The organism is Mycobacterium parascrofulaceum ATCC BAA-614, from assembly GCF_000164135.1.
GTDB classification, from domain to species: Bacteria; Actinomycetota; Actinomycetes; order Mycobacteriales; family Mycobacteriaceae; genus Mycobacterium; species Mycobacterium parascrofulaceum.
On sequence record NZ_GG770563.1, the window covers coordinates 48,422 to 102,483 of the forward strand.

Below are 54,062 nucleotides of genomic sequence, written 5' to 3' on the forward strand. Positions count from 1 at the left end.
CCGCCAGTTCGGGCCGGTTTAGCGGCCGCCCTGCGGAATCGTCGGCGGCCCGGACGGGCCATACGGCTTATACGGCTCCGGCATCAAATCCCCGTGCCACAAGAAAATCCCCGAGCCCGGCACATACTCACTCCACCCATACGGCGGCAACTCACCCCCACCCGGCGGATAGACCTTCGCCCCCGGGAAAGCCGACTGCGGCACCCACACACCAGAATTCGGGCCCAACTGGACATAAGGATCAGGGTTGCCGTGCTCGTCGTAAACCGTCGCGGGACCATAGCGCCCCGGCGGAAGGACCTGGTAGCCGGGAATCTCGTCAGATCTGACGAAATAGTGCGGAACCTGATCCGGATCTTTCGTCCTGTCGTAAATGTCCACCCACGGCGGCGAATGGGGATAGTTCGGCGGACCCATCCCGCCCACGCCAGCCCCGTAAGGCTCATGATGCTTGTCGCCTGGCTTCCACTTATCCGATGAGTCCAGCGGCGCCGCCGGCGGTGAGTCCTTCGCGCCGTCAGTCAAGGTGTGATAGCCGGCGGCGGTTTGGCGCAATCCCGCCGAGATGGCCTGGTACTGGGTTTTGGTGGTCTGCAGCTGGTCCTGCATCGCCGCCAAATGTTGATCCATCGTCGCCATCAGCAGGTGCGCACCCGCTGGCGTGCGAGCCATCGGCAACAGCGCGGCCGCGCTGGTACGGGCCTGATCGCGAATCAACCCCGACGCCTCCCGGCCCTGGGCCCCGATCTGCGCGCCTTCCTCGGCGCTTTGCGCCAGCTCCCCATCCAGGCCCGCCGCCCCACTGCGAGCCTGCTGATAAGAACCGGCCGCGCGTACCACCCCGGCCCGCAAACCACTGCCACCCTCCGGAGAGCCCGGCACCGCAACATCACCCGAGCTCGGCAGTGCCCCGCCCGCACCCCCGGCCGGAAACAACTCATGCGCACGGCTCAGCAACCGATCAACCCCAGCCACAAACGCCGCAACACTCACCCCACAAAATTAACCCGGCACTACCCAGCCGGGCCACACCCACGCCGGCAAAGCGATCACCCGCGAAGTACCGGACACCGTCCACGGGGTACCATGTACCCATGGCTTTCAACGTGAAAGACGAAGAGGTCATCCGCTTCGCAGACGAGCTCGCCGCGCGCCTCCACCTCCCCAGCCGCATCGACGCCATCCGCTACGCCCTGCGAGCCCAGATCGAAGTCACCCAATCCCGCACCGCAAACCGCTCCGCAGAACTGCTCGACGTCCTCAAAACCGAGATCTGGCCACTACTGGACGACCGATCCCCAATCACCAAAACCGAACGCGAACAAGCCCTCGGATACGACACAGCAACGGGAGTTTGATCCTGATCATCGACTCTTCCGCGATCGTCGCCCTCATCCAGGGCGAGGACCCCTACACCGAACAGATCGCGGCCGCCATCGCCGCCGATCCCAGCCCCGTCATGTCCACGGCCAACGCAGCCGAATGCCTCATCGTTCTCACCAACCGACACGGCGCGACCGCGCGCACCGTCTTCGACCGCCTACGATCCGAAATCAACCTCGGCTTCCAGCCCTTCACCCTCGAACACGCGATCGCCGCCCACCGCGCCTACCTCCACTACGGAAAAGGCCGCCACCCCGCCGCCCTCAACTACGGCGACACCATGGCCTACGCCACCGCCAAACTCGCACACGAACCCCTCATCGCCATCGGCAACGACTTCACCCAAACCGACCTCGAATTCAACGGCGTCATCGGCTACTGGCCAGCGCCCTAACGGTCCCAACTAATTCATCTGCCCCGCGTGTTCGTACAGCTCGCGAGTCGAAACCTCGGCAGTTCGCCTGTGTAACAGCAAGACTCGTTGAGTCTCTATTTGGATCTCGCCAACGACGTCATCGGCGCCGATGTCACCGGCGGAACACCCGCTGCCGCCGCAGCACCCGCCGCTAAACCTCGCCCGAAGTCCATCCCCAGCGATGGCATCGGTGAGCCCTGCAACCCGGCGCACCCAGCCCCGTGGGCGGGGTTGCGAGCTGTTGCGCAGTGAGTGCATTTAAGTGTGCGTTAGTGTCTTCTAATTGGTGTTGTGAATCTGGCGGATTGGGCGGAATCGGTTGGTGTGAACCGGCATACCGCTTATCGGTGGTTTCGGGAGGGGACGTTGCCGGTGCCCGCGGAGCGGGTTGGGCGGCTGATTCTGGTCAAGGCGGCAGCCTCGGTATCGGGTGCGGCGGCGACGGTGGTGGTGTATGCGCGGGTGTCCAGCCATGATCAGCGCTCGGATCTGGACCGTCAGGTGGCGCGGGTGACCGCGTGGGCCACGGAGCGTGATCTTGAGGTGGGCCAGGTGGTGTGCGAGGTCGGTTCCGGGCTGAATGGGAAGCGGCCCAAGCTGCGCCGCATCTTGTCGGACCCCGATGCGAGGGTGATCGTTGTGGAGCATCGGGATCGGCTGGCGCGTTTCGGGGTGGAACACCTGGAAGCGGCGTTGTCGGCGCAGGGCCGCCGGATCGTGGTCGCTGATCCGGGTGAGACCACCGATGATCTGGTGCGCGACATGATCGAGGTCCTGACCAGTATGTGTGCGCGGCTCTACGGCCGTCGTGGTGCGCGGAATCGGGCGATGCGTGCGGTGACGGCCACCAAGCGGGAGCCAGGGGCTGCGTGATGATCGTCGGGATGCGCACCTGTGGTCAGGCGGCGAAGGTGGCCGGGCTGACCGGTGGTGTGCAGTTGCCGGGGAAACCGAAACCCGATGGCAGCCAAACATTGTCACGTTATGTCGATGTGGGCGCGGATTTCGAGTCGCACCGTGCGGTGGTGGAATCGGTGTCTGTCTTGTTCAAGCTCTACGACGGGGACGCCGCCGGTTATGCGGTCAACGGTTCGCTGGGTGCGGAAGTGGCCTCTGGTTGGCTGGTGACCGCGGCGAAGTTCGAGGTGGAATGGCCAGCGGAGCCCGAGCGGGCGGCGTTGGTGCGGTCGCATTTCGGTGCTCGCCGCAAGGCGTTCAACTGGGGTCTGGGTCGGGTGAAGGCCGACCTCGACGCGAAATCGGCTGATCCGGAACATGAGTCGTTGGGCTGGGACCTCGGCGCGCTACGCAAAGCGTGGAATCTCGCTAAGCACGAGGTGGCGCCGTGGTGGGCCACTAACAGCAAGGAGTGTTACTCGGCAGGGTTGGCCGATCTGGCCCAGGCACTGAGCAACTGGAGCGCCAGCAAGAACGGGAGACGCCAGGGTCGGCGGGTGGGTTTCCCGCGGTTCGCCACGGCGCGACGCGATCCCGGCCGGGTCCGGTTCACCACCGGCACCATGCGGGTAGAGGATGACCGCCATAGCATCACGGTCCCGGTCATCAGCGCGCTGCGGTCCAAGGAGAACACCCGCCGCGTGCAACGTCATCTCGCATCGGGGCGCGCCCGCATCCTGAACATGACCCTGTCCCAGCGGTGGGGCCGGTTGTTCGTGTCGGTCGGCTATGCGCTGCGCACCCCGAGCGCGGGAAGAACGCCGACTCAGCCCACGGTGCGCGCCGGGGTGGATCTGGGGGTGCGCACGCTGGCCACCGTCGCCACGATCGACCCCGCCACCGGCGTCGAAACCGTTGTCGAGTATAAGAATCCGGCCCCGCTCAAGGCGACACTTGCCGCCCGCCGCAGGGCTGGTCGTGAACTTTCCCGCCGTATCCCCGGATCGCACGGTCATCGGGCAGCGAAAGCCAAGCTGACCCGATTGGATCGTCGGTGCGTGCATCTGCGGCGGGAAGCAGCCCACCAACTCACCACGCAGTTGGCGGGCACCTACGGCCAGGTCGTGATCGAAGATCTCGATGTGGCCGCGATGAAACGCAGTATGGGCCGGCGGGCGTTTCGCCGGTCTGTTTCTGATGCCGCAATGGGATTGGTCGCGCCGATGCTGGCCTACAAGACCACTCGGCACGGCAGCACCCTGATCGTGGCGGATCGCTGGTTCCCATCAAGCCAGCTCCACCACCGCTGCACCCACCCCAACGGCACCCCATGCCGCCTGGTCGGTAAGGGCCGGATCGACAAGCACCTCATCTGCCCGCAGACAGGTGAAATGGTCGACCGCGATAGAAATGCTGCTTTGAATCTCCGTGACTGGCCGGATTACGCCAGTTGTGGTCCAGTCGGGACCACGGCCCCATCGGTACCCGGGCCAACCGAATCGGTTGGTACAGGCCATGGCGCGGACACCGGATCAACCGGTGCCGGCGGAGCATCCGTAAGACCCCGCCCACGCGGGGCCGGACGCGGAGAGGCCAAAACCCCAACCCCGCAAGGGGACGCCGCATGAGTGCAACTCAAACACACTCAACGGCAACGGTCATACCGCCGGGAAGACGCGCGCGCGCACGCGCCCGAACCCTTCACCCTCGAACACGCGATCGACGCCCACAGCGCCTACCTCCACTACGGGAAGGGACGCCACCCCGCAGCCGTCAACTACGGCGACACCATGGCCTACGCCACTCGGCAACGACTTCACCCAAACTGACCTCGAATTCAACGGCGTTGTCGGCTACTGGCCAACGCCCTAACGGTCCCTCCTAGCACCACTGCCCCCACGGCCACGATGTCCACCAAAGGCGGCGATCACGGCTACGATCTCGGTATTCAATCCTCGATTAGGTCTTTGTAGGCCATCTCCCAGAACTGCCAAATCGGCATCGCTGCCGTGCGTCGATGCGCGTCCAACACGCGGCGCGTCTGCGCGTTGATCTGTTCACACGCTGTCTCGCTCAGCACGATCAGATCCGGATAAGCGGCCTCAATAGCTAACTTCTGGGAGGCGGCATCTTCCGGCGAAATTTGTTGTAGGCGTTCTTCTGTAGCCGCGCTGATTTCTGCGCGACGCTCCACGCACCGCTTCATGATCATCCTCACCCGCTCGCGCCCACGCGCCACCGCCCGGTTCATCCGCTCAGTTTCTTCGTGCTCGCGCTGGTGCTCGGCTATCACCTCGGCAATGTCGTCCAACAAGGCCGCCGTGTGCCTAGTACCGACCAGAACTGCTTCCAGCTCGGTCGGGTCCACTCTCCCGCACGCGACTATGCTGGCAGCAAATTGCTCATCGGACATCGGTGCCGGCTCACGTTGAAGAACCCCTAACCAACCGTTGAGCTTTGCCTGACGCCTCTTCCAATCGGCCACGGCGTCATAGTTATTGCGGATAGCGACATACTCCACCGCCGCTTCGAAAACTAGCAGCGCTTCATCGATCGGCCACTCGCTGCGTTTCTTTAGCCGCTTCAACTGCCGCGGCAAAGGCCGCGGCTCCGTCATCAACATGGTTATGGTGTCCGCTAAATCCGCTGCTGCGGAATAGCTTTCGTTCACCGCAGTGCCGGTTCCTTCAATGGCGCCCGTATACCGGCCACCCATGCTGCATACACTACGTTGAGTAGGTCGCCCCCATAACGGTCCCAGCACAAGAGAGCCTCTATCTGGCGGCACCGGATGAATTCTCGTGTGTAGCTGACCGTCTGGTCAGGGTTTTCTATTCCGTCCAGTCCCGGTCGCTGGCACGCCATCTGAACCAAAGCGTCTTCGTGTTCCTCGCCGAGCAGCGCCCACTCCTGGACTGTGGGCCAGCGCTCAGCGACGAGTGAGTGCGCCACGGACTGCGCAACCGGCGACAACGCCTCACCCGGAATACCAAATGCCAACTGGCGGATCAACTCTCGGCAGTAGTCACGCACCACCGACTCATCGGCCCCCATCAGATCCGCATATAAGGCGGCGTCCACGGTCTGCAGCCGATGGGCCCGCGACGCCAACAATTCCGCCGCCGCATTATCCGCCACGTCAGAGGGTTTCACGCCAGTGGCCACTTCCGGCGCCGGGTGCTCCCTCAAAAACTCAGAGGGCAGCGCCCACGACGTGGCCACCGCACTCACCGTGTCCCCGAACTCCCGGGCCGCCCGCACCGCTTTATCGGCCGGGTTGACCCAGCCGAACCAGCGCGCGTCAAAATCTGCATCGTGGCCACCGGCGATGGGCATCGTCTTGCGCAGGAACACCACTGGCGGGATGTAGGTCGCGCCGTCGTTCGTGGCAACCCAGTACGTCGGCATGCCCGAGGCGTTACGGCCAACGGCCACAGCCCAATCCAATCCAGGATCAGTTACTTTCGCCGCCCCAGCGAGTTCGGCGACAAGGCCCTTGGCCGTTTCCAAATCCGAATATGCGTCATCCTTGCGCACCGTCACCACATCACGCCGACCCGCCACCGGCATCAACCCGGTCCCAGGCCCGGGCGACCCACCTCCGGGCTCAGCCGGTATTGATGGGGCGGCAGGCGTCGAGCCGCCCGCCGACGGAGCGGCCGGCGGCGGGCCCTGCGGAGGAAGAACGGAACCGTACGAAGTCATGCCTCCTGCCGGCATACCCGCCGCCGGTGCCGGTGCAGGGGCGGAAGCGGCCGCCGCCGGCGCAGTAGACACAGGAGCCACCGCTGGCGCAGCCGACGTCGGAGCCGACTCGATCGGCGCCGCCAACGACGTCATCGGCGCCGACGTCACCGGCGGAACACCCCCTGCCGCCGCCGCGCCCGCCGCTAAACCTCGCCCGAAGTCCATCCCCAAGGACGGCATCGGCGAGCCCTGCAGCCCAGGCGCACCCAGCCCCGTGGGCGGGGCCATACCGCCCGGCAGACCGCCAAAACTACCCATCAACCCCTGCAACGGGCCCATAGGAAGCCCACCACCCGATCCCCCGCCAGGCATACTCGGCAAACTCGGCAACCCACTACCCATCAACGACGTCAACGGGTTATGACGCGGTGATCCAAACGGAGCATCCGACGAGGGCGCGTGTACGCGTCCCGATCCGCCTGGTGCAGGAGGTGCTGCACCGTCGTTGGGACCGTCTGATGAGGCATGAACTCGCCCACCCCCGGGCTGTCTCGGGGGACCCAGATCTGGCGTCCCTGGACCGTCAGTCGACGGGTCCTTATTGTCTGTACCATTGCCAGCTTGTTTGAATTTTGGGCCGCCGGGGCCGCCCTCTTTAAAGTGGTTGGTGAACTGAACGGTGTATTGGGTGGCGTAGCCCTGCAACTCAGTCGAATAGGCCTGGATCGTCGTTCGGTGCACACCGAGAATCACCGCTACCTGCGCCAGCGACTGCCCCGAGCCGCTTTTTAGGAAGGCCTCGGCCTCTTGATGCGCCTGCGTGTTCTGCTCGAACATGTGCTTCTTGGTGCTCGCCACATCGTCGGCGCCGCGCCTGATCAAACCGGAGGCAACGCGCGCGATCTCCGCCTGGAAATCCTTGATCGACGCCGCTTCAAAGTGGGCCGCGCGAGCAGCGTCCGCGCTCTCGCCCACCCATGACCCGCCGTCGAAGACGCCGTTCGCCGCCTGGCGGATTGTCGTCGCGCTGTCATCGTGCAGTTTGAAGTCATCAGCAAACTTGTCGGCGCCGGCGTTCATGGCGGTCTCAGAGTCTTCCGGCCACACATACGGTTGGAACAGAAACCGGACGAAGGCTCCCTGCGGCCGCGGATGATCACTGCCGACATGCGGTAGTGACGGCGGCTGAATTTTACCCACTGGCCCCCGGTTGACCGCCTTGAGCAGGCGCGCCGCCTGCTTGTTATTGCGTTCTGACCACCACGCGGGAAACTCGTCCCCGCCCGTACTTGTTAACTCCGCCATCCGAACGGGTTACCTCGGCAGCCCGCACACACCGACAAGCGCATTGATCGCATCGTTCGATATGTCGTTAAGGCGATTCACTTCAGGAGTTGGGGTATTCCCCATCGCCGCCGTCGTGGCCTCGAGCGTGGTCTGAATGTAGTTCCGTGCGGCTGAGGCGACGTCGGCAGGCAATGCCGGAACGAGCGCTGTTTGCACCGCCAATGCACTATTAACTGTGCGCAGCATGACGGGGATATTGACGGTCCCATTTACTCTGAGGCCGCCTTGTCCTTGCTGACCTTGAACCGATGTATCGAAAACTTGACACAAATGAGTTTTCGTCGCCGTCGCGTCGGCCGCGCTGACTTGCGGAGCGGGCGGCGCAGACGTTGATGCTGATGGTGCAGCGGACGGCCCGTCGGTGGAGCGGGCATCGTTGTGCGCTACCGCGAGCGTCACTATCGATCCCGTGGCAGCCGAGATCACGATCGCGAATAGCAGTCCGAGCGCGGCCCAGGGCCAAACCCGACGACGTGTTCTCTTCTGCGGGAATCCTGTTGGGAACGGAACTGCTGTCGGCGGCGGGGTCGCGCCAGGCCTAGGTGTAGGCGCTGGAGGTGGCGGCAGCGTCACCGATGGTGACCCTGTCCTCGACCAAGGTGATGAACTCATGCGCCGCTCCCCTGTCGTTACGTCGTGAGAATGCTTGAGTTGCCCGCTTCAGTGGTTTGAACTGTCGCGATGCTGAACTCTCGACTTGCGGTGTTCGCCGCCGCACGGCCGACTGCTTGGGCTTCACCTATCGCACGTCCCCCAATGGCCGCCCCGATCAAGGACGTCATGTAGCCACCGACGCACAGGCCTGGAAGGTCGCCGCTGGGCTGCTGAGCGGTAGCGGCGTCCGCGGCAGACAAGCCTGCCTCTGTTTCCGCCACATCCATCGTGAACTTGCCTGCTGACATAAACCGCATCTTACCGCCGGTGTCGCGGCTACACATCGCCTAACCAGCACGGATTCGCCCAGCGCCGCATGCTACGACTGCTTGCGCGGTTTGCGGACGCCTTGAGGGACGGGTGAGCTCGAACTATGACGACGATGAACCGCTATGCATAGTCGCCACCAGCTGGTCTGCTGCCGGTCCCACGATCTTGCCGCCATCGTTGGCCATCTGCTCGATATCAGGCCAAGAAGACATCCTCATGTAGTCGAAGTTTGCCCGCTGAACGGTATAAGTCGCGTTGATCGAAAGAGGTTCCAGCACAGCCGGAATGCGGTCGCCTTCCCGCAGTATCGCCGGGGCTTTTGCTACTGCGGGTAGCACCGTGGCCTCCCATGTCGATAGTTGCGTAATAGTCGGGTCGAAAACGGCTCCGTGATCGGGAAAGTGAATGATTTCGTGACCCGACCACGTCTGCAATGTTCCCTGCGCCAATGCGTGCCGCTTTAGTCGTGGCTGTCGGCTCCCTAACGAGAGTTCGTGGCCCTCGTGTGAGGCTTCCACCGTCACCGTCAGCGGTTCGGTCCGTATTCCTTCTTCACGCGCGATGACCCGGACAACCTTGCACGCCGCGAAGCACAACCCGGCGTTCAGCATTCGAATCTGCGGACAACGGGCTGCGAAATAACATGCAGCTAAACCCATGACAGCCCGTTCTCGCTCGCTGAAGTGCACTGATCCTGACCATCTCCCAAGTGCGAATTGCATGGTCCATCCTTGGAAAAACACTTCTAGTTGCTGATCGGAAAGCTCAATCACAGCCTGCACCTCGTTCTCCGCTCGCGCCTGCCGCGAGACCGCACGGTCGCTATCCCAGAGACCTTAGAGCCATGTTGTGACACGTGGTGGGATCGCTGCTCACCAGTGTTCAATGTTGGAGGAGATCGTTGATGAGTTCTTTTGAGCGCGTTGGTATCTCTGTATTTGGGAAGTACCGTTCGACGATCGCCCAGACCTCGGCGCGAGACGTGATATCGAGGTGGCCGAGCAGGAATTGCACGTCATCGCCGTCCCTGACGGCCCGAGCGGCCAGGACTTTCATCGCCAACAGATGCTGCGGTGGTGTCGCGGCGACTTGCAGGTAGGGATGGTCGAAGACGACGCTCCCCTGCCCGGGAGTTCGCGAGACGTAGCTTGCGGCCTGATTGTTCAGCCAGCTAGAGGGCCATCGCTGTTCGGCAGCGACTTCGCGGATCGCAGCGAGCATGGGTCCGTCAGGAGAAAACAGAGCGTCGATATCGCGTGTTGCGGTGCGGGTTTCGTCGTAGGCCAAGATCATCGCGGCGCCGCCGACCACGTGGACATGCCCGACAATACGGCGACGTTCCAGCTTCTGCGCCAAGGAGATGAAGGCGCGCCGCAGCTCGGTCTGATCGAATAGAGGCTCAGGCATTTTGCTCGCTCCATCGTGGGTGAGGTCGTAACGGTCCAGGTAGATCCCGCGGCGACGAAATGAGGCCGGGGTCCACAACATCGCGCGGGTGCGCGCAGACGGCAGAGGGGAAATCCACCACGGGGTGTTCAGGAAGCGCTCAGTTGTGATGCTCCACAGCGGTCCCGGCAGCCCGTAACTGCCGGCGAGGTGTTCGGCGATCGCCGCCAGTAACGCGTCATGGCGCGGGTCGCCGGTCAAAGGCGGGTCGTCGTTGATCAAAGACAGGGCGGCTGGCCCCGATTCGTCGGCGCCGCGGGTGAATTCGAAGAAGATCCGCAGCCGGGTGCGGTCGTCCGCGACGTCCCGGATTCCCTGGGCAGCGTCCGACAGGGTAAGAGCCTGGGTAGGTGCTGCCAGGTCCGTGCGCGCGCCCTGGCGGCGGCGCACTGCGCGAACATCTGCAGCGGGATATCCAGTAATGCGGTGGATGCCGCGGTTGGACAAGATGCTGCGCGCCCGCCCAGGGGTCACGCTCCAGTGCCGCGCTGCTTGGTCGACGGTCCACAGCTCCATATCGCCAACATACGCGCATCACGCACGGAAGTGAGCCAGGTTCTGCGTAGAGCGCATCTACCCCGGGTTAGTGACGACGGAGCAGCGGTTGAAGACGCAGTATTTCAATGAGCTTCATCGGCCGGCGCCGGCTTGTATCGCTCGCCATTCCTCGACCGCAGCTTCCACCGTCCCGTGTACTCGTGCGACCGCTGCGTCCACGGACGCACGCTGTTGGGGATAGGCCGGGTGCGTTTCGAACGGCTCGCCTGCTCCGGCGGTCGTGGTGTAGATCAGCGTTGTTTGCGGGTCCCGGTTCACCTGAAATTGTGCCGAGGGCGGCAGTTGATTCGTTAACTGCGGATCTTGGATGAGCACCGGGACCCGCAGGTGGTCCGACGTTGCGAATCTGCCTTGCCCGATTGTCGGGTCCAAAATAGCCGCCATTTCTGGAATGTGAAGTGCGACATGACCGGTCCAGTACTGTCCGCGGTGTTCTGGTGTGGGTGAACCGATTGTTTCCACGACCGCGCCGTTTTTCCTGACTTCGACTGAAACGGGCACGATGACGGGCTTGAAGCCACCCAGCGCCGATAACGCCTCGCCGATGAAGTAGCAGGCTGGCCAGCATTGCCGCATTCCGGCCCACGAGCGAGCAGGGTTACCGCCGCCCGCCCAGAGCACCAACGCGCCGCCCAAGGCGACTTCCTCAGCAGTGCCGACGAGGCGGGACTGCGCCCATTTCGTAAGCAGCCGGTCCCAATAGGTGCTGCCAAAAGCGTTCACTGGTCGGCGAGTCGACGACTTCTTTTTGCGCCCTTTAGATTTCGGCATCACCACCCCTTAATCAACTGACCAGAAGCGCCAAGCGCGGATCGCCGACCCAGCCATCGCCCAAGACGCCGTAGGCGCTCCACAGGCTCAGCGCCGGGGCCGCCGCGCCGCTGAACCGCACCGGGTAAGTCGAGTCAAAGCCCAACGTCAACGTCCACTGCTGCAAATCCGGGTAGAACTCCGTGCACGCTCCGAACCAGAAACTGACCATGCCGTGCGCCGCGGTGGTGCAGATCAGGCGGTCGGTCGTCACAATGACCGGGCAGGTTTGGTGAAACCGCCACTGAGCCGCGGCGCGCTGGGCCGCGGCCACCTTACGCCGATGATTCACCACCCCTTGAACAGCCAACGCGCCGAACATGACCGCTGGGCGGCCCGCGACCATCAGCGGCAGCGGTGAGTATCGGCCGTCGCCGCCACAAAAGCGGCTGTAGTCGATCTCGGCGCTCAGCAACGCCTGTTCTCCCGGTTCCAGAACCGGCCCGTACACCTGGACCGGAGTTGGCGCGCGCCCGGCCCGCAGCGCTGCCGCGCAACCGCGGCTGTAGTGCCACCACTGCTCGGCAGCGGTGCGCGGCTGCCATGCCGTCTGGGGTTGGCGCGCATGGTTGGACCCGCCAGCAGGGCTGTCGTGGGCGCGCGCCGGCGTCGACGTGGCCCGGCTCACCGGAAGGTTATGCCGCTGCGGTGGCGGCATTCCTGGCATCGGGATATCGAACATGGCCGCAGGATAGCTTTCGCATATGACACCGGCCCCGAATCAGCGGACACCCCGGTTGTCACGAATCGAATGTGTCCGTGTCTGCGGCGCGGCCGCCAGGATGGCTGTTCTACCCTTGTTGGTGGTCGTACACACAGGCCGGATGCCTGTCTGTGCGGGCCTCCCCCGGAGGCCCCGGTCGCATCTCCCGTAAAGATCAGACCGGGGCTCTCTGAGGTCAAAGGTGGCGGTCGACGTCCATGCGTTGGTGCAGGACACGCACGACATCGAGGAAGCCTTGGGTTGTCACCCGATAAAACAGCATGTGCGACCCGGCTGCCAGCTTGCGATAGCCCGGGCGGATCTCGTCGCAGGCCCGCCCGATCCGGGGGTTCGCCGCTGCGCGCTCGATAGCGCGTTGAAGTTCTCGCAGGTACTGCTCAGCCTGATCCAGGCCCCAGTGCTCGTGCGTGTAGTCCCAGATCTGTTCCAAATCTGCTTGCGCAGCGGGTGAAAGGACGTATGCGCTCACCGGCCTTGCGGCTTTTCGGCGCGTTTGCCGTCGAGGAAGGCGTCGAAGTCAAACGGTGTTGAAGTGCCGCTGCGCTCACCGGCCACTAGCGCCTCGCGCAGTGCCCGAAGCTGAATTTCACGGTCCTCGAGTAACCGCAACGCGGAGCGCACGACATCACTGGCCGACCGGTAACGTCCCGCAGCCACCTCAGCCTCAATGAAGGCGCTGTAATGCTCATCGAGACTGAAGGACGTGTTTTTACCCACCCGCCGATCATACCAATAATTGGTATTCGACTGGACGGGTTGTGCCTGATAGTCGCGGATGACCGGCATGCTGGTGGCCGCCCAGATGATCAGCGCGGCGGCGGCTTACGGCCGGAACTCTCGGAGCTGAGCCAAAATTCGGATCGCTTCGTCGCGCTCATCCTCCCGTAGCCATGCCAACATCCAGATCAACGCCTCTTCAGTTTCACGAGACGCGGCGCTGAACTCTTCGTCCATCCGGGCGCGGGCGGCTTCGGGCATGGTGTCGCGGTGCTCGAGGAACGCCTGACGCATCTTGATCAGGCGCTGAGCAAGGGCCAAGCGGTCCCCGGCGGCCGTAGCGGTATCCCTGTCCGCGGGGGCGGCCGGCGCGCCCGTCTCCTGGATGCGAGGGGCGCCGCCTTTCAGGATTGCCTCGACGCTGCCGGGCAGCCACGCAAGGCCTCGCTCTAATGCACGCTGTGTGCTGGCGTGTGGTTGGGATAACCGGTTGTTTTCCACCCCGCGAACGGTTGACTCCGACAGCCCTCCCCGCTCGGCGACCTCAGATTGGGTCAGCTTCAGCTGCTTGCGGCGAAGCCGCACCGCAACGCCGAGCCGATCTGAGGTCATAACTCGCTATCTTGCCCGACGAACCGTCAAATCCACCTGTCTTAGCCGTCAAGACCGTCAAATTTGTGGCTGATTATCTGACGGGCCCTTCCGGGCGGACCTCGACCACTGAAACAGCGCATGACATGCGGCAACAGTGCGCACGGCGTCCGCCTGCCATCTCTGCGTCGATGCGCCGACACCCCCGGTTCTGACGGTTACAACCGTCAGAACCGTCAAAAGCGTCAGAAATTCTGTTAGATTACGGGTAATTCACGGGCGATCGAGCCGCTGAAGAACCGACGACCTACAGAAAGGACGCCTCCCATGACCACCGCCCTAACCCCTTCGGTCGATAACCCCCCCGCTGGCGCCAGACCCTTCGCGTCCTTCCAGATGCGCGCCGACGTGCGTCTCTTCCAGACCACCCAGCATTTGGCCTGCCAAGAAGACCCCGAGTTGTTCTTCAACCCCCGCACCAAGCACCGCGCCATCAAGCGGTGCAACGACTGCCCTTTTCGGGGCCGCTGCGGCTACAACGCCGTGGCCACCGGCGCCACCCATGGAATCTGGGGCGGAGTGATCCTGCCCGGCGCCCAGCCCAAGGCCCTCAAACCCGTCTACGCCCGGCTGGCCGCCCAGTTTGAACAGCGCCGGCGCACCGAGCTCGGCGATATTCGAGTCGCGCCGCTACCAGAGCTCATTGACGACGAGGAAACCGACGCCGACGACGATCCCCTGGTCTTTCAGGTCGGCGCCGCCTAGATGTGCCGTCACGTGAAATCGGTTGCGCCGTGGTGTCGAACGAATCAGGAGGGGTGTGGAAAGCATGTTGACTGAGGCATTCAAAGGCGGTGACTGGCAGCCGCATACGGCCCACGCGGCTGGCCTGACGCACACATGGATAGAAGGGTGGTACGCAGGCGGGGTCGAGGCGATCGTTGCCGAGGTTCGCGGTGAGGCGTGGGACTGTCTCATGATCGAGAGCACGTCCAACGGTCCGATCACGCAGACCGCGCGCGCTAAGGTCTTCGGCCTCGGGGCAGCTGTTGTTGGACCACGCGATTCGCGTGCGATACACGCGGTCCTCGCCACCGTGGAGCAACGACTGCAGCGCGGTATCGGCCTGCCGTGCTCTGATTTCCGACCGCTGCTCGTGCTGGTCGGCGACGGCGACCACATCCAGAACAGTGTCCTCCAAAAGGCCGCGTTCCTTGGACGTGCGGCGAACGTGCACCTTGGGATTCATCACATCGCCCGGGCGCGAACCCCAAGACACTTCGACGACAACATCGGCGGTTGGTACCACGGCTCGGGTCAACGTTGCGCAGCCAATCTGGTGGACACAGCACTCCTAGACCACGGAGGTTCCCATGAGCTCAGCGGTTGCAGAGCATCCCGTCATCGCTAGCGTCGACGACAACGGCACGGAACGCATCACGGTCTTCGATGACGATACGTCGGTGATCTGCGGGGCATTTCGGCCCGCCGGCCACCTTTACTGGCGGCTGTATCTGGCCGCGACGGTCGCCAGCGCCGGCTGTCCGGCCCCCCAGATCCCACCCCCGCATGTACTGGCTGCGCGCCGCGAGGACGCGTGTCGGTGGGTTGAACTCATCGCCCACCTCTACACGCATCCTGCGGCCGTGGGCAGCTAAGCCCGAGGCCGGTGACCGGACCCTTATCCCCAACATACACAAGGACTTTCATGATGACCATCCACGAAGTGTTCACCTCGGCGATTGACGAGGCGAGCCTGCTTGACCACCTCAGCCGCGAACCGCGCCGGCCAGCCGGCCCTGCGGTGCCAGCATCGGCCGCCAACAACGTCACGCACCACCGCCACGGCGCGCGCACTGGCGCTTTCACCGGCCTGATTCCGAGCTGTCTACGACCACGAGTCCAAGCTGGCGAACACCATTCACCCACCCAGGGCCGTCCCGCACCTAAATAGGGGCGACTCCCATTCTCCCAGCCTGTGATTCACACATGTGCACAAACATCACGGATCACCCGACGCAGAAAGGACACCAAATGACCACGGCCACACAGGATTTGGTACCACAAACTCCCGCATCGCCGGCCGCCGGCGATCACCCCGAACCGCAGCACGCTGGGCCGCAGCATCGCACACCGACTCGCTGGGCTGACATGCTGGACGAACTGACCGCGTTCATCGCCGAGCATGGCCACGCCCGCATACCCGAGGACTACCGAACTGAAAACGGTCGCTTCCCGGGCCGCTGGCTTAATGAGCAGCGAAAAGCCCACCGCACCAACCTACTTGATGATGAGCGGGCAGCGCAGCTTGCCGCGTTGCTCGGCCCGCGCTGGGCTACACCCCACCAGGCCTATTGGGATGCCATGTTCGCCGCGCTGACCCAGTTCGTCGCTCAGCACGGGCATGCGCGCGTCCCGCAAAACCATGTCTCTCGAGACGGCACCCCGCTCGGAACATGGGTGGGCAACCAACGTTCCCGCCACCAACAAAACACCCTTGACCCCGCACGCGCGGCACGTCTAGAAACGTTGCCCGGCTGGGTATGGCGCGACAGCCGCGCAGACCGCTGGGAACGCGGCTTTGCCGCGCTGACCCAGTTCGTCGCCCAACATGGCCACGCCCGCGTCCCGGGCTCCCACATCACCGATGACGGTCACCGCCTCGGCGCATGGGTAACAGACCAGCGGCGAGACCAGCGCAAAAACCGCCTCGACCCCGCACGCGCGGCACGTCTAGAAACGTTGCCGGGCTGGGCCTGGAACGGGAACGCGGGCCACGAGCAGTGGCTCGAGCAGCGCTGGGAACACGGCTTCACCGCGCTCACCCAGTACGTTGCCGAACACGGCCACGCCAACGTGGCTCGACTTCACATCACCACCGACAACTTTCGCCTCGGCGACTGGGTGGATAACCAACGCGCTTCCCATCAGGACAACCGGCTCAACCCCGCTCGCGCCGCGCGGCTAGCAGCATTGCCGGGCTGGGTATGGCGAGAAAGCCGCGAGGACCTGTGGGAACGGCTCTACGCCACGTTAGGGGCGTATGTGGCCGAGCACGGTCACGCCCGCTTCCCCAACGACTACATCACCAGCGACGGGATCAAACTTGGCCAGTGGGCGCGTGACCAGCGCCGCAAGTACCGCCAAGGCCGCGTCAATGCCGAGCGTGTCGCACGGCTAGAAGCCACGCCCGGCTGGACCTGGAGCGACAGGCTCGACGAGCAGTGGGAACGCGGCTTCACCGCCCTCACCCAGTTCGTCGACGAGCACGGCCACGCCAACGTTGAGTCACGGCATACCTGCAGCGACAGCTTCCACCTCGGTGACTGGGTGTCCGCCCAACGCCGCAAGCACCACCGCGGCGAGCTCGACGACGGCCGCGCCGCACGACTGGAAGCCTTACCAGGCTGGGTATGGCGCCGGCGCGACCGCACCCCAGGCGTTTACTGCGGCTGGGACGGCAGGTTCCGCGCATTGACCCAGTTCGTCGACGAGCACGGCCACGCTCGCGTCCCGTCAGCACACATCACCGGTGACGGCATTCGCCTAGGCCAATGGGTCAACGCACAGCGCCACACCCATCGGCAAGGCGCGCTGGACGCCGACCGTGCGGCACGGCTGGAAGCCTTGCCGGGTTGGGTATGGGGCGCCAGCGGCGAGCAGCGCTGGGAACGTGGCTTCACCGCCTTGACCCAGTTCGTCGACGAGCACGGCCACGCCCGTGTCCCGCACGGCCACATCAGCGCCGACAGGTTCCGGCTGGGTCAATGGGTCAACACGCAGCGCTACACCTACCGGCAAGGCGCGCTGGACCCGCGCCGAACCGCACGCCTGCAAGCGCTGCCCGGTTGGGTCTGGAACAGCGACGCCCCCGGCCGACAGGTCAATGCGGCGTGAGCGTGCGTTCGACGGCGCGGACCCCCGCACCCGAATTCTCGCTGATTCATTGCTAATCGGGAATTCCCGATACTCCCTGCTCCAGACCTTATTGACAAATCGTCGATCCTTCGGCGTGTCACGGTTGCTGCAACCGAACCCCCTGGCAAGGTGAACTTCTATGGCTCCTCCAAGCAAAGGTGATCGCGGCGCGCACATGGTGAAAAACCATCCAGCCGTTACGCAACGTCTCATCGCCATGGCAGAAGAGGCGGGTTCGTCGTCGATGTCTCAGTACATCGCTGACGTTCTGGCTCTCTATGTCGGCCTACCTGAGCATGTTCGCGAGTTCAATCAGCTGCCGATCGCGGCGACCCGGAAGTTGGACGGCCTGCGGGGTGACTCGCGGGACAACAGGATCATGACGCGGCCGCATCGCGAGGTTTCTGAACGGCTTGCTCGACAGGCGGCCCAGTCGGGTTCGCACCGCGGCCAAGTGGCCCCCTATATCGCGGACGTCCTCGCGGTCCACGTCGGGTTGCCCGAGTATGCCCGAACCCCCACCTGCGTTGAGGAGGGCTTGCCGCTGGCCATGTGAAACCCCCTAGCCCGGCCTCCCTTTCGTCTTGGCTGACTCTTGCCGGGCAGATATGACATCTCAATAGGCGGTGCGGCTCTACCCGCTGACATGACGAAGGCCCCGCGTTAACGGGGCCTCTGTCTAGAGGGTTCAAACCGAGTTGGCAGCTCAGTTCCGGGTCCGCACCCGTTGCCCCTGAAAGGGACGTAGCTTGGACAGCTCGTCTCACGGTAGCGCATACCTTGCCGCGGTTCCAGATCCGCCGCGCGAACGGTGTGTAAACCGTGACATTTCTCGCGGCCGAGCTCCTAGTCGGCCGTTTGCTACGCGGCCCCGAACGTATCGCGGTTGTAGCGCTGTTCGCCCGCGGCGCGGTGTCGTGCGCACAACCCCGGTAGCCGAGGTGCTGCAGATCCGCCGCGGCCGCCGACTGCACGGTGGCGATCCCCCGCCGGCGAGCGTGTTCGTCAACCTCGAGCTCGCCGAGGACACCTACGCAGGCGTGCCGTGCTGGTCCGGTGGGGGCGCCTACTGGGCGCACGTCACCGTGGCCGCGGCCTACGACCTGCGCTACACCGAGATCCGGTCGCAGATGACCTCAGGGGGCATCGCCAAACGCACCCTGGTCGCGATCGCGGCCGCCTTCGCCCGCACTGCCGACGCCGACACCGGCCGCAACGCCCGGCCGACCAACGAACAGTTGCAGCGCGCGACCGGGTTTACCGAGCGCACCGTCCAGCGGGCCCGCGAATGCCTGCGCCTGCTTGGGGTGGCCACCGAGGTCCTGCGCGGCCGCCAACGCACCTACATCGAACGTATGGCGTCCTGGCGGATGGGCGATCGCCACCGCGGCTGGGCCTCGGTGTGGGCGCTGCACGACGACGCCCAGGTCAACCGGGTTATCCACACCGTGTCACCCCACCTGGAACGGTCCCCAGTAACCACCCACACCTCACCTTCAGAACGACTGGTTACTACCCACGGGCGCCACAAGGGCGCCCGGCACGGCGTCGCTACGCGCCGCCCAGCTCCAGACGCGGCAGGCTGGCGGCTGGCGGCGGACTGGCGAGCCGATTCGCACGCCCCACCGTGGGCACGCCGCTTCACCCCGACCAGCTGGGCGGCCATGCTCGCCGCGCCGGCGGCCGCCGGCTGGACCCCACGTGACCTCAACCAGCTCATCACCGACTGGCTCGGCGTCGGCCGGCGCATCCCCGACAGCCCCACACGACCGATAGGGCTGCTGGGGGCGATCCTGGCCTGGCACGGCACCGACAACCTGACCGAACGCCCGGCCGCTCTCGACGAGGCCCGCGAAGCTCAAGCCCGCGCCGCCGAAGAACGGCGCCGCGCCCACAGTGCGGCCGAGCACCGCGCACATCTGGCCGGCCGGGCCGCCGGCCAGGCCGCCCAGTCTGGTCCCGGCCACGCTGACGTGTTCGCCGCCCTGGCGGCCGCCCGACAGCGCACCGCGCAGCGTCGAACCGCTGAGGCTGCCGCCGAACAGGCACGCATCGAAGCGCTCATCGACCGCGCCCGCCGCACCGGCACTCCCACCCCGGACGCGACTCGACACGACCTGTGGCGCTAACCTGCGGTGACGCGCGCCCGTACCTCCCCATCGTCGCGGCGGTGAACACCGGCAAGACATGCGATGAGATAGTCGTCGAGATATTTGATGCGATAGCGCGCCGAGTGGTGGGCTACCAGTCGTCGCGCAGTGCCTTGAGCTCGTGCCAGGATGATTCCGGGCCCCAGTACCGGTCGATGATTGCATTACTGGCCTCGAATAAACGATCGAAGCTTTCGCGTAGCACGTCGGTGATCAGATCTTCCAGCCCGGTGTGGGTGTAATCGGCCAGTGCGGTCGGTTTGATGAAAAGGTCGCTCAGATACCCGTCGGAGTCGAAGGACGCTATCACCACGTCGCTGATCGGGTCGCGTTCGCGCATGTTGTGGGCGGCAGCGTTGAGTTCGGCCAGCAACGCTCGCGTGACGCGAAGCCCCTGGTCGACGTCGGCGATTCTTTCCTGAGGGGTGCTCACTGCTTCTTCCGATCATCGGGTCTGGCGCGGCCTTCTCGACGGTTTTTGACCGGCTCGCTGTTGGGCGGCGCCACCACTTTCAGCTTGCGCTCCTGGTAGAGCTGCTTGTTGTCCGGGCCCGATCCCTCACCGCCGCCGCGCATGGGTGGCATCATCGGGCCCATGGCGCCCATCGCCGGGGCCGGTGCTTCGGCTGCCGCCGGCGCCGAGGGTGCCGACGCCGGCGCGGCCGCCGCCGGTGCAGCGACTTCGGGGGGTGCGGCCATAGGGCTCTCCCCGCCCGCGGGCTCGGTGTCACCCCCACCCCCGCCGGCGCCCAGATCATCGGGTGGTGACAGATCGCCGGCCGAGGGAGGCTCCGGTGACTGGGGGGATTGGTCGCCGCCGTGCTGCGGTTCACCGCCGCCGGGATGCTGGCCCAAACCGCTCATCGCCGGCCCGGCCGCCTGTTCTAAGCCCTGTAGTGCCTTTTGGCCCGCGCCGGTCAGGCCGCCCAGAACCCCACCTAGGCCGCCGACGACGCCGCCCATGATTCCCGGGATGACTTCCGAAGGCAGTGAGCTTGCCGTCGCCGGTAGGGCATCGGTCAGTGGGTCCGCGGGGGCCGCCGGGTCGGGGGCGCCGGGCGGCCATGTCGGCCCCGGTGTCAGGTTCTCTCCTAGACCAGGACCTCCCTGCACCGGGTCCACCGGTGCGCTCTTGGGTGAATGCTGTGGTTGTCGTGGTCCCACCGGGCCGTCACCGGCTCCGGTCGGCGGGGTAACCGGCGCAACATCTGGGCTTGGGCCCGGCGGCGGCTTGGGTACGTCGGGCTGTCGTGGCGCCGCTTCGGAGAACGTGTACGTGGTGAACCCGGCCGTCGAGGCCGAGTAGAGCTTGCTGACCTTCACTTGCGCATTGACCACGGCCACCCGGTGGGCGCCGCCGGCGCGGGCATTGGACTGCAACGCGGCTTTGAGCTCCCGCTCGGCGTCCAGCACGTGGCGATACGGCGGGACATCAGTGACGACTTTGGAGAAGTTCTGAATGTGGGCTTTGGCCTGCTCAGCCAGGCCGTCGACATAGTGGGCATGGCCTTCATACCAGGTCTGAAGTGCCCGCATCTTGGTCGTGGCTGCATCGGCGGATTTTGCTTGCCATCCATCACCGGCCGTGCTGATCGCGGTGCCCAGTTGATCGGCAGCCTCACGCAGTTGTTTGGCTTCGCCGCGCAGGCTGGTTTCCATGGCCTGCCAGGTCTGCTTGCCCGTGCCGGCCCGGCCGGTCTCAATCAACCTGGCGATGTCACGCGGGCTGGTGGGGACTTCACCGGCGGGCAGACCGCCACCTGCCCCGCCTGACACGAGATCCGCGGGCACCACAGGCGCGGCCGGTAGGGACCGCGTAGCCGACACCGCCCGCACAGCCCCACCCGATCCCGCGCTGCCCAACGTCCCTGCGGACTGCACTTCCTGCTCGTCGTAAGCGCCGGCGCTGGCATCGAGTTTCACCCCGAACTGGCGCGCCATCGTGTTGGCCATCGTGGTGTATTTGCGAGCCAAGCTCACCTGTGCGGTGAAACGGGTGCTCGCGCCCACCGACACCATGTCCGCGGCGCTTGGCTGCACCTGACCCGAACCGGGCGTTGCGGTCCCGCCCGCCGCGTCGGCCTGACGGCCCGCCGAGCGGACAACGTCGGTGTCAACCCGTACTGAATCCGCCACCGCGCAAGCCCTATGGTTAGGTTTGCAGGGTTTGCTGGTTGTCGGCTTCGGTCTGCTGGTAGGAGGCCAGGCTGGACCGAATATGGCCAGCCACACCCTCGCAGTATTGTCCCAGCGCCTGACCGGCCTCAGCACGTGCCTGCAGCGTCTCGTTCAACGCCTGACGCACTTCCCATCCGATGTCGCCGAAGCGTTGTCCCACGCTTTGCGCTGTGCCAGGGTCGACGCTGAGGCGCTCACGCACCCGCGGACCCTCTTGATCCCACCATTGCGCGTGCTGATGCCACTCGTCGAAATCCAGCGTCGCACTATTGCCGGCCACCGCATACCTCCCATTGAACTGGCTGTTTGCTAAGCCTAACAACGACTTAGCGGGCTACGCATCGGTCGGCGCTGGCTAAAAATCGATCGTGTGCCGGTATTCGTCGACGTCGGTCAAACTGGGCCACCCCGGGGTCGTCGGCAGCGCTGTGCCGTATTCCTCGATGACACGCTGGCGCTGTTCGGCGCGGGCCCGCATCAACGCCAACCGGTGCAGACGCATAATCCGATCCGCCAGTATCTCTGCGGTCCACGACCGGGTGACCTCGGGTTCGAGCTGGACCTGCAGCCCCTCCCCTTGCCAGTCGACCGCGACCATCAAGGCGCCGTCGGCCGACCACTCCGCGACAGTGGGAATGGCACCTTCCTCTGGCAGCTGTTCGTCGGTCACCGCGACTCCCGCATCAAGGCCCCACATTTAGGTACCGCTGGTATTCGTTGTCGTCGGCTGGCCCGCCGGAGCAGGGCTGCCCGGCGCAGGCGGCGCAGCGGGAGTACCCGCCAGCCCAGGTGGGTCGATCCAGCCCGAAAAATCACCTGTCGGCAGGGCACTTTGTGGTTGTAGCTGCCCATCCAGCCAGATTTTGCCATTACCCATGTACATCACCGGGTCACGACTCTTAAATTGCGCGATTTCACCGGGCACCAAATGACTCGGGTCGGCCGGAGCGGTCACCGGTGTACCTGGAGGCGGCAGCTCCACATGAGCCTGCTTCCAGGCATCAGTGACGGTCTGCCCGTTGAGGACCCCACGCACCGCCGCGGCGTGTTGGGCCGTTGTTGCCGTCACCGGAGAACCGTCCGGCATCTGCACCACCTGGCTTGGGTCACCACCCGCACTGGCCGGGACCGCGGCCGGCGGGGCAGGCTGGGTGCTCGGCGCAGGCTGCGTCGTCCCCGCGGGCTGAGTCTGCCCGTTCTTGCTGCCGGTGTCGTCCTTACCAGCCGCCCCGTCATTGTTTTTCCCGCCATCACTGTCACCCTTGCCGTGCGGGCCGTCTTCGAAATCGTCGGACTTGCCGTGATCGTGAGCGCCGGTGTCTTTAAACCCGTCTCCACCGCCCTGACCGGCAAGCCCACTCAGGCCGCCCAGGCCGCCCAGGGCGTCCATCGGCAGTGAGCCTGCCGCCCCACCCAAGGCGCCCGGAATCGAACCCAGACCCGCCATCGCAGGACCCAACATCGACAGCGGATCACCCATGCCCGCTCCCCCCAAGCCCGCCAACGGGTCGGTCAATCCCCCACTGCCCGTAGGGGTTCCGCCCCCACCGGCGCCCCCGCCATCACCACCACCGCTGCCGCCATCACCACCGCCACCGCCGCCGTCAGTGGTGTTACCGCCCGTGTCACCGTTGCCGCCATCACCGCCGCCGCCGTTCGCCCCACCTGCGCCCTTTTTCTTCGGATGATCCCCACCCGCGGTACCGCGGTACTCATCACCCAGGGCGGCCAGCAACTCAGCCTGTTTTTTGCTATCGACCTTCGAGCTGTCCAGAACCTGTTGAATCTCGGCCAGCTGACCATCCAAGAATTGGTTGAACAACGCCATCGCGTGCGGATCATTGGCCATCTGTGGGTTCGCCGCCAGCGCGCGGCGCGCTGTCTCAATGTTGCCCACGATCCCACTAATTTTCGACCGGGCCGCATCATTGGCGGCGAAGATCTGTTTCAGCAGGTCAGATAGCTTGTCATCCGTCTGATTCACCGCCCCGCTCGCCTGCTGATAGGTGGTTCCGGCCTGATCGACGCCCTGCTGTAAACCACTGGGGCCGTTGGGAACTTGCGGCGCCGGCCCCCACGGCGGGCCTGCGTTGGGCAGCGGACCCGGCCCCCACTGCTCGGGTGGCCCATCATCGCCGCCGTCCCCGCCATCATCATCCCCGTCGAATATGCCCGTCAGGTCATCCAACAGGTCATCGAAGACGTCAAATAAGCCCATCGCGGCCGAATCCCCTCTAAGTGCAGGTCGTTGGGCAAAACGCTACCGCCGCCTGCCGGCACTATGCGACGGTCGCGCCCCACCGATTTGGATCGATTCGCCGCCCATCCCCGACCGGTCAGCAAGCGCGTGAGATATTCCATGAGATAACGCAGCAGATAGCGCACGACATAGCGGCATCCAGCTTGCGAACGTGGAATTTCCCTGTTTGAGGTGCGGACTTACACCTCGCCGGTCGCCATGCCCAGCGCCGCACCGGCAGCGTCGCGAATCTTTCCCACCGTGTCGTGGTGCAGCCCGACCTCCGGCTTCGCCCCGATCGCGCGCAGAGAGAGCGCTGGCCGAGACTCATACAAGTACCGCAGCACCTGCACCATCTTGTCGGTAGGCACACTCGGGCAGTACCCCTCTTCGTGCAGCTTGGCCGCCGCTGCCTCCCACCGGTCCATTCGCTGCGCGGCCAGCTCCAGCGCCCGGTCACGCACCTGCGAGCGCGCATCCGGCGGTGGCACCGGATCAAACCGCCACAAGATCCCCAGAATGTGCGTGGTCGCCAATAGCGCCACCGGCGGGAACCACGCGGAATTGCATCAGATGCATGATGTGCTTGGGATGCGAAGTCGATGTTCGACATAGGGAGCGTACTCCAGCGTGATGTGCACGGGGGCTTCCGAACTGCGGGTTTCTGACGTAGATTGCATGTGATGCACGTTTAGTGCATTGGAAGGTTGGGGGTGGTGGGCAGGAAACGCGAATTGCCGGCGCCCGGTTCGGCGCATCTGGAGTTGGCGCCTGGTGTGCGGCATCTTCATCCCGAGGACGACATGGTGCGGGCGATGTTGTCGGGGTGGGCCAAGCAGCAGTTGGGTGGGCGGTTGTGTGCGGAAAACACGGTGAAGGTACGGGCCTCGTGCGTCGGTGAGTTCATCGAGTTTTCGGGAGCGTATCCGTGGGAGTGGACGGCCCGGATGATGGATGAGTGGAGCGCGCATCTGGTGGGGTCGCTGTCTCGGGCGAAGTCCACGATCCGTCAGAAGCAGGGCGCGGTCCGGCTGTTCTGTAGCTTCATCACCTCGCCCTATTACGACTGGCCGACGCAGTGTGAACTGTGGTTCGGCGATCATCCGACGCAGATCTGTCACGAGTGGAACACCTCGGCGCATCTTGTCGATTACGAGGGTGATCCGGGCCGTCGGCCGTTCACCCGCAAGGAGCTTCAGGATTTCCTTGATTGCGCCGACGCGCAGGTCGAGAAGGCTCGCCGGTCGCGGCGTAAGGGCACGTTGGCCGCCTATCGGGACACGACGATGTTCAAGGTGATGTACGGCTGGGGTTTGCGGATCAACGAGCTGTGTCGGCTGGATCTGGCCGACATGTATCGCAATCCGCACGCTCCCGAGTTGGGGCCGTGTGGGTTTCTGCATGTCCGGTACGGGAAGGCCTCGCGAGGGTCGCCGCCCAAGAGGCGGACGGTGCCGACGTTGATGCCGTGGGCGGCGGAGGCACTGTTGGACTATGTCAACAACATTCGGCCGTTGTATGAGCCTGGGCAGAAGCAGGCGCTGTGGCTGACCGAACGGCGCTCGCAGGTGAAGGTGCGGACGTTGACGGGCACCTTCGACGACATCCGGGATGAGGTGGGCCTGGATCGCAAGCTCACCCCGCACTGTTTTCGGCATTCGTTCATCAGCCACATGACCGAGGACGGCGTGGATCCACGGTTCCTGCAGGAAATTTCCGGTCACCGGTTCGCCAGTACCACCGGCATCTATACCCATGTCACCGGCGAGTTCATGAACAAGATGCTCACCGACGCGCTGGGGCGGGTGTCCAGCTTTGGAGAGGGACACCAATGACCGCCGATTACCACTGGCATCTGCGCAGGCTGATGGCCGAACGCGGACTGTTCAACACGACAGCGTTGCGGCCACTGCTGGCCGAACGCGGGGTGCAGCTGTCGGCCAGCCAGGTTTACCGGCTCGTGACCGAGAAGCCGGAACGGTTGAGCCTGCCCACCCTGGTGGCACTGGTGGACATTTTGGGGTGTGCGATGGACGAGTTGATCGAGATCGTGCCCGCCACAGCTGCCTCGGCGAAGAAGGCCGCGGGCGCAGCGGAGCGCAGCAAACCGGTCAGGACGCGTGAACTTGGTGGCCACCGCCCCGTCCGGGCCAAGATCGTCGACGCGGATTCCTAGGCCGGCGGATGCGCGGAAACCGCAGCGAGTTCGTGACGGTGATCGTCACTGCAGTGGGCGCGATCGAGCCGCACCTGAGCCACGACGATGTCCGCACCGCGATCGAGGGGATGGGCCCGGCGGCAGCGACTGCGCCGCCGACATCGAGCCGCTGATCCTGTGTCTGCGCCAACTCGGCGCCATGCGTGTTCGAGCGCCGCGGTGTGCCCTGTGCGGCAATGATTCGGAAATCTATTCGCGCAAGCTCAAGAAGCGCATCTGCCGAGCCTGTTCGATGCAGGGTTGGCAGCCGGCTGTCGGTGAATGCCCGGGCTGCGGCGCGGTGGACAAGTTGATCTACCGGCCGCGGTACGGCGATGGCCTGTTGTGTCGGAGGTGCAAGCCCGAACCCGACGTCGATCACGCCGCCAAGGTTCGTGACGGTATCGCGCAACTGCGGACCGGGTTGTCGGCCACTGAGATTGACCGGGTGGCGTCGGTGTTCGGCACGGCGGTCGCGCAGCGCGAGCTTAACTGGATCTTGCAGGACACCCCCGGAGTGTTTCGCGGTGAGATCGCCCACCGCTCGGCGGTCTCGGTGCGGCTCGCCGAACTACTTGTCGCTGCCGGTGCCGACAATGTGCGCCTTCCGCAGTGCCCGTTGTGTTTGCGCACCGTGAAGCTCGGCAGCCAGATTGACGGGTTGCGCTGCTGCCATACGTGCTGGGGTCACCACTTCAGCCGCGGCACCTGCGCTCGTTGCGGTCGCCAGCGTCACCTTATCAATTATCACGGTGCCGGCGAGCGCCTCTGTCACCGTTGTTTCGAGCATGATCCGGTCAATCATGAGCCGTGTACACGGTGCGGTCGTGTGGACTTCATCAACCACCATGACGGGCAGGCGAAGCTCTGCCGGCGCTGCTACCCGGCACCCACCGCGGTCTGCAGCTCGTGCGGACGTACTCGCCCATGCACCCGCACCCGGACGGGAAAGCCCATCTGCGGCACCTGCTCGGCCAAACAGCGCCCACCCCAACCCTGTTCGGTATGCGGCAACATCCGCTCCGTGCACACCCGGACTGACGCCGGTGAGCCGGTGTGTAACCCGTGCGCACGAAGTCGGGAACCGTGCGCGCGGTGCGGCAAAACCCTGGCGGTCTCGGCGCGGCTTGCCGGGGTCGGGCCGCTGTGCTCGGCCTGCCTACTACGTGAACCCGCCTACTTCACCGACTGTGCGCAATGCGGCGCCCATGGACGCACGTACCACCGTGGGCTGTGCCCGGCCTGCGCCTGTCCCGGTGAGCTCCGCGAATTGTTCGCCAAGAACGGCGAATTGAGCGGCGCCGCGGGCCGCATCGTCGAGGCGTTGCTGCAATGTGACGCCATGCCGGTGCTGCGATGGGTCAGGCGCATGCGATCGAACAGTGAACTGCCCGCGCAGCTCGCCGAACTCGGCGACACCCTCAGCCACCACGACCTCGATGACCTACCGGCCAGCAAATCCGTGGAATGGCTGCGCAACATCCTGGTGAACGCCGAGGTGCTGCCACCCCGCGACCCCTATCTGCACCGCACCGAGCAGTACATCGCCGCCCGGCTGGCCACTATCAGCAACCGCGACGATCGCGCGGCGGTCCGCGCATTCACCGAATGGAATCACCTGCGTAAACTGCGGGCCCGCGCCGACCAAGGACCACTCAAACGCAACCACGGGCTGGCCGCCCAAGCCATGACTGCCGCCATCACCGACTTCGTGTCCGAACTCAACGCGCACGGACTGGCGCTGGCCTCATGCCAGCAGGCGTTCGTCGACGACTGGTTGGTGCGCAACCCCACTCGCCGCCAGATCCACCAATTCCTCGCCTGGGCGGTCCACCGTGGCTACGCCCACGACGTCGCGGCTCCCGTACCGCAAACCCGCCGCACCCGCCACACCCTGCCCGGCGACGACGAACGATGGCGCCTGATCCAATACCTGATCGAACACCCCGACTTGGAGACGCGCGATCGGGTCGCCGGGCTGCTCGTGCTGCTCTACAGCCAACCCGCCGCCCGCCTGGTCACCCTCAAGGTTGCCGACGTCACCATCACCGACGACGCGGTCCAACTCACCCTCGGCGCCGTCCCGCTCACCGTGCCCAGCCCCGTCGACCGCCTGCTCGCCGATCTCGTACAGCAGCGCCGCGGATACGCCGCGGTCACCGTGGGCACCAATCCATGGCTGTTTCCCGGAGGACGCTCCGGTGGGCACCTGTCCGCCAACCAAGTGGGGCTGCGGCTCAAACGAATTGGCATCTCCCCCCGGATCGCCCGCAACACCGCGCTGATCGACCTCGCCGGCGAACTGCCCGCTGTCGTGCTCGCCAAACTCCTCGGCTTCAGCATCAAACGCGCCGTCACCTGGAGCGAAGAAGCCGGCAACACTCGCCCCCGCTACGCCGCCGAGGTCGCCCGCCGCAACTCGTGATGACGCGATGTCAAGGCCGCCACGGACTGGGCCTCGTCCCCGGGAATGGAACCCTTGCGCAAGGCAGGCGCCGATTATCAGCCACCTCCTCCTAAGCGGATGGCTCTGTTCCGACAGTCCCGACGAAGTGCAGCCTCGGGATCGTCGTCTCTGGCCGCACCGCTCCGAGGCGCGCGCAGGGTACTGTGGAGGGTGTTGAGCGGCATCTCGGTTGAGTGAACACGCTTGACGGAATGGGAAAATCATGAACGGCCCCACGACGTTTCGCACGCCCTACGAAAAGCGCGTTGAACTCGTCAAACAAACACTGATCACATCGGCGATATTCGACGACGATAGTGCTGGCAAGCTCGCCGTCCAGGTGCTACGTGCGCTGGACTCAATTCCTGAGAAGATCCGCTAGGCGATTCGTCGACATGCCAGGGGAATCCGACGCGGTGCGATGCTGAGCGCTGTCCGCAGCGTCCGGCCCTGACCCGCCTGTGTAGGGCATGAGCACGACCGACACGACGGATTGGTTTGGGGCCGGTGTCGGCGGGAACCCGTGGTGCAGCGGCGGATGAGTGGTCGTAATCGAAGTTCGCCGTTAGGCGTCACAGAAAAAAGCGACCTCGGGTTAAGCAGTCAGCGCGGTTCTGTGGCGTCGCACTTGAATGTCGCGGTCGCTGTCGCACAACGTGTCAGTCAACCGGGGCCGGTGCCAGAAGAGTCGGCCCCGGTGGGCCGGACCGTTGGTTGACTGGTTGCGCCTGGCTGGGCCCGGGGATAGTACCGGCGATGACTGGGAATCGCTGCTTCGCAATACATCTTGGAGAACAGGACACTGCGCGCGATGTCGCACTGTTTCACGTTGGGCTGCCGGGATTGTTCGACGAGTAGGGTCCAGGAGTTTGCTTGGCGTCTAGATTTGGGGTGTTGGCTGACGGCAGCAACAACTGAACAGTGTGTTCAACGTGCAGTCGGAGCTGTTTGCTCGCCTATCATCGAGTGATGCATTTATCGGCGCGGTTCGCAGGCGGCGGCACCAGAGGCCACCATTACTGCGGAGCAGGTGCTCGGATCGATGATTTGCATCAATTTGCGGGGCAACTCAAAACGGGTCGAGGGCCAGGAGACCGATCCGCCGGCGGTGTGGATGCGCCTGGTCGTTCTCGGAGTGAAGTTTCGTGAGGCCTACGGTGTTGATGCCCGGGTGACCGATCCCGACGTTGAGGGGACGGGCAGCGGCGACGCCAGTCCGGCGCCCGTGTCCTGAACCGGTGATCCGCCGCCGGCTGTTCTGGATGTGTTAACGGAAGGTGTTCTCCGACACCGTATTCATCGGACTCTCCCTGTGTGGATGGGTGATCTGAATTCCCTGGGCACTTGCGGCGACGCACTCAGGGTGGGCCGTTGTCGAGGAGTCGGCAGGGCGGCGTCGGCGTAGTGTGGCCTTTGATGGGTGAGCTGCCGTGCGCCAAAGTGGATGTCGGCTGGTCGGTCGGTGTGCACCGCGGCCGGCACCAGCGCGACGCGGTGTTGAGGGGGGTGGCTACGGTGGCGGCGTCGCGGTAGTCGAAGGGTCAAGCCCGCCTGACGCCAACAGCTATTTGTAAGGCGCCCTTCGTGGTTCCTTCGCGCAATCCGTCATATGCGTCCTCGCCTATCGCTATTTTGTGTGACTGCGAGTATCGTTAAACATGTTGGTGTTCGGTCGTGCAGATTGCCCATGGGGTTTGGAGCATCGATTCATAGGTCGATTGGCTCGGCCATAGATGGGAGCGTTCATATGACGCTACGAGCGGTCGAGAATCCGCAACGGAAGCAGGGCCCGTTCCGTACTCCGAGATTTCGGTTGAAACCCACGGCACCCCAAAGCGGTTATGTCGATGGGGCCTGGTGGCCCCGCAGCGATGACCTCAGCGCAGAGCTGCCAGACCTGTTGGCAGTGCTCTCGGTGCGCCTGGGCCGCATCGAACGGGTACTCTATCGATTGTCTGACTGGCGGTCTGCGCCGCGAAAACTCGACGCTGGTGGCGGTCCGGTCAAGTTGGATGGATATGAGCGCCAACCTATCTCAACCGTCAGCCTGCTAGGATCAGGATTCCGTCGACTCGATCTGCTGGTCGTGGCTGTGTGCGCGGATGCCTCCGATGCGCATGCGACGATGATGAGGGCCGCACATCCCAGCGACGAGACGTGTGTAGATCGGCTTCTGGGGATCCAACCGCGCGTCCGAATCAGCTTGGATCGGGCTGGCGTTGCCCAGCAGCGCTGGGCTTCAGGGATCTCCAAACCACGCAGTGCTTTCCCGAATTCCCATCCGGCGAAGGCTTCTGAAGAATGGGATGCTGGCGATATCGCCAGGGATCGGATTTGACCATGACTGTGCAAGTAACCCGCAACGATGGGCTCACTGATGAGTTTGCGCGCTTCGGTGACCGCTACGTCAAGCACGCCGACGGGTCGTTGGAGGTTGTCCGTGCTGGAACAATGCAGCCCGTGACCTATCCGGTGGGCGGCTGGACTGAGGTGGCCGGTGACGAGAAGCGGAAGCGGCACGGGCTGTTTCGTCACCGCTCATAGTGCCCGGCATGTCCTCCCTCGGATGCGGGGCCGCGGGCGAGGTTCCGGCGTCAGCCGGGGAGCTGCGCCAGCCGTGGGGAAGCTGTAGTTCCGCCTTCTGATTCCCAGCGTTCTTGTGCGGTGGAGGCCTGGGTGCGGCTGTCCCGGTCTCGCTGGCTGATCGTGAGCAATCCGTCGACGGTCGCGGCGTTGCGAGGTTGTGCCGCGGTCATCATGGTGCGGTGGGCGTCGTTCGCGTCGGTGTCGGGCGGAATCACCAATAGCGTGAGTCGGTCACCCTCGAGCCCGAGAACTTCGATGGTGTTGATCGGCTGAAGCCGGTACCCGTCTAGGCGTACCGCCCGTCCTCCAGTGGCGAGCTTTCGTGGCGCGTCCGCCCAGGCGTTCAAATGGTATAGCACTCGGTCGATGCGGCCCAGGCGCACCGAGAGCACTGCCAACAGGTCTGGCAACTCTGCGCTGAGGTCATCGCTGCGGGGCCACCAGGCGCCATCGACATAGCCGCTTTGGGGTGCTTTGGGTTTTAACCGGAGGCGCGGCGTGCGCGCCGGCACGATGGTGTTCTGATCGTTTCTGCGTGTCTGCTGTGGCGTCATGGCGACGCTCCCATCTGGACCGCGTGATGCGGCCATATCACTTCGAATCAGCGATGCCACACTCGAACTGGCTGTGTGTACGAAATACCACCGATGGTGTTGATCCTACGCCGGTCCAGCTCCGAATGGAGGCCGCGGTCTAGCGATTTGTTTGCGCCGTGCCGACGGTGGCTCTCAGCCCCCGTCAGATCCATTACGACGGGTTGCCAACGTACCGTGGGCGCCGGGCGCGACGGCGGCGGTCTCGGCGATGAGGTGATCCACGACGTCGAACAGGTCATTGCGCGTGCGCATGGCGCCACGCTGCCTGGCCGCAGAGCTGCCCTGCGTAAGAGCCTTGCGCGCCAGGCCCTCAACGGCCTGCCAATCCCCGGATGCCTCCAGCTGTGGGCGGAGCATCTGGACCAAGTCGGTAACCACATCGCCGGCGGGGCGACTCGCCGGATGTATCAAGTCCACCAGGTCACCTTCCAGTCCTGACCGGGCGGCTCGCCACAGCGCGGCACGGCCGAGCGGGGGCACCACTATGGCGGCAGGCACTCCGGTGCGTAGTCCCTGGATCTCGCGTTCGACGAGCGCGCGGAATAGCGCCGCGATGAGCACAATGGTGTCGGCGCGTGGACAGCTATCGCACACGCGCAGCTCCAAGGTGGGAGTTCGCAGGGCGGGGCGAACGTCGAAATACGACATCCCCGCATCGGTGATCACTCCGGTCGCAATGAGATTGGAGATCAACGTGTCGTACTCCGCGGCTGACGTGGCCGGAGGCGCTAATCCGGTGGTCGGCCATCGCTGCCATACCAATGTTCGGACGCTGCTGTAGCCGGTGTCAGATCCGTCGGACCAGAACGGCGAACTCGCGCTCAAGGCAAGCAGAGTGGGAACATAGGCGGCTACCCGACCGGCCACCAGGACAGATTCATCACGGTCGTCGATTCCCACGTGTATCTGGGTTCCACAGATCAGTTGTTCGCGTGCCAACAGCTGATAGTCGGCAAGCATCTGCTGATAACGGGAAGTCTGGGTCACGTGCATCTCGCTGGGCACCGACAACGGAACCGCCCCAGCGGCAACCACGCCCAACCCGAGCGTAGCGGCGGTATCGACGAGGACTCGACGCCGCTCAGTCAGATCGGCCCGCAGTTCCGCAAGCGTACTGACCACACTGCCGTTGGTCTCCACGACACAGCTCTGCAATTCGGCCACATAACCGTCAGACAGCAGTCCAAGCAGCTCTGGTGCCCGCGGTGCCAGCCGCCGGGTGGTGAGGTCGACAAGGTGGAACTCTTCCTCTATGCCGACCGTCCGGGGCATCGTGGATAATGTCAATTGTCTTGGCGTTCCTTGTGATCGGCATTCACATGCTCATGGGGCGCATGTCGGAAAGTATCCATCGTGTCCGCTCGGTCCCATTGGGTCGTCGAGCTGCTCAGGGAGGTTCGGCGACGCGTTGTGGCGGACGCCGTCCCGTTGAGGCAGGCCCCATGCTGGGGTCGCTCAGATGTCGGCTTCTGACCGCGCGCAGTGCTGAGGTCGGCGGCCTCGTCAGCCCACGCCTCGCGCTGTCGAAATCGCGGTGGGTCTCCCTGTTTGACGGATTGGTGGGTGTTGTCGGGCGCCGCAGGGCGAACTTTGCGGTGTTTTTTGCCCGCTACCCATGCGAAGATTGCGATGGGCACGGTCGTGGCGAACACGACGAGTACGACGAAAACGGCACTGCTGGTGGACATATCGGCTCCTTGCGAGTTGGTGAGGCATGAGTTCTGCACGCAGCGTGGCGGTTTGGTCGGTGCCATCTGCGGCTGTGCAGTCTCGAAGTGGTAGTGCTCGACTGTCGGGTCACGGGGCCGATCGTGGCCGTCGACTCGATGCCGTCGGCCACGGAACCACGGTCAGTAGTAGTGACGCCGGCCGCCGATGGCGTGACCGGTGCGCCCCATCAGCATGAGTAGCAGGCCCACGACCAGCAGGATGACCCCGATGACCAGGACAACATGGGCGAACGCGAATGTGGGGGCAAGGCTCGGGAGGAGCAGCCCCAAAACAATAAGGACAAGTCCGAAGATGATCATGATAGTTACCTAAGTCTCGTGGAGATGATCGGGGCGGATGTGCCCGGGATCAGTGTTTGAAAGCGTCATTGAGCTTGTCGCCTGCCTGTTTGGCGTTGCCTTTGACCTGGCCGGCGCGTCCCTCGGCCCGCATGCCGGTGTTGCCGGTGGCGCGGCCGAAGACCTTCTTCGCGCTGACCTTGGCGGCTTCGAACTTGTGGGCAATCTTTGCAGCCACTCTCATTGCGGACTCCTTGGGTTCTCGGTGTTCATAACCCGCGAACGCGGGATGAAGACATGGGCGAGACTGGTTGCCGGGCGAGCCAGCGACATCTCCAGATCGTGGCGGGCGGCTCGCCCTGTCCCGCGGAACGCCGTACACCGGCTGGCTGCACGCTCAAGCCGAGCGTCGAAATGCGCCAACGAAGACCCCGAGGACGGAGGGGTGCGCGTCGGCGCGGTGATGTCATCGCCGAATGCGGCGCCATTCGCGGCCGATAGGCCAGCGAGCCCGTGTTGGTCAGCACCCCGGTGAACCCCACGACCACCGGCGAGCAAGGCAACCGGTCCAACGATGTCGATCATGGCGGCGCCTCTACTGATGCTTAGAAGTCCAGTACACGCCACATCGTCCAGCTTGTCAACGGTGTATATCTACGGCATAGACATACTGTGTCAACAGCCTGGAGGTGACTCGGCATTGCGATGTCTACAGTGTAGGTCTACGGTGGAGATCAACACTGGAGACACGCCCGGAAGGCGGCAGCATCCATGACCCAACCACCAGCAGGCCTTGCAAGTTCCGCGCCCGAATCCCGCAACAACGAGGCCGACGGTGAGAGCAGGCCGATCACCCGTGCGGCGGTCCTGGCCAGCGCCCTGGAGATCATTGACCGCGACGGCGTCGACGGGCTCTCGATGCGGCGGCTCGGCGAGGCCGTCGGGCGCGACCCGATGGCACTGTATCGGCATGTGCCGAACAAGGCCGCGGTGCTCGACGGCGTCGTCGAGATGGTCTTCGAACGGCTTTCGCTGGACACCACAACGCCGGACTGGGCCGCTGCACTACGCAAGCTCGGCCACGAATTCCGAGATCTGGCACGTGCGCACCCCAACGTGGTGCCGTTGTTGGTCACCCGGCCGCTGGCCACACCGCTTGGGATGCGCCCACCGGGAATCCTGCGGCATCTCGAAGAGGTTCTGACCCTGCTCATCGGGGCCGGGTTCACCGGGGAGGACGCGTTGCACGTCTACCGGGCGTTGTTCGGGTTCCTGTACGGGCACGTACTTACCGAACTGCAGGAAATCGTCGAGCGGCCGGAGGAAACCGACCACGTCTTGCGGCTGGGTCTACACCGGCTTCCGATCGACCAGTTTGGGCACCTACGCGAACTCGCACCGGTCTGGGCTTCCTACGACCCACTGGCTGAACTCGACCGCGGACTCGACATTCTGCTCAGCGGACTGGCCGTGCGCCTCACGATCCCCGGCGCCGCTCCCGCGGACACCACCGAGCCTCAACAAGGCGACCACGAACGGACGTGACCTCGATGACACGCAGCAAGCTTTCCAAACTCACCGTCGTTCTGTGCGAATAGGTATGACCCCCAAACTATTTGCAGACTTGGGCAAGACGACGATGGCGATAACAGACGCAGCCGAATACGCTCACCTGCGGGAGGTGGACCTCGAGGCGCTTGGTGTCGCACTGGAGGCAATCCGTCGCGACATCGAGAATTCGCGTGGTGAACAAGATCGGACATACATTCAGCGGGCCATCGCGTTTCAGCGCGGCCTCGACCTCGCGGCACGGCTTGTGATCGCCGCCAGCCGAAGCGGGCCCGGCTGGGCACTGGGAACCGCCGCGCTGGCCACCGCGAAGAGCATCGAGAACATGGAGCTCGGTCACAACATCTGCCACGGTCAATGGGATTGGATGAACGACCCGGAAATCCACTCCAGCACCTGGGAGTGGGACATGGTCGGCGTCTCCTCACAGTGGCGCTATGCCCACAACTACCGCCACCACGTGTTTACGAACGTCATCGGCGAGGACGACGACCTCGGATACGGCATCATGCGGGTCACCCGTGATCAGCAGTGGCGGTGCAGCAATCTATTGCAGCCGCTACGAAGCGTATTGCTGGCCATCATGTTCGAGTGGGGCATCGCGCTGCAGGGTTGGGAGTCGCAGCAGAAGCGTGCCGCCAAGTCCGCGCTCACCCGAGCCTTGGTGCAGAAAGTGGCGTGCCAGGCCGGCAAGGACTATCTGATCTTTCCCGCGCTGAGTCTTCGACGATGGCGCCGCACGCTCACCGCGAACGCGGCCGCCAACCTGCTGCGAAATGTGTGGGCTTACGTGGTGATCTGCTGCGGACGGACACACAGAAGTTCGCGCCCGACGCACTGAACGATGAGTCCAAATCCGAATGGTATCTGCGACAAATGCTTGGCACTGCGAACTTCCGCGCCGGGCCGGTGTTGGCATTCCTCAGCGGAAACCTCTGCTACCAGATTGAGCATCACCTCTTTCCGGATCTCCCGAGCAACCGCTACGCGCAGATCGCACCACAAGTGCGGTCCATATGCGCGCGCTTCGACCTGCCGTACACGACCGGTCCGCTCGCACGCCAATACCTAGGGACCGTGCGCACCATCTTCAAGCTCGCACTCCCGGATCGGCTTCCCGCCCCCGATGCTGACGGAATGGACGCCCACAAACCTGACCACCTCGATGACGCACACCAGACAATGAAGGTCGGATCCACCGCTATTTAGACAGTCCCAGCCTCTCAGATTCGGGTGTGTATTGATGTTCCCGCTCGTCGAGGTGATGCGGCAGGGCTGTTTCGAGGAACGCCGTTTGATGACACGGCCTAGTCTGGGTCTCAGGTTCATGTGGACGTGGCCAAGCTCGGAGGCAGGCAGCGCAGCAGGCCCGGCGCACTCGAAGTCGGCCCGATCCCAGGAGGGCACAAATGTTTACATTCCTCAAACCCATCGCGGGTTTCCGCGTGACGTTTTCGGCGATGTTCAAGAAGCCAGTCACCGAGGGGTATCCGGAGAAGCCGGGCCCGGTGGCGCCGCGCTACCACGGCCGCCATCAGCTCAACCGATGGCCCGACGGGTTGGAGAAGTGCATCGGGTGTGAGCTGTGCGCGTGGGCCTGCCCGGCCGACGCGATTTTCGTGGAGAGCGCCGATAACACCGAGGCCGAACGTTTTTCGCCGGGCGAGCGCTACGGGCGGGCGTATCAGATCAATTACCTGCGATGCATCGGCTGCGGGTTCTGCATCGAGGCTTGCCCGACGCGGGCCCTGACGATGATCAACGACTACGAAATGGCCGACGACAACCGCGCCGACCTGATCTACGGCAAGGACCAGCTGCTGGCGCCACTGCAGCCCGGTATGGCGGCCCCGCCGCACCCGGTGGCGCCTGGCAGCACCGAACGCGACTATTACCTCCTCGACAACATCGCCGCGGCGAACCGCGAAGCCCGGTGACCACGTTGTTGACCGCGGACGCGCGGACCCGTACTCCACCAAACGAAGTGATGCTGTTACCGTCGGGCGTTGCGCTCTGTTGGCCGTCGCTGAGTATGCAGATGATGCCGTCACTGTCGGCGCGGACGTGATATCGGGAGTTGGTCTGAAAGTGACGGGTTGGTCGGCGCGGCGACGTGATGGTCGTCGTGGTGACGGGCGTCGGCGGGCGTGCCGAACGGCGCTCCCGATGGCTCGCGGGGGCCGCGATGAGGCTCAGGCCGGTGGCGACAACAGGCGACCTCGGGTGTAGGCCCGATCAGGGTCCAGGGCGGGTCGTCGATGCCCTAGCGGTGGCGTTCACAGTAGGCGGCTGTCGACAGGATCGACAACGCGTGATGCAGCAGTTGCGGTGTTGCGCAGCGAACGTCAGAATCCAGTTCCAGTGGCTGTCGGGTGCCGCCTTGGTAGATGCGTTCCAGGTGTGCCGCTGGTAGGCGGCGCAGCCAGCGCCGCACTGTGGACACGGGCCGATCGACGGCGACCGCGATGCGCCGGGTGTCGAAGTCCATTTGGCTTGTGCAGCAATGCTGTTCCGATCGCCGCGGTGGTGTCGGCGTGACGTGGTTGCAGGGCTGCGGGTATCACGATATGCGTTGATGAGCACGATCGCATCGGGTGCGGCGGGGTCGCACCGTCACCGTGGTGCTGTCGCGGTCGCGCAGGGTGCGCCGCCGGCCCGTATCCCCAGGCGACCAGCTGGCCGGGGCGGCAGCGCGGGCAGCGTAGTTCGCCGTCGGCGAGTAGGTGCTCGGCGAGTTCGGCGGTGCGGGCAACGATCACCGTGCAGCCTCGAGCGCCGAGGTCACAAGGAACGCCGCCCCGGACCGATCCTCGGACCGCGGGTGCCGCTACACACGCTCCACGCTCAGCTGTCGCGGATCCACGCCTTCAGGTAACCCGGCTGCCGAACGGTGCTCTGAATCCGTTGTGCAACAATAACATCGATGGCCATAACCGCACGCCCCACCGTTAGCAGGTTGTACACGAAGGGCGGAGTCCGCCGACACGGCCATGCCAGTACCGGGATATCTGCCCGAACGCGCTATTCGGACGATTTCAATAACGCCAGTTACCAATTACGCACGCCAACCCTGCTGACCCCCACCGCATCCACGACACCAGATGCCCGGTAGATAGCCACGCGTGCAAGCCATTACCGCCGACACTCACCAACGCCCCAACACCTAACACTGTCCACAGAAAAACCCGGTTCCAGAACTGCGCGCGATACGGCGCCAACGACACGATTACCAGGGTCGCGAGAATGATCACACCGTCAACAAGCAGCGGCGACAACCACGACGGCCAGCCCGGCCACGCCGTCATCGCGGCAAGACTTCGCAGCGAATTGAACGACAAGACGAAGCTGATGGTCGCGATAAACACCGTGAGCCACACGGATGCGGTGCGGCTTCGGATCACGAGGCGCAAGGTCCGCTCGGCGTCGTCGTGCGCCTCTTCGCGCCTCCGGGAGGCAGGCATAGGCGACCGCGATTCCGTATGGAGCTCACCACTGCCGGTTGGTTGCCGCGGTTCGATCGGACTGCCGACCGTGCTCGTCTCGAGGTCACGGTCGCCCGGGATCACTGCGCCATTGCGGCGGGCTTCAACGGTCGTCACCTCGGTATATCCCCCCCTCCGCGCCGTTAAGCTGGTAAATGATCAAGAAACGCTCCACAGGGAAACCTACCGGCCCCAAAGCGCTTACGCGCTGCTCGCGGCGATGCAATTTGGGGCCCTTCGCTGCGCACCCCGAACTGTGGCGCAAGACAATCCGCGAGACATCCCGTGCGAGCACAGCTGACATATCGCGTGCGATAGTGCGTGAGATAGCGGTCGTACTATCGTACGAGGTACCGCAAGAGGGGTCGCGCACGACAGGGCGCGCGGTATCATGGCACATAACGCGAGAATCAGTGCACGCGATCATGCGTGACTTATTGCAGACAACAGCACACGCATTGCGCCACGGGATAGACAACGGCAGATGGTGCGGCCCATCGCACGCGTTACCTCACGCATCCTGACACGCCGCAGCGTGTGCAGTAGCGCGCGCGTGCAGCTACGCGCTATGCTTCGCGTAGCTGCACGCGGGGGAGTTGGACGTAGCGGGCGGAGGGCCCCTTTTCGGGCCCCGCTTCTCGGCACGACCCCCCCAGGTAGGGCCCCCCTGTGAAGGAGAGAAGGTTTCCCTTGTCTAATCCATCAACCCTTGAGGCAGCCCGGCGCCTCGCTGTCAGTGACCCGGACCCGCAACTCCTCGCGACCTTGCAAGACCTCATAGTGGCGGTCGCAGCGCACAAAGGGGGAGTGGGTAAAACCGAAATCGCCAAAGAGCTGGCCTGGCTGCTCGCCGGCATCCTCATCGACTTCGACTGGGACCGCGGCGGCGCCTCCCGTGCTTGGGGATACCGCTACGAAACCCGCACCAATGCGCCGCTGCTTGATGCCATGGAAAACAGCCGAACACCCCGCCCGCTCACCGGAGGCCCTTTCCGCGCTGATCTGGTCCCATCCCACCCCGACTGGGGCAATAACCAGCCCCCGCAAGACCACGTCACGACCCAGCTTGAGAAATGGTCCGCCGAATGGCGCCGACCCCTCGTCATCGATACCCACCCTGGTGGGGGAGACGACGCCAACCCCAGCGCCTCCGGAGCCATCGCTGCCGCCAACGTCATCGTTGTACCGATCGTCCTGGAAACCCGGCCTCTGGAAGCCCTCGAAGGCATGGCCGACGAACTTCGCGCCTTCCCGCTGCTCATCATCCCCAACATGGTCGACGCAGCTCCGCGCAAGATGGTCGACTGGCTACAACGCATCAGCGAGACCTACAACGTCCCCGTAGGCCCATCAATCGGCAAATACGGCTGGCTCAGCCGCCGATCCCTACGTATGGCCGTCGCAGCGCGCACTCCCGTGCCCGCCAAGAACCGCCAATTCGTCGACGAGATCACCGACGTCGCCCGGGCGGTAATCACCTACACCCAGAAAGCCCAAGGCTGACCATGAGCGACAACCTCGGCGGTATCCATCAACTCCACGAGCGTCGCGCTCGCCGCACCCGCCAAGCCCCCCAGCCGCGCCACCCCAAGCTCGGGGCGGCCGAAGCGCTCGATCAACCACTCACCGCCCAGGACGGCCGTAGCGACACCACCACCACCACGGCGGCGACTCCGCCTGCACCAACGCCCTCACCGCCCCCAGCCGAGCCGCAAGCCACAGCGCCAGCAGAATCCCAGCCGGCGGCCGAATCACACGACCGCGCCACGGCAGAAAACGACGCCATCGAAGATGTCTCGCACGACAAGGCTGACAGTGACCCCGGCGCGATGCCAACACTGGACATCGATCCTGACGACCCCACCGCCCACATCGTTTCGCCGACTGTCCTGAGCATCCCGGCCTCGATCGTCAAACGGTTCGAACGCGCCCGCGCCCACGCCCCCAGTCACACAGCCCTCGTGCTCGATGCGCTCCGCGCACATGCCCAGGAACTTCCAACGCTCATCCTCAACCGCCGACCCGGCCCAAAACCCGGCGACCTCTTCCCCTTCCGTGAAGCCCCGGGCCGCACGTCCCAGGACACACCCCTCCCGGTACGCATCCGCCCGACCAAAGGCGAACTTGCAGTCATGAAGACCCTTACCGACTGGGCCAGCGCTCGCATCGCCAAACAGCGCCCCGGAACACGCGAAACCAACAGGTCTGAAATGGTCGCTGCTGCCTTGGACGTCTTTCTTCCGCCTCTCAAGAAGACCTCGCCCTGAGGCACACGAACCCCAAACGCCGTACGATAATGCCGTACAATAACGGTACTGGGTATTGGTACGGTTGGAAGGGCCGAGGTCATGGCTATCAGTGCAAGTGAGGCCCGGCAGCGCCTCTTTCCGCTGCTTGAACAAGTCAACACCGACCACGAGCCTGTGCGAATTACGTCCAAGGCCGGAGATGCAGTGCTCATGTCGGCCGCTGACTACGATTCGTGGCAAGAAACGGTCTACCTCCTGCGTTCCCCCGAGAATGCCCGCCGACTCATGGAGGCCGTCGCCCGAGACAACGCCACCCGGCCCACCCCCGGCAGCTACACCAAGTCGATCGACGAACTCGAGGAGATGGCCGGCGGCCAGGAGTGAGAAGCATCAACTTCGATCCCGCCGCGTGGGAGGACTTTCTATTTTGGCTGGCTTCCGACCGCAAAACAGCACGGCGCATCACCAGACTCATCGCAGAAATCCAGCGCAACCCGTTTGCTGGGATTGGAAAACCAGAACCGCTCAAGGGTGAACTATCCGGGTACTGGTCGCGGCGCATCGACGACGAACACCGGATCGTCTACCGCGCAGATGATCACGAAATCAAGATCCTCAAAGCCCGATACCACTACTGACCAGCTTGAAACTCGACTGGTCTAGGTGTCCACGCGTACCAAGATCTCGTACTCGGGCGGGCGGTGAAATCGCAAGTATGTGAGGCGATGCCGGCCGTCCACGATCGCCTGGCCTGCGATGCGCAGCGGGCTTGCCAGCCAGGCACGCGAGAGACCGACGTCGCCGCAGTGAGGCCGCGCCCAGTCGTCCCACTCAGAATCGAAGGCCAGCGGCTCATTGAAGCAGGGGCGCTGATCGGGACAGGTCGGTGGCGGCCTCCACGTCATCGAGCAGGCCTGAGCTCCACGACGTCTGAGTGAGCGCGTACAAGACGATCCGTCGATACTCAGGATCGTCGGTCAGGTAGGCGCGTTTGTGGGCCGCGGCGCTGAAATGGCGGTCGTCGCCGAGGTAGGCACGCAGCTGGCGCTCGAGCTGCTTGTACGGATGGTTCGGGCCTGCGTTCTTGCCCAGGCCCGAAGGCCAAGGCAACGAGCCCAGACGGCGGATCACGAATCGGTGGACCATCGTCGAGGTCCTCGGATCATTTCTTCTCGGGGGCTGGACGCGATGATCGTTTCGACGGTGGTCGGGGAGAGCTGCTCGGCGGTGCTGTTTGAGGGAGTTGGGCGCGATACGCGGCGCTGGTTTCACGGGCGAGTGCCAAGGCCTCAGTGAGGGTGTGCACCCGTTCGTCGGCGCTACGTTGCATTTGGGTGAGCTGTTCGGTGTGGTCGATACGAAGCCTTTCTCGTTCTGCCCGTGCGTCGTCGCGTAGTCGCTCGAGCTCTTGGTTGAGCGATGCCAAGGCTTCCCGTTCGGCTTCTATCGTTCGCTGTGCGGCCGTGGCCTCAGCACGCGCAGTGGCGAGATCGGCGCGCAGACCGGCTAACTCGGCTGCGGTCTGCTGCGTGGCCTCGCGTGCGGAGTCGACCTGGGCCTGGAGGCGTTGACGTTCTTCTTCGGCCGCGCGGCGAGTTTGGTCGAGTTCACGACGCACCGCGGCAGCGGTGTGGCGCTCACGCTCGGCCGCCTCGTCGGCGGCCTGTTGGGCGGCCTGGGCCGAGGCGGCCTCAAGTTGGGCGGCATTGGCGTCGCGGCGCGCTTGGTCAAGTTCGGCGCTGCGGTGCGCGAGTTCGTTTTGGTGTTCGGCCTGCGCTGCCGCCAACTGCTCCTGCGCGCTTGCTACCGCGCTCTGGGCCTCGGCGCGAACCTGGGCTATCTCGGCTTGCAGCTCCTCGCGCACACGCGCCGTTTCGGCGATCGCGTCCTCGGCCAGCGCATCGGCTTCTTCGCGTTCACGCTCGGCGGTCTGTTCGCGCTCGTTAGCCTGCCGGGCGGCGCGCTCAGCGGCCGCGCTGCGTCGCTCGGCCTCAGTCACCTTCGCGAGCGCGTCCCGGTGCGCATCTTCAACCTCGGCGCCCGCAGCCTCGACGTCGCCGGCCGCCCGCAGCTGGACCACCAAGTCATCGAGGTACACGCGCAGGTCCGCCACCTTCTCCGGTAATTCGTCCAACCGCTGCTCCAAGGTGGCCCGGGCCAGGGACACCCCGGAGGCCAGCCCAGCGTCCTCCTGCGTCGCGACCGAACCACGCTGCGCGCGGCGGGCCCGCCACGCGTTGGCGCGGTTATGCACCGGCCCGCCGGAGCTGTCGGGCTGTTCGCAGTATCGCGACGGACGGCCCGTGGCTGGGTCCGGCCGGCTAGTGCGTGTGCAGCCGGGGTAGTTACAGCGATCCCGCGGCGCGGAGTCGTCCGTCGGGGCAGTTTCGCTCATTCCGTCATTTTACCGCTTTCGTCGCCACAGAGCAATGACGCAACGAAACGAAACGAAAATACGAAACGAAACTACGAAACGGATCGCGCCGGACACGCGTGTGCCGGGCAGCGATGGTCAGATTGCTGCGGCGCGCGGTGCCTGCGCGCCGATGACGCGGCCCAAACCCCCCGTCACTGTGACGAAAGCTGCGGCGACGGCCCCTACGGCCACCCGGGGTGAATAGTTGGCACCAACGCCGGAACATATGCCGGCCGGCTCGGCGATGTCAGCAGCCGCTGCAGAGACACCAACTCATCGCCACGCTCGTGCCTCAACCCTCAAATAGCAAACGGCAAGTCCCGCTGGCGGCGGTCAGGCTCGACCCAAACCGCGAAATTTGCCACACCAGCCGTCATTCTCATGCATAACAGCTATTATGCATGAACAATGTCGGCGACCAGCCGCACTCGCCCACCCGCGCACCAAGGAATGTGAGACATGACCAGCCAGGCCACGTGGCCGCCACCAGCGTCAATCGACGATCTTCCCAGGGACGGGTGGAGCTGGAGTGATTTCAGCCGACCCGTGTTCGAGTTCGCGCAGGTGCTTTCCGACACGAACGCTGTCGCGTGGTCGGGTGATTCGTGGGCGTTCTGGGAAAAGCCCTGGGATTGGGACAATGCACATGCGTTGTGGGAGAAGCTCGGTAAGCCTCGCCGAGACGATCCCACGTGGATGCGCTTCGTCCACGCGGTCGACACCCACACCGAAGCCGAACAGTTGACCGCCCTGCAAAACACCGGTCGTCTTCCCGCGCTGTGGTGGGAGGATGACGGCGAGTGGTCCACATTCACCAAAGTGCTTGTCTCAGCGGGCCATAGCTATCTTTCTGGCTACGTGACTCCAACCCGCACCCGCACGGCGCGATGGCGTGACGTATTCCGCTGGACCTTCGACGCACCCCATGCCGACTGGGTAGCACTCGGCCGGCCCCAGCGGCGTACCCACGGGTGGGCCGAATTCCTCATCAAGTGGCGCATGCCCGGACCGGCTCGCCGTGGCGGGTGAAACACGTCCACGGACCCCGAGCCCGAGCCGTGGACGCACTGATGCCCAACGACCTAGCTGGTTCCGCGCATTCCTCACCGACCGCGCTACCCGCAAGCCATCGCCGCACACCCTGCAGGCCTACCGACAAGACTTCGACGCGATCGCCAGCGCCATCACCGGCGCCGACCCAGGACAAGACCTGTCAAGGCTCGACCCGCTTGACCTCACCAAAGATGCGCTGCGCCAAGCCTTTGCGGCCTACGCTGGCTCCCACGAAGCAGCCTCGATCCGCCGCTGCTGGTCGACATGGAACACCTTGTGCACCTACCTCTACACCACCGAACTGCTCCCCGGAAATCCTATGCAGGTGATCGGCCAACCCAAACCGGCCAAGGCCCTTCCCCGATCACTTCCCGCCGAGGCCGCTGAAGCACTCATCACCGCGATAGAGGCGCCGGCGGCCAACAAACGCGCGACCGACTGGCCCGAGCGCGACCGCGCCATCATCTTGACGGCCCTGCTGGCCGGGCTGCGCGCGGCCGAGCTCCGGGGCGCCAACATCGGCGACCTACGTCTCAGCGACGGCGGTGGGGTCCTTCGGGTACGCGGAAAAGGCGGCAAGCACCGTTCAGTTCCTATCGAACAAGCCCTCGTCGACGTCCTCAACAGCTACCTCACCACCCGGGCGGCCCGCTTCCCCGCCACCACCCGCGGGCGATCGGGCCAAAATCCGCGGCCACAGTGGCCAGCCAGCGCGGCTCTGTTCGTCGGCCGCGATGGCGCCCGAATCACCCGCGGCGCTTTGCAATACCGTGTGCTGCGCGCATTCAACCTGGCCGGGCCCGACGCCCAGCGCACCCCCGGCGCGATGGTTCACGCGCTCCGGCACACCTACGCCACCGAGCTCGCCGGCGCCAACATCAGCGTCTACACCCTCATGAAGCTGCTAGGCCATGAATCCATGGCCACCTCGCAACGCTACGTCACCGCCGCTGGCTCTGAAACCCGCTCGGCCGCCGCGCAAAACCCACTCTATGAACTACTCGCTCCCACAGTCGAGGGCGACGGCGATCGCCCAGCGGCCTCGCCCGCAGATTCGACGCAATAACCTCGCACTGGCCATCGCACAACGCACTGCCAGCTGGGAGAATTGGACCAACAGCGGCTAGGACGGCTTGTGTCAGACCCGGTCGGTAATCTAAGGCGAACCCGCAATCAGCGCTGAAATGGTGAAGGCCGAGCGAATGCAGATTCTGGTACTAATCCTGATAAACGTCACCGGCATCATGGCGCCGTTGCTGATCCTGCGCATCATGCGGGCGCCGGTCTCGGCTCTCATCGCCACCGCCGTGATGGACGCCATGGTCTGGGCCGCCATGTTCATCTTCGACCCTGTCGGCAAGTACCTCATGCCCCTGTTATCCCAGCTCCATTCATAAGCGTTGGGCAATTAAGACATTCCGGCGCCGCCTTTAACGTCCATCAAGAGCTTGCAGCGTGCACGAATCACCAAGGGACGGCGTGTAAATCGTGTACTGGCAGTGCTGGCAACGGTGTGAGCGGTGCATTCGTCGTTCGCAACGGCAGTGTGCTATGCCAACGAGCACCTGGTGCGCTCCGAGTTGCGCGCCGCATTCCGGACAGTGCGACGGGCGGTGTTCTTCCCACCCGCGCCGGGTCTGCACAAGCCGCATTTTTGCGATGGTAGCGGGGAATTGAAGTTGAAGCGCCTGCGGCGCTGCTGAATGGCTTGGGCCTTGCCCAAGCCCATGTTTGTTTGCCTTTCTGGCTTTCGATTATGCCGGCGGTCCGCTTCGCGTCAAGGCCACGGCCTGCGCTTCGCTTCGGGCACAAGGCTCGCACAGTTCCCCGGCACGCTCGCTTCGCTCGCGGCGGCCAACTGTGCGCCCGGACCTTGCACTCCGCGTCCCTATGCCGGCCCAAATCTCAATTGCCAGAAGGCAAACAGAACAGGCGGCCATGCGGACGCCTGACCCACCCAGAAAGGTTCAACCATGACCGACATCACCAGCACCGACACTGCGGGCAATGCCACTGACCAGCCGATCGGCACCTTGGAACACCTTGATCCGGCGTTGCTCGACATTGGTGACAATGTTCGCGACGATGCCGCGCTGAGCAAGGCGTTCATCGCCAACATCGCCGAAAATGGCGTCCTGGTGCCGATTACGGCTGTCCGCGACGCGGAACGGCCCGAGGTCATCCGTGTCCGCAACGGACAGCGGCGCACTCTTGCTGCCCGCGAAGCGGGATTATCCAGCGTCCCCGTCTATGTGCTGCCGTCCACTGCTGCCGATGCCACCCAGGAAACCATCGACCGCATCGTGCACCAGATCGTCACCAACGATCAAAAGCTCGACATCACCGACGCGCAACGGGCGCGCGGTATCCAGCAGATGATCGATGCGGGGATGTCGGTGACCAAGGTGGCCAAGAAGCTGTCTGTGGGCAAGGACGCTGTGAAGGCCGCCCACACGGCCTCGCGGTCGGCGACGGCCATGGATGCGCTGGCTAGTGGCCAGCTGAGCCTGGTCGAAGCGGCGGCGATCACCGAGTTTGAGGACATGCCCGGTGCCGTTGAGCGGCTGATGAGTGCGGCTGACAGCGGCTGGTTCGAGCACACGGTCGCCCAACTGCGCCAGCAACGTGCCACTGACGAGGCCCGCGCCCAAGTGGCCCCGGCCTACGCCGACAAGGGGTTCACTCTCCTTGAGCAGCGCCCGGATTCGTGGGACCCGGCTTGCATCCCGCTGCATCACCTGGTGACCGCTGACGGGGAGGAAGCCGACGACGACGCGGTGACGCACCCCGCCCATTGGGCTGTGTTGCTCGTTGAGGACACCGCATGGTGCGACGTGGAAACCGGTGAAGTGATTGACGAAGAGAGCGTGGACTGGGAGACCGAGGATCAGCCGGACGCCACACCCGCAGAGGGGATGCGCCACGCCAACACGGTCACCGAGGCGCAGGTGTTCACTCCCGATTACTACTGCCTCGACTACCGCGCCGCCGGTCTGACGCCGCAGAGCTGGTTCGCGCGGCAAGCCGGGCTGGTGGACACCGACACCGGCGAAGCAGTCGACCTGGACGACGAGGCCCGCGAAGCCGCACGCCAGCAGGCGGCGATCGAGCGGGCCGAGACCGAAAAGCGTGAGCGCCGTAAAGTGTTGGCGCTCAACAAGCTCGGTGATGCGGCCCTTGGCGTGCGGCGTGATTTCGTCAAGAAGCTGTTGGCGCGAAAGACACCTCCCAAGGGCGCCGGTCTCTTCGTGGCGGACTGCTTGGCCCGTGACAGTGCGTTGCTCACGAACAACAACGCGCTGGACACCACCGCCGAACTGCTCGGACTCGACAGCGGCCAGGCCGTGGCCAAGCTCGTGGCCGAGCTACCCGCCAACGGCGACGCACGCGCGCAGGTGATCACGCTGGGCCTGATTCTCGGTGCGCTCGAATCGCGCACCCCCAAGGATGCTTGGCGCAACAACAGCGGCTGGTGGGGCCATCACGTCGGCGGCGCTGAGTACCTGCGCTGGCTCGCCGACAACGACTATCCGCTGGCTCCCGTCGAGGAAGTCGTGACCAAGGCCAAAAGCACCGACGAGGTGTATGAGCAGTACTTGGCTGATGCGGTAAAGGAGTAGCGCGCCGCTCGGGTGGGGTCAGGGCTGCGGCTCTGGCCCCACCTTGGGCGATGGCGATCCGCCCCCGTCATGCCCTGCTGCGTGTTCGCTGCGGCGGCAGCAGCATCACGATGCCCGCCGTTGGCGGCTAAACACGTTCTGCCTTCTGGGCTTTCGATTCTGACCGGCCGGGTCGCTACTTGCAAGGCGCCGGCCTCCGCGCTGCTGCGGGCCGGTGGCTCGCGAACTTTTCCCCAAGCCGCTCGCTGGCGCTCACTGGGAAAACTTCGCGCCCGGGCCTTGCATTCCACGACCCGCGGGCCGGTCTATATCCCCAATGCCAGAAGGGCAAAAGAATGGCATCAAATAACAGGAAGCGCTATCGAAGGAATACGGTAATGAGTCACATCTGTGGTTGGCGCATGGTGAATGAAAGGCGAACGTGGATAGGCATCACTGGCGAGTATGTTGTCGCGCTACGGTTACCGCCAGATCGTCCTGGGCGAGAATCAGCCTGAATCTGTATGTAGGGTTCCGGTTGGCTCAAAGGCGAGCCGTAGTCGGCGCTGGCCGCCTCAACGAGGCTGGTAGTACACGCTTTCTCCTCACCGATGTTGAGCAGAGCTCACCGCCCAAGAGAATGGCGCATACGTGTCGGGAAGCAGCTCCAAAGAATGTCGATAAGTGGTCGAATTTCTTTCTCCCGGCTATGGCATAAGGACAATCACGGCAGTAATATTGAATTATCAATCGCAGCACCAACCATTTGCGAAGGAGGCTCGTAATGTCCCCGATCACTGTTTATACAAAACCTGCCTGCGTGCAGTGCAACGCGACTTTCCGGGCGCTGGATAAAAAGGGAATCAGTTACCAGAAAGTCGACGTGACCGAGCACCCAGAGGCCCGCGAATACGTCATGAGTCTGGGCTATCTGGGCGCACCCGTCGTCTATGTCTCGCCCACGGTGCATTGGTCGGGGTTCCGCCCGGATCGCTTGGCCGGCCTGGCCGCCGCCTAACAGCTGCACCCCTGACCGAAAGGACTCACACCCATGCACACCGACACCGCGCTTGAGCAAGCCGTCGCCGAGTTCACCGAGCTCGACGCCATCGAGCGAATCGCTGAAACGCGAAGCCATCTGCTTTCCCACATCTCTACGGCAGTCAAGGCCCTGCAAGACGCGAGTGGCGCCTTGGCGCAGCTGCGCAGCAACAGCGTCTACGACGTCGAGTTTGTGGAGGGTCGCGATGGCCGCGATGTTGCCACCTTCCTCGACGAGAGCATTCGCCACACCCGTGCGGCCTACGCGGTGGTGCACACCGTTATCGATCAGGAGACACCGTGATGGCGAGCGCACACCAACTCCACAGTCCCGGAGCCGCTTTGGACCACGTGCGGGACGCCCTGCAAGCAGCGGGGCACGCCATCCGCCCGCGTGGTTCGGAGGCCTTCATGGCCAGCTGCCCCCTGCACACCGACCACTGCCCCTCGCTGTCGGTTGGGTGGCGAGAAAACACCCGCGCCGGCACTGGCGGTGCGGTCCTGCTGCACTGCTTTAGCTGCCAAGCCCCCGCGGCCGCCATCGCGGCCGCACTGGGTCTGCGCCTGGCCGATCTGTTCGACAACCCCAGCCCCGCAACCGGGCAACGCTGGCCTCGCGTCACGCAGCCCAGGGCCAGGCGAACTCCTGGGCCAGGGCCGTTACCCGCACGCATCACCGCGGGGCGCGAAGACACCAACCACCACTGGCGCCGGGCCCGGGTCTACACCTACCTGACCCCCACGGGAACCCCGGTGCAGCAGGTCGTCCGCGAAGAATGCGCATGCACTGGTCGACCCCACAAACAGTTCCGGCAGCGCTACCGCGACGGAGGCCAGTGGGTGTACCGCAAGCCGTACGGATTCACCCCGGTGTTATACCGGCCCGCCGCAATTGCGGCCGCAGCCACACGCGGCGCATGGATATGGGTCACCGAAGGTGAAAAAGACGCCGACACCCTGACTGCACTCGGCCGGCTGGCCACCACCAACGCCCAAGGAGCCGCCAACTTCCCCGCCGAACTCGTCGACGACTTCGCCGGACTCAAGGTCGCCATCGTCGCCGACCGAGACCTCGCCGGTTATCAGCGGGCGATCAACCTCTATGCACGCCTACGCAGCATCACTGCCCAAGTCGTGGTGCTCTTACCCGCCCTCGACGTCGACAAAGCCGACGTCACCGATCACGTCAACGCCGGCCTGTGGAACCGCGCCGAGCTTTTCGGAGGCCTTTCCGTCATCACGCCCGCCGAACTGCACACCTTGGCCGCGGCCGCCAAAGCCCGGGTGGCCGCCGAGCGTTTCGACGTCGCCCTGCAGGAAGCCCGCGCGCACCAGGACCGTCGCGGCCTGGTACCCGGCAGCGCACGCAACGCCGCACGATGGCTCGCCGAAGCCGCCGAACAACTGCGCACAGTGCAACACACCCACCAAGACCTGCACCACGACATCGGCGAGCAGCCCTCACCCAGGCAGCGCGCCGAGGCGGCCGCCATTGATGCCCTCCTCGAGCAGCTCACCACTGACTACCGGAACAACACACGCAGGCCAGCGATACACGCTGGCCATGATCGGTTGAAGGAGTCTGCATGACAACGCGTTTCGAGATCGCCATCACCAACCGCGCGGCCGCAGCCATCGCCGCAGCGCCGGGCCGGCCCGGGCCCGCCGCCAACACCGCCCGCGCCTGGATCGACAGCATGACCGCCCGCGCCCAACTACGCTCCGAGCGTCGCCTGCGCCACACTCGCGCCGCCTAACCCCCGGAAAGGTGACCCCACTCATGCACGCCATCACCCGCCGATTCGCCGCCGCCGCAGGGGTGCTCACCGCAGCAACTCTGGCTCTAGCCGGTCCACCCTCGGCACACGCCGCGCTAGCCGTGGTCAGCCCCGGCGAAGAGGTCGACTACATCAACCCCACCGGAGGCAACCAGTTCTGCACCATCGGCTACGTCTACACCGGCGCGGACCTGCACACCTACGCCATCACCGCCGCCCACTGCCGCTCTGACCCCGCGTCAGGCTATGCGCGCGACAAGCGAAGCGGACTCACCGGCAAGTTCGTGCGCACCATTTTCGAGTCGCCGCGCAGCGGCGGCGCCGACTACGCGCTGATCGACTTCAACACCAACTCCATGGCATCGGCCTTCATCGACGCCAACCACACGCTCTTTACCGACGACCATCCCGAACCCCAAGTCGGCGAAACTGTCTGCCGCATCGGAGTTTCCAGCGGACAGCACTGCGGACAAATCGCGGCCGCCCAAGGCCGAGACCAATACCTGACCACAGGGATGCCGCCCAGCATCCCCGGTGACTCCGGAGGCCCGGTGTGGACGCCAACCTCACAGGGTTACGCGCAAATCATCGGGATTTGGCTAGGTGAAAAAACCACCGCCGCCGGCCAACAGTACGGCCGCTTCGCCTCACTATCCAGTGGCCTTCGCGCACTTAGCGCGCCCGAACGACCCGGTCAAAACGCCAGCAATCCCGAGTAATCAGCTCGCGGATACGACACGTCGAAGCTCAACTCCGGTACCGGCCACTGCCCGGTCACCAACCAGGTCATCGCCGGCACCGCAACACCCTGCGGCCCCTTCATGAGGTCACGCGCGAAGGCCTCTTCAAACATCACACCAGCGTACAGCCGCTGGGACTGGCCACCTGCCGGTGGCCACCAAATCCGTAGCCCCTCACCCTTTTAAGCCGTCAGCGGGGCGCTCATGGTAAGCGGGTGGGGACCCCGACCGGTCCACCCACGCCCACACCGGGCCTCGCCGTGCCGAGTGACTGTTTTGGGTCCTAATGCCAGCTCGCCGAAGGGCGCTTCGCGCCGGCGAGCGCGGACCCAAAACCCGGCGAACACCCGCCGCGGGACTCGTCGGGGTGGACCGCCCACCCTCACCCGCTTACCCGCACCCCAGCGCTGACCAGCGCACCACATCACCATCCGAAACGGAGAACACACCAATGACGAAATCCGCCACACCCATTTACGTCACGCCGGCCGGCGTCATTACTCACAGCATCGTGTCCATCAAAGGCCAGCTCGAACCCGACATCACCGTGCACCACGCCCGCACCCCGTCCGCCCGTATCGGCATCACGGTCGGCGGCATGCACATGAGCCTGCAGAACTGCCAGACAGCCCAGGGCCTGCTCGAGGCCTTCGTCGCTGCGCGCACTCAGATGATCCATGTCCCCGCGGAAATCCCCACCGCTGGAGCCGTGGCCGAGGAGCCCGCCGGCCGCGCAGTGCTCGGCGTCGAGTGGACGAGGGCACCGGCTTACGCTGTCGTGGCACAGTCGGCGCTCAACAAGCTCAAGACCGCGAAACTGCACTGGGTCGAGCTCTACACCGGCCCGATCACCTGGCAATTGCGTGACCGCGCCGCGATCCTGTCGATGATCGACGCGTTTCGACAGGTCCACCGAGTGGCGATCGCGGTCTTCGCAGACGGTGAGCGCTACAAAGCCGATCCCACCGACGCCGACTATCGAGCGGCCTGAACACATTCCGGGCCCGGCCGCCTCTCCCATCGGGGGGTGGCCGGGCCCCCCTTTTCTTCCGGTCCGCTGAGGTGCCGGCGCGCCCCGCGCGACCGGACTGGCCACCTGCCGGTGGCCACCAAATCCGTAGCCCCTCACCTTATTTGCCGTCAGCAGGGGTCGCAGTCTAATCGGCCGGGGGCCCCGACCGGTCAACCCACGCCCACACCGAACTACGCAGGCCCAGTGACCTTTTCGGCCCTATGCCAGCTCGCCCCATGGCGCTTCGCGCCAGGCGAGCGCGGGCCGAAAACCCTGCTGCGTTCGGCGCGGGACTCTTCGGGGTTGACCGCCCACCCTCACCCGATTAGCCCACTCCCCCAGCGCTGACCAGCGCACCACATCACCGCACAGAACGGACAAACATCATGTGCTACAACCGCATCGCGATCCTGGCTGATCTGCGTAACCAACTCGTCAACGGGACCTGCAACCCCAGCCGAGGCCTCGCCGAGCTCGCCGCCCCACTCCTGGTCGACGACAGCTATAAGACCCTGCTCTACAAGATCGCCGAGCGCCGGCCGCTACGGGCCGCACTGCTGTGGGGCCGTATCGGCGATCACCTCAGCGGACAGGCCCGAATCGAAGCCCTCACCCTGGCCGCTGCGTTCGCCCTCAAAGGTGGCAATCCCGGCATCGCGGCCACGATCATCACCCGCGTCGACGTCGCGGTCCGCCGCGAGCACACCGAGACGCCGGCAATGATCGAGATTCTCAAACTCGACCACCGCATCCAAGCGCACCTGACCCACGTCGTCGCCTGAAACCACCTACCTCACACAAGGCATCCACCATGAGTAATCACATCGAATGGGGCCACGCCGCGGACAGCCTCTACACCCTGCACCCGCGCGAGCGGGCAATCGAGAAATTCCACCCCGAGGACGAAGATGCAGTCAGCGGGCCCTTCGTCCTGGGACTGTGGAACGGAAACGGCGACGGTCTCGCCCTGCAAGGAAGTCGCCGCGAAATCCTCGACTACCTCGGCCACGTCATCGCGCACGTGCGCCGCGAAACCCATCCCCGCCTTGAGCTCGACCAGGCCCTCAAACGACTGCACACGCTGCGAGAAGAACGCAGCGCGGTCCTCGATCACGCTAACTACAGCACCTGCGACGTCGCTCGACTCGACGAAGCGGAAGTCGACCTGCTCAACGACGTCGCCGAGGCCGCCGCTGAAGTCAACGCCGAGCTGCACCCGTACTAACCCAAGGACCTCTCCGGGCCCGGCCGCCTCTCCCACCACGAGGGGTTGGCCGGGCCCCCCCTTTTTCTTCCAGCTCACAC

67 protein-coding genes and 1 pseudogene are annotated in these 54,062 nt (G+C 64.7%); 40 read left to right on the plus strand and 28 right to left on the minus strand.

Annotated elements, in window-relative coordinates:
• Positions 1-18: 18 nt before the first annotated feature.
• Complete coding sequence (locus tag HMPREF0591_RS28760; protein ID WP_023363505.1) at positions 19-993, minus strand: hypothetical protein; 975 nt, start codon at positions 991-993, stop codon at positions 19-21.
• Between the two features lie 101 nt (positions 994-1,094).
• Between HMPREF0591_RS28760 and HMPREF0591_RS28765 the strand changes: the two genes are divergently transcribed.
• The 5 genes from HMPREF0591_RS28765 to HMPREF0591_RS34760 all read left to right on the plus strand — a co-directional run bounded on the left by HMPREF0591_RS28765 (position 1,095) and on the right by HMPREF0591_RS34760 (position 4,524).
• Positions 1,095-1,358, plus strand: coding sequence for a type II toxin-antitoxin system VapB family antitoxin (locus HMPREF0591_RS28765; protein WP_007172349.1), 264 nt, complete (start codon positions 1,095-1,097; stop codon positions 1,356-1,358).
• 2 nt (positions 1,359-1,360) lie between these two features.
• Positions 1,361-1,777 carry a type II toxin-antitoxin system VapC family toxin gene (locus HMPREF0591_RS28770; protein ID WP_040624374.1) on the plus strand — a complete coding sequence of 139 codons (417 nt, stop codon included), beginning with the start codon at positions 1,361-1,363 and terminating at the stop codon, positions 1,775-1,777.
• Positions 1,778-2,089: 312 nt separating this feature from the next.
• Positions 2,090-2,671: an IS607 family transposase gene (locus HMPREF0591_RS28775; protein WP_007172352.1), complete on the plus strand. Its 582-nt coding sequence runs from the start codon at positions 2,090-2,092 to the stop codon at positions 2,669-2,671.
• Complete coding sequence (gene tnpB / locus HMPREF0591_RS28780; RefSeq protein WP_040624340.1) at positions 2,671-4,323, plus strand: IS607 family element RNA-guided endonuclease TnpB; 1,653 nt, start codon at positions 2,671-2,673, stop codon at positions 4,321-4,323. Before HMPREF0591_RS28775 ends, tnpB begins: the two co-directional genes overlap by 1 nt.
• Positions 4,324-4,524, plus strand: a complete 201-nt coding sequence (locus HMPREF0591_RS34760) for a type II toxin-antitoxin system VapC family toxin (RefSeq protein WP_023363509.1) — start codon at positions 4,324-4,326, stop codon at positions 4,522-4,524. It abuts the gene before it with no gap.
• A 119-nt stretch (positions 4,525-4,643) separates the two neighbouring features.
• Here the strand turns inward: HMPREF0591_RS34760 and HMPREF0591_RS28790 are convergent, their stop codons facing one another.
• The 11 genes from HMPREF0591_RS28790 to HMPREF0591_RS30555 form a co-directional block, all read right to left on the minus strand.
• A complete protein-coding gene (locus tag HMPREF0591_RS28790; RefSeq protein ID WP_023363510.1) occupies positions 4,644-5,366 on the minus strand; it encodes a hypothetical protein in 723 nt (240 codons plus the stop codon).
• Entirely contained in the window at positions 5,363-7,687 is a 2,325-nt protein-coding gene (locus tag HMPREF0591_RS34225; protein ID WP_007172355.1) for a hypothetical protein, read from the minus strand. The genes HMPREF0591_RS28790 and HMPREF0591_RS34225 overlap by 4 nt, the downstream gene beginning before the upstream one ends.
• A 9-nt stretch (positions 7,688-7,696) precedes the next feature.
• On the minus strand, positions 7,697-8,128 hold the full coding sequence (locus tag HMPREF0591_RS32730) for a hypothetical protein (protein ID WP_139315439.1): 432 nt from the start codon (positions 8,126-8,128) through the stop codon (positions 7,697-7,699).
• Between the two features lie 230 nt (positions 8,129-8,358).
• Entirely contained in the window at positions 8,359-8,631 is a 273-nt protein-coding gene (locus HMPREF0591_RS32735; protein WP_139315440.1) for a hypothetical protein, read from the minus strand.
• Positions 8,632-8,754: 123 nt separating this feature from the next.
• Positions 8,755-9,426, minus strand: coding sequence for a hypothetical protein (locus HMPREF0591_RS32740; protein ID WP_139315441.1), 672 nt, complete (start codon positions 9,424-9,426; stop codon positions 8,755-8,757).
• Positions 9,427-9,535: 109 nt separating this feature from the next.
• Complete coding sequence (locus tag HMPREF0591_RS28800; protein WP_007172361.1) at positions 9,536-10,615, minus strand: DUF6036 family nucleotidyltransferase; 1,080 nt, start codon at positions 10,613-10,615, stop codon at positions 9,536-9,538.
• Between the two features lie 114 nt (positions 10,616-10,729).
• The gene (locus HMPREF0591_RS32745) at positions 10,730-11,428 is read right to left on the minus strand and encodes a hypothetical protein (protein WP_139315442.1); all 699 of its coding nucleotides are present in this window, start codon (positions 11,426-11,428) and stop codon (positions 10,730-10,732) included.
• A 13-nt stretch (positions 11,429-11,441) separates the two neighbouring features.
• The gene (locus HMPREF0591_RS28805; protein WP_157137591.1) at positions 11,442-11,882 is read right to left on the minus strand and encodes a hypothetical protein; all 441 of its coding nucleotides are present in this window, start codon (positions 11,880-11,882) and stop codon (positions 11,442-11,444) included.
• A gap of 484 nt (positions 11,883-12,366) precedes the next feature.
• Entirely contained in the window at positions 12,367-12,660 is a 294-nt protein-coding gene (locus HMPREF0591_RS28810; RefSeq protein ID WP_007172365.1) for a type II toxin-antitoxin system RelE/ParE family toxin, read from the minus strand.
• Positions 12,657-12,908 carry a type II toxin-antitoxin system ParD family antitoxin gene (locus tag HMPREF0591_RS28815; protein ID WP_040624378.1) on the minus strand — a complete coding sequence of 84 codons (252 nt, stop codon included), beginning with the start codon at positions 12,906-12,908 and terminating at the stop codon, positions 12,657-12,659. Before HMPREF0591_RS28815 ends, HMPREF0591_RS28810 begins: the two co-directional genes overlap by 4 nt.
• A 105-nt stretch (positions 12,909-13,013) precedes the next feature.
• Positions 13,014-13,520 carry a helix-turn-helix domain-containing protein gene (locus HMPREF0591_RS30555; RefSeq protein ID WP_007172367.1) on the minus strand — a complete coding sequence of 169 codons (507 nt, stop codon included), beginning with the start codon at positions 13,518-13,520 and terminating at the stop codon, positions 13,014-13,016.
• A 306-nt stretch (positions 13,521-13,826) separates the two neighbouring features.
• Between HMPREF0591_RS30555 and HMPREF0591_RS28825 the strand changes: the two genes are divergently transcribed.
• The 7 genes from HMPREF0591_RS28825 to HMPREF0591_RS28845 all read left to right on the plus strand — a co-directional run bounded on the left by HMPREF0591_RS28825 (position 13,827) and on the right by HMPREF0591_RS28845 (position 19,546).
• Positions 13,827-14,264, plus strand: a complete 438-nt coding sequence (locus HMPREF0591_RS28825) for a WhiB family transcriptional regulator (RefSeq protein ID WP_007172368.1) — start codon at positions 13,827-13,829, stop codon at positions 14,262-14,264.
• A 55-nt stretch (positions 14,265-14,319) separates the two neighbouring features.
• The gene (locus tag HMPREF0591_RS28830) at positions 14,320-14,910 is read left to right on the plus strand and encodes a hypothetical protein (RefSeq protein ID WP_023363514.1); all 591 of its coding nucleotides are present in this window, start codon (positions 14,320-14,322) and stop codon (positions 14,908-14,910) included.
• Positions 14,873-15,157: a hypothetical protein gene (locus HMPREF0591_RS32750; protein ID WP_007172369.1), complete on the plus strand. Its 285-nt coding sequence runs from the start codon at positions 14,873-14,875 to the stop codon at positions 15,155-15,157. The genes HMPREF0591_RS28830 and HMPREF0591_RS32750 overlap by 38 nt, the downstream gene beginning before the upstream one ends.
• Positions 15,158-15,210: 53 nt before the next feature.
• The gene (locus HMPREF0591_RS32755) at positions 15,211-15,453 is read left to right on the plus strand and encodes a hypothetical protein (protein WP_142383102.1); all 243 of its coding nucleotides are present in this window, start codon (positions 15,211-15,213) and stop codon (positions 15,451-15,453) included.
• Positions 15,454-15,533: 80 nt separating this feature from the next.
• Positions 15,534-17,396, plus strand: coding sequence for a helicase associated domain-containing protein (locus tag HMPREF0591_RS31680; protein ID WP_023363516.1), 1,863 nt, complete (start codon positions 15,534-15,536; stop codon positions 17,394-17,396).
• A 160-nt stretch (positions 17,397-17,556) separates the two neighbouring features.
• Positions 17,557-17,973, plus strand: a complete 417-nt coding sequence (locus HMPREF0591_RS28840) for a hypothetical protein (protein ID WP_007172373.1) — start codon at positions 17,557-17,559, stop codon at positions 17,971-17,973.
• Positions 17,974-18,358: 385 nt separating this feature from the next.
• A complete protein-coding gene (locus HMPREF0591_RS28845; protein ID WP_007172374.1) occupies positions 18,359-19,546 on the plus strand; it encodes a hypothetical protein in 1,188 nt (395 codons plus the stop codon).
• Positions 19,547-19,658: 112 nt separating this feature from the next.
• Here the strand turns inward: HMPREF0591_RS28845 and HMPREF0591_RS28850 are convergent, their stop codons facing one another.
• The 6 genes from HMPREF0591_RS28850 to HMPREF0591_RS28875 all read right to left on the minus strand — a co-directional run bounded on the left by HMPREF0591_RS28850 (position 19,659) and on the right by HMPREF0591_RS28875 (position 24,529).
• On the minus strand, positions 19,659-20,000 hold the full coding sequence (locus HMPREF0591_RS28850; protein ID WP_007172375.1) for a hypothetical protein: 342 nt from the start codon (positions 19,998-20,000) through the stop codon (positions 19,659-19,661).
• The gene (locus HMPREF0591_RS34505) at positions 19,997-21,703 is read right to left on the minus strand and encodes a PPE domain-containing protein (RefSeq protein ID WP_023363520.1); all 1,707 of its coding nucleotides are present in this window, start codon (positions 21,701-21,703) and stop codon (positions 19,997-19,999) included. The genes HMPREF0591_RS28850 and HMPREF0591_RS34505 overlap by 4 nt, the downstream gene beginning before the upstream one ends.
• A gap of 16 nt (positions 21,704-21,719) precedes the next feature.
• Positions 21,720-22,025 (minus strand): type VII secretion target, encoded by a 306-nt coding sequence (locus tag HMPREF0591_RS28860; RefSeq protein ID WP_007172377.1) that lies wholly within the window; start codon positions 22,023-22,025, stop codon positions 21,720-21,722.
• Positions 22,026-22,100: 75 nt separating this feature from the next.
• Positions 22,101-22,415: a hypothetical protein gene (locus HMPREF0591_RS28865; protein WP_041321561.1), complete on the minus strand. Its 315-nt coding sequence runs from the start codon at positions 22,413-22,415 to the stop codon at positions 22,101-22,103.
• 27 nt (positions 22,416-22,442) lie between these two features.
• A complete protein-coding gene (locus tag HMPREF0591_RS34510; RefSeq protein ID WP_007172379.1) occupies positions 22,443-23,963 on the minus strand; it encodes a DUF4226 domain-containing protein in 1,521 nt (506 codons plus the stop codon).
• 221 nt (positions 23,964-24,184) lie between these two features.
• Entirely contained in the window at positions 24,185-24,529 is a 345-nt protein-coding gene (locus HMPREF0591_RS28875; protein ID WP_007172380.1) for a hypothetical protein, read from the minus strand.
• A gap of 219 nt (positions 24,530-24,748) precedes the next feature.
• Here HMPREF0591_RS28875 and HMPREF0591_RS28880 point away from each other — a divergent pair, with 219 nt between their 5' ends.
• From HMPREF0591_RS28880 to HMPREF0591_RS34240, 3 genes are read left to right on the plus strand one after another with little or no spacing between them, the layout of a single operon-like run.
• Positions 24,749-25,819 (plus strand): tyrosine-type recombinase/integrase, encoded by a 1,071-nt coding sequence (locus HMPREF0591_RS28880; RefSeq protein WP_050790179.1) that lies wholly within the window; start codon positions 24,749-24,751, stop codon positions 25,817-25,819.
• A complete protein-coding gene (locus HMPREF0591_RS28885) occupies positions 25,816-26,160 on the plus strand; it encodes a helix-turn-helix domain-containing protein (RefSeq protein WP_007172382.1) in 345 nt (114 codons plus the stop codon). The genes HMPREF0591_RS28880 and HMPREF0591_RS28885 overlap by 4 nt, the downstream gene beginning before the upstream one ends.
• Before the next feature lie 8 nt (positions 26,161-26,168).
• A complete protein-coding gene (locus tag HMPREF0591_RS34240; protein WP_007172383.1) occupies positions 26,169-26,315 on the plus strand; it encodes a hypothetical protein in 147 nt (48 codons plus the stop codon).
• Between the two features lie 437 nt (positions 26,316-26,752).
• Here the strand turns inward: HMPREF0591_RS34240 and HMPREF0591_RS34245 are convergent, their stop codons facing one another.
• Positions 26,753-26,986 (minus strand): hypothetical protein, encoded by a 234-nt coding sequence (locus HMPREF0591_RS34245; protein ID WP_007172384.1) that lies wholly within the window; start codon positions 26,984-26,986, stop codon positions 26,753-26,755.
• 465 nt (positions 26,987-27,451) lie between these two features.
• Here HMPREF0591_RS34245 and HMPREF0591_RS34250 point away from each other — a divergent pair, with 465 nt between their 5' ends.
• From HMPREF0591_RS34250 to HMPREF0591_RS28900, 5 genes are all read left to right on the plus strand, one after another.
• Positions 27,452-28,606, plus strand: a complete 1,155-nt coding sequence (locus HMPREF0591_RS34250; protein WP_007172385.1) for a site-specific integrase — start codon at positions 27,452-27,454, stop codon at positions 28,604-28,606.
• 244 nt (positions 28,607-28,850) lie between these two features.
• Positions 28,851-29,009 (plus strand): DUF6307 family protein, encoded by a 159-nt coding sequence (locus HMPREF0591_RS33340; protein WP_007172386.1) that lies wholly within the window; start codon positions 28,851-28,853, stop codon positions 29,007-29,009.
• Positions 29,010-29,657: 648 nt separating this feature from the next.
• Complete coding sequence (locus HMPREF0591_RS28895) at positions 29,658-29,861, plus strand: hypothetical protein (protein ID WP_040624347.1); 204 nt, start codon at positions 29,658-29,660, stop codon at positions 29,859-29,861.
• Positions 29,862-30,374: 513 nt separating this feature from the next.
• Positions 30,375-30,965 carry a DUF5994 family protein gene (locus HMPREF0591_RS34255; RefSeq protein ID WP_080671456.1) on the plus strand — a complete coding sequence of 197 codons (591 nt, stop codon included), beginning with the start codon at positions 30,375-30,377 and terminating at the stop codon, positions 30,963-30,965.
• A 2-nt stretch (positions 30,966-30,967) separates the two neighbouring features.
• Positions 30,968-31,171, plus strand: a complete 204-nt coding sequence (locus HMPREF0591_RS28900) for a hypothetical protein (RefSeq protein WP_003874696.1) — start codon at positions 30,968-30,970, stop codon at positions 31,169-31,171.
• Positions 31,172-31,221: 50 nt separating this feature from the next.
• Here the strand turns inward: HMPREF0591_RS28900 and HMPREF0591_RS28905 are convergent, their stop codons facing one another.
• Entirely contained in the window at positions 31,222-31,767 is a 546-nt protein-coding gene (locus HMPREF0591_RS28905) for a DUF5994 family protein (protein WP_007172389.1), read from the minus strand.
• 174 nt (positions 31,768-31,941) lie between these two features.
• A complete protein-coding gene (locus HMPREF0591_RS28910) occupies positions 31,942-33,081 on the minus strand; it encodes a carboxylate-amine ligase (RefSeq protein WP_007172390.1) in 1,140 nt (379 codons plus the stop codon).
• A gap of 170 nt (positions 33,082-33,251) precedes the next feature.
• On the opposite strand from HMPREF0591_RS28910, the gene HMPREF0591_RS33345 reads away from it, so the two are divergent.
• The gene (locus HMPREF0591_RS33345; protein WP_123766485.1) at positions 33,252-33,527 is read left to right on the plus strand and encodes a hypothetical protein; all 276 of its coding nucleotides are present in this window, start codon (positions 33,252-33,254) and stop codon (positions 33,525-33,527) included.
• A 132-nt stretch (positions 33,528-33,659) separates the two neighbouring features.
• Here the strand turns inward: HMPREF0591_RS33345 and HMPREF0591_RS32765 are convergent, their stop codons facing one another.
• Complete coding sequence (locus HMPREF0591_RS32765; RefSeq protein ID WP_007172392.1) at positions 33,660-33,839, minus strand: DUF6131 family protein; 180 nt, start codon at positions 33,837-33,839, stop codon at positions 33,660-33,662.
• A 49-nt stretch (positions 33,840-33,888) separates the two neighbouring features.
• Positions 33,889-34,056: a CsbD family protein gene (locus HMPREF0591_RS31695; protein WP_179143982.1), complete on the minus strand. Its 168-nt coding sequence runs from the start codon at positions 34,054-34,056 to the stop codon at positions 33,889-33,891.
• A 533-nt stretch (positions 34,057-34,589) separates the two neighbouring features.
• On the opposite strand from HMPREF0591_RS31695, the gene HMPREF0591_RS28920 reads away from it, so the two are divergent.
• The 3 genes and pseudogenes from HMPREF0591_RS28920 (at position 34,590) to nuoI (ending at position 37,324) form a co-directional block, all read left to right on the plus strand.
• A complete protein-coding gene (locus HMPREF0591_RS28920; protein WP_003876843.1) occupies positions 34,590-35,363 on the plus strand; it encodes a TetR/AcrR family transcriptional regulator in 774 nt (257 codons plus the stop codon).
• Between the two features lie 94 nt (positions 35,364-35,457).
• Positions 35,458-36,596: pseudogene (locus HMPREF0591_RS34260) on the plus strand (fatty acid desaturase family protein).
• A 200-nt stretch (positions 36,597-36,796) separates the two neighbouring features.
• Entirely contained in the window at positions 36,797-37,324 is a 528-nt protein-coding gene (gene nuoI / locus HMPREF0591_RS28930) for an NADH-quinone oxidoreductase subunit NuoI (protein ID WP_007172396.1), read from the plus strand.
• A gap of 326 nt (positions 37,325-37,650) precedes the next feature.
• Here the strand turns inward: nuoI and HMPREF0591_RS34265 are convergent, their stop codons facing one another.
• The gene (locus tag HMPREF0591_RS34265; RefSeq protein ID WP_033711371.1) at positions 37,651-37,875 is read right to left on the minus strand and encodes a hypothetical protein; all 225 of its coding nucleotides are present in this window, start codon (positions 37,873-37,875) and stop codon (positions 37,651-37,653) included.
• Between the two features lie 547 nt (positions 37,876-38,422).
• Positions 38,423-38,986: a DUF2637 domain-containing protein gene (locus tag HMPREF0591_RS28940; RefSeq protein WP_157137592.1), complete on the minus strand. Its 564-nt coding sequence runs from the start codon at positions 38,984-38,986 to the stop codon at positions 38,423-38,425.
• Positions 38,987-39,676: 690 nt separating this feature from the next.
• Between HMPREF0591_RS28940 and HMPREF0591_RS28945 the strand changes: the two genes are divergently transcribed.
• The 4 genes from HMPREF0591_RS28945 (at position 39,677) to HMPREF0591_RS28960 (ending at position 41,756) form a co-directional block, all read left to right on the plus strand.
• A complete protein-coding gene (locus HMPREF0591_RS28945; protein WP_007172400.1) occupies positions 39,677-40,372 on the plus strand; it encodes a ParA family protein in 696 nt (231 codons plus the stop codon).
• A gap of 2 nt (positions 40,373-40,374) precedes the next feature.
• On the plus strand, positions 40,375-41,136 hold the full coding sequence (locus HMPREF0591_RS32770) for a hypothetical protein (RefSeq protein ID WP_023363524.1): 762 nt from the start codon (positions 40,375-40,377) through the stop codon (positions 41,134-41,136).
• 81 nt (positions 41,137-41,217) lie between these two features.
• Entirely contained in the window at positions 41,218-41,502 is a 285-nt protein-coding gene (locus HMPREF0591_RS28955; RefSeq protein ID WP_007172404.1) for a type II toxin-antitoxin system Phd/YefM family antitoxin, read from the plus strand.
• The gene (locus HMPREF0591_RS28960) at positions 41,499-41,756 is read left to right on the plus strand and encodes a Txe/YoeB family addiction module toxin (RefSeq protein WP_007172405.1); all 258 of its coding nucleotides are present in this window, start codon (positions 41,499-41,501) and stop codon (positions 41,754-41,756) included. Before HMPREF0591_RS28955 ends, HMPREF0591_RS28960 begins: the two co-directional genes overlap by 4 nt.
• Positions 41,757-41,970: 214 nt before the next feature.
• On the opposite strand, the gene HMPREF0591_RS28965 is transcribed toward HMPREF0591_RS28960, so the two are convergent.
• The gene (locus tag HMPREF0591_RS28965) at positions 41,971-42,264 is read right to left on the minus strand and encodes a hypothetical protein (protein WP_007172406.1); all 294 of its coding nucleotides are present in this window, start codon (positions 42,262-42,264) and stop codon (positions 41,971-41,973) included.
• Positions 42,265-42,280: 16 nt separating this feature from the next.
• On the minus strand, positions 42,281-43,513 hold the full coding sequence (locus HMPREF0591_RS31705; RefSeq protein ID WP_023363525.1) for a coiled-coil domain-containing protein: 1,233 nt from the start codon (positions 43,511-43,513) through the stop codon (positions 42,281-42,283).
• Positions 43,514-43,993: 480 nt separating this feature from the next.
• On the opposite strand from HMPREF0591_RS31705, the gene HMPREF0591_RS28975 reads away from it, so the two are divergent.
• The 9 genes from HMPREF0591_RS28975 (at position 43,994) to HMPREF0591_RS29010 (ending at position 51,724) form a co-directional block, all read left to right on the plus strand.
• Positions 43,994-44,563, plus strand: coding sequence for a hypothetical protein (locus tag HMPREF0591_RS28975; protein WP_007172408.1), 570 nt, complete (start codon positions 43,994-43,996; stop codon positions 44,561-44,563).
• Complete coding sequence (locus HMPREF0591_RS28980) at positions 44,553-45,653, plus strand: tyrosine-type recombinase/integrase (RefSeq protein WP_007172409.1); 1,101 nt, start codon at positions 44,553-44,555, stop codon at positions 45,651-45,653. Before HMPREF0591_RS28975 ends, HMPREF0591_RS28980 begins: the two co-directional genes overlap by 11 nt.
• Positions 45,654-45,771: 118 nt before the next feature.
• Positions 45,772-45,984 carry a hypothetical protein gene (locus HMPREF0591_RS28985; RefSeq protein ID WP_007172410.1) on the plus strand — a complete coding sequence of 71 codons (213 nt, stop codon included), beginning with the start codon at positions 45,772-45,774 and terminating at the stop codon, positions 45,982-45,984.
• Positions 45,985-46,560: 576 nt separating this feature from the next.
• Positions 46,561-48,207 carry a ParB/RepB/Spo0J family partition protein gene (locus tag HMPREF0591_RS28990; protein ID WP_007172412.1) on the plus strand — a complete coding sequence of 549 codons (1,647 nt, stop codon included), beginning with the start codon at positions 46,561-46,563 and terminating at the stop codon, positions 48,205-48,207.
• A gap of 763 nt (positions 48,208-48,970) precedes the next feature.
• Complete coding sequence (gene nrdH, locus HMPREF0591_RS28995; RefSeq protein WP_007172413.1) at positions 48,971-49,204, plus strand: glutaredoxin-like protein NrdH; 234 nt, start codon at positions 48,971-48,973, stop codon at positions 49,202-49,204.
• A gap of 33 nt (positions 49,205-49,237) precedes the next feature.
• Entirely contained in the window at positions 49,238-49,531 is a 294-nt protein-coding gene (locus HMPREF0591_RS30570) for a hypothetical protein (RefSeq protein ID WP_007172414.1), read from the plus strand.
• Positions 49,531-50,817 (plus strand): toprim domain-containing protein, encoded by a 1,287-nt coding sequence (locus HMPREF0591_RS29005; RefSeq protein WP_007172415.1) that lies wholly within the window; start codon positions 49,531-49,533, stop codon positions 50,815-50,817. The genes HMPREF0591_RS30570 and HMPREF0591_RS29005 overlap by 1 nt, the downstream gene beginning before the upstream one ends.
• Positions 50,814-50,984 (plus strand): hypothetical protein, encoded by a 171-nt coding sequence (locus tag HMPREF0591_RS32040; RefSeq protein ID WP_007172416.1) that lies wholly within the window; start codon positions 50,814-50,816, stop codon positions 50,982-50,984. The genes HMPREF0591_RS29005 and HMPREF0591_RS32040 overlap by 4 nt, the downstream gene beginning before the upstream one ends.
• Positions 50,985-51,007: 23 nt before the next feature.
• The gene (locus HMPREF0591_RS29010; RefSeq protein ID WP_007172417.1) at positions 51,008-51,724 is read left to right on the plus strand and encodes a chymotrypsin family serine protease; all 717 of its coding nucleotides are present in this window, start codon (positions 51,008-51,010) and stop codon (positions 51,722-51,724) included.
• On the opposite strand, the gene HMPREF0591_RS32775 is transcribed toward HMPREF0591_RS29010, so the two are convergent.
• A complete protein-coding gene (locus tag HMPREF0591_RS32775; RefSeq protein WP_023363534.1) occupies positions 51,700-51,858 on the minus strand; it encodes a hypothetical protein in 159 nt (52 codons plus the stop codon). The two genes, HMPREF0591_RS29010 and HMPREF0591_RS32775, sit on opposite strands and share 25 nt — an antisense overlap.
• 338 nt (positions 51,859-52,196) lie before the next feature.
• Between HMPREF0591_RS32775 and HMPREF0591_RS29015 the strand changes: the two genes are divergently transcribed.
• The 3 genes from HMPREF0591_RS29015 (at position 52,197) to HMPREF0591_RS29025 (ending at position 53,982) form a co-directional block, all read left to right on the plus strand.
• Complete coding sequence (locus HMPREF0591_RS29015; protein WP_007172419.1) at positions 52,197-52,736, plus strand: hypothetical protein; 540 nt, start codon at positions 52,197-52,199, stop codon at positions 52,734-52,736.
• A gap of 407 nt (positions 52,737-53,143) precedes the next feature.
• Positions 53,144-53,539, plus strand: a complete 396-nt coding sequence (locus HMPREF0591_RS29020; protein WP_007172420.1) for a hypothetical protein — start codon at positions 53,144-53,146, stop codon at positions 53,537-53,539.
• A gap of 29 nt (positions 53,540-53,568) precedes the next feature.
• Positions 53,569-53,982 carry a hypothetical protein gene (locus HMPREF0591_RS29025; RefSeq protein ID WP_023363536.1) on the plus strand — a complete coding sequence of 138 codons (414 nt, stop codon included), beginning with the start codon at positions 53,569-53,571 and terminating at the stop codon, positions 53,980-53,982.
• Positions 53,983-54,062 lie beyond the last annotated feature (80 nt).

Excerpts from the sequence above, each read along its gene's own strand:
- HMPREF0591_RS31680 (WP_023363516.1), top strand. The coding sequence starts at position 15,534 with ATGACCACGGCCACACAGGATTTGGTACCACAAACTCCCGCATCGCCG.
- HMPREF0591_RS30570 (WP_007172414.1), top strand. The coding sequence starts at position 49,238 with ATGCACACCGACACCGCGCTTGAGCAAGCCGTCGCCGAGTTCACCGAG.
- HMPREF0591_RS28885 (WP_007172382.1), top strand. The coding sequence starts at position 25,816 with ATGACCGCCGATTACCACTGGCATCTGCGCAGGCTGATGGCCGAACGC.
- HMPREF0591_RS28905 (WP_007172389.1), bottom strand. The coding sequence starts at position 31,767 with ATGACGCCACAGCAGACACGCAGAAACGATCAGAACACCATCGTGCCG.
- HMPREF0591_RS29020 (WP_007172420.1), top strand. The coding sequence starts at position 53,144 with ATGTGCTACAACCGCATCGCGATCCTGGCTGATCTGCGTAACCAACTC.
- HMPREF0591_RS28920 (WP_003876843.1), top strand. The coding sequence starts at position 34,590 with ATGACCCAACCACCAGCAGGCCTTGCAAGTTCCGCGCCCGAATCCCGC.
- HMPREF0591_RS28965 (WP_007172406.1), bottom strand. The coding sequence starts at position 42,264 with ATGGTCCACCGATTCGTGATCCGCCGTCTGGGCTCGTTGCCTTGGCCT.
- HMPREF0591_RS34265 (WP_033711371.1), bottom strand. The coding sequence starts at position 37,875 with ATGGACTTCGACACCCGGCGCATCGCGGTCGCCGTCGATCGGCCCGTG.
- HMPREF0591_RS29005 (WP_007172415.1), top strand. The coding sequence starts at position 49,531 with ATGGCGAGCGCACACCAACTCCACAGTCCCGGAGCCGCTTTGGACCAC.
- tnpB (WP_040624340.1), top strand. The coding sequence starts at position 2,671 with ATGATCGTCGGGATGCGCACCTGTGGTCAGGCGGCGAAGGTGGCCGGG.
- HMPREF0591_RS28825 (WP_007172368.1), top strand. The coding sequence starts at position 13,827 with ATGACCACCGCCCTAACCCCTTCGGTCGATAACCCCCCCGCTGGCGCC.
- HMPREF0591_RS32765 (WP_007172392.1), bottom strand. The coding sequence starts at position 33,839 with ATGATCATCTTCGGACTTGTCCTTATTGTTTTGGGGCTGCTCCTCCCG.
- HMPREF0591_RS29010 (WP_007172417.1), top strand. The coding sequence starts at position 51,008 with ATGCACGCCATCACCCGCCGATTCGCCGCCGCCGCAGGGGTGCTCACC.
- HMPREF0591_RS32745 (WP_139315442.1), bottom strand. The coding sequence starts at position 11,428 with ATGCCGAAATCTAAAGGGCGCAAAAAGAAGTCGTCGACTCGCCGACCA.
- HMPREF0591_RS28985 (WP_007172410.1), top strand. The coding sequence starts at position 45,772 with ATGGTGAAGGCCGAGCGAATGCAGATTCTGGTACTAATCCTGATAAAC.
- HMPREF0591_RS34510 (WP_007172379.1), bottom strand. The coding sequence starts at position 23,963 with ATGGGCTTATTTGACGTCTTCGATGACCTGTTGGATGACCTGACGGGC.
- HMPREF0591_RS32735 (WP_139315440.1), bottom strand. The coding sequence starts at position 8,631 with ATGTCAGCAGGCAAGTTCACGATGGATGTGGCGGAAACAGAGGCAGGC.
- nrdH (WP_007172413.1), top strand. The coding sequence starts at position 48,971 with ATGTCCCCGATCACTGTTTATACAAAACCTGCCTGCGTGCAGTGCAAC.
- HMPREF0591_RS32775 (WP_023363534.1), bottom strand. The coding sequence starts at position 51,858 with ATGTTTGAAGAGGCCTTCGCGCGTGACCTCATGAAGGGGCCGCAGGGT.
- HMPREF0591_RS28910 (WP_007172390.1), bottom strand. The coding sequence starts at position 33,081 with ATGCCCCGGACGGTCGGCATAGAGGAAGAGTTCCACCTTGTCGACCTC.
- HMPREF0591_RS33340 (WP_007172386.1), top strand. The coding sequence starts at position 28,851 with ATGAACGGCCCCACGACGTTTCGCACGCCCTACGAAAAGCGCGTTGAA.
- HMPREF0591_RS29025 (WP_023363536.1), top strand. The coding sequence starts at position 53,569 with ATGAGTAATCACATCGAATGGGGCCACGCCGCGGACAGCCTCTACACC.
- HMPREF0591_RS28955 (WP_007172404.1), top strand. The coding sequence starts at position 41,218 with ATGGCTATCAGTGCAAGTGAGGCCCGGCAGCGCCTCTTTCCGCTGCTT.
- HMPREF0591_RS34255 (WP_080671456.1), top strand. The coding sequence starts at position 30,375 with ATGACGCTACGAGCGGTCGAGAATCCGCAACGGAAGCAGGGCCCGTTC.
- HMPREF0591_RS29015 (WP_007172419.1), top strand. The coding sequence starts at position 52,197 with ATGACGAAATCCGCCACACCCATTTACGTCACGCCGGCCGGCGTCATT.
- HMPREF0591_RS28840 (WP_007172373.1), top strand. The coding sequence starts at position 17,557 with ATGGCTCCTCCAAGCAAAGGTGATCGCGGCGCGCACATGGTGAAAAAC.
- HMPREF0591_RS30555 (WP_007172367.1), bottom strand. The coding sequence starts at position 13,520 with ATGACCTCAGATCGGCTCGGCGTTGCGGTGCGGCTTCGCCGCAAGCAG.
- HMPREF0591_RS31705 (WP_023363525.1), bottom strand. The coding sequence starts at position 43,513 with ATGAGCGAAACTGCCCCGACGGACGACTCCGCGCCGCGGGATCGCTGT.
- HMPREF0591_RS28800 (WP_007172361.1), bottom strand. The coding sequence starts at position 10,615 with ATGGAGCTGTGGACCGTCGACCAAGCAGCGCGGCACTGGAGCGTGACC.
- HMPREF0591_RS34245 (WP_007172384.1), bottom strand. The coding sequence starts at position 26,986 with ATGATTGACCGGATCATGCTCGAAACAACGGTGACAGAGGCGCTCGCC.
- HMPREF0591_RS33345 (WP_123766485.1), top strand. The coding sequence starts at position 33,252 with ATGCTGGGGTCGCTCAGATGTCGGCTTCTGACCGCGCGCAGTGCTGAG.
- HMPREF0591_RS32750 (WP_007172369.1), top strand. The coding sequence starts at position 14,873 with ATGAGCTCAGCGGTTGCAGAGCATCCCGTCATCGCTAGCGTCGACGAC.
- HMPREF0591_RS28990 (WP_007172412.1), top strand. The coding sequence starts at position 46,561 with ATGACCGACATCACCAGCACCGACACTGCGGGCAATGCCACTGACCAG.
- HMPREF0591_RS34225 (WP_007172355.1), bottom strand. The coding sequence starts at position 7,687 with ATGGCGGAGTTAACAAGTACGGGCGGGGACGAGTTTCCCGCGTGGTGG.
- HMPREF0591_RS34240 (WP_007172383.1), top strand. The coding sequence starts at position 26,169 with ATGCGCGGAAACCGCAGCGAGTTCGTGACGGTGATCGTCACTGCAGTG.
- HMPREF0591_RS32040 (WP_007172416.1), top strand. The coding sequence starts at position 50,814 with ATGACAACGCGTTTCGAGATCGCCATCACCAACCGCGCGGCCGCAGCC.
- HMPREF0591_RS28975 (WP_007172408.1), top strand. The coding sequence starts at position 43,994 with ATGACCAGCCAGGCCACGTGGCCGCCACCAGCGTCAATCGACGATCTT.
- nuoI (WP_007172396.1), top strand. The coding sequence starts at position 36,797 with ATGTTTACATTCCTCAAACCCATCGCGGGTTTCCGCGTGACGTTTTCG.
- HMPREF0591_RS28900 (WP_003874696.1), top strand. The coding sequence starts at position 30,968 with ATGACTGTGCAAGTAACCCGCAACGATGGGCTCACTGATGAGTTTGCG.
- HMPREF0591_RS32755 (WP_142383102.1), top strand. The coding sequence starts at position 15,211 with ATGACCATCCACGAAGTGTTCACCTCGGCGATTGACGAGGCGAGCCTG.
- HMPREF0591_RS32770 (WP_023363524.1), top strand. The coding sequence starts at position 40,375 with ATGAGCGACAACCTCGGCGGTATCCATCAACTCCACGAGCGTCGCGCT.
- HMPREF0591_RS28765 (WP_007172349.1), top strand. The coding sequence starts at position 1,095 with ATGGCTTTCAACGTGAAAGACGAAGAGGTCATCCGCTTCGCAGACGAG.